Source organism: Chryseobacterium sp. (assembly GCF_008014695.1).
In the GTDB taxonomy this organism is placed as follows: Bacteria; Bacteroidota; Bacteroidia; order Flavobacteriales; family Weeksellaceae; genus Kaistella.
Genome location: NZ_VOXE01000001.1, coordinates 1 through 57,671 on the forward strand (window position 1 = coordinate 1; position 57,671 = coordinate 57,671).

Consider the following 57,671-nt stretch of genomic DNA (forward strand, 5'->3'; position numbering starts at 1 on the left):
ATCCTTCAGAATTCCTTTAACCAGTTTTTCACTGACCTCTAAACGGCTTCCCTGCGGCGCATCAATTCTCATCTGAAAATCGGAACTGTCCGATACCGGCATGATGTCCGTACCGAGTGATTTTATCAACAGGAAAATAAGCAGTCCGCACAGGACCATATATCCCGAAAATAATGCCAGGGTCCTGCCTGACCATTTTCTTAACCGGTGACTGTAACCCGTTCGGAATCTATAAAAAAAGCTTCGGTCTTTTACGGATCTTTTTTCAGTGTGTTTGTTTTTCATCATCCAGTTGGCGAGAATAGGAACAAAGGTCTGTGAGGCCACAAAGGAGGCTGCCATTGCGAATGCTACCGCCATAGAAAGGGGCAGGAACATATCTTTCGGAATGCCGGTCATGATAAACGCCGGCGTCAATACAGCAAGGATGCATAGTAAAATAAGCAGCTTCGGGACGGAAATTTCGAGGACCGCATCCAGTATAGCTTTCGGTTTGCTTTTGCCCATCTCCATATGCTGATGGATGTTCTCGATGGTTACGGTTGCCTCATCTACGAGTATTCCTATGGAAAGTGCCAAACCGCTTAAAGTCATGATGTTGATGGTATAGCCGGCAAAATAGAGCGCCGATACTGCCGTTAAAATGGCAATCGGAATGGTCAGGACTACGATAAGAGCACCCTTAAAATCACCCAGAAAAAGAATGATTACCACTCCGGTGAAAAGTGCCCCCAAAATGCCTTCGTGGACCAGGTTCGAAAGTGATCTTTCAATGTATTTGGACTGATCAAATTCGTAGCGGACGTTGACCCCTTCGGGAAGCTGGTCTTTCAGTTTCGGGAGCGCTTTTTTGAGATGATCTACTGCGGTAAGGGTAGATGCATCTGCTTTTTTAATCACCGGAAGGTAAACGGAACGTTTCCCGTTGATGAGCGCGTATCCCACGGTTTGGTCGGCGGCATCCTGTACGGTGGCTACATCGCCTACATATAAAGTCCTTCCGTCCGCAGTCTGAATAGGAATGGAGAGAAATTCAGATGGGTCTTTCGCAATCGAATTGATCGGCGCCATATAATTGGTTTCACCGATCCTGATGTTTCCGGCAGGTGATGGGTGGCTGCTTTTGGTGATGGCCAGCGTAATTTCTTCGGGACTCAACCCATTGCTCTGCATTGCAGCAGGATCGATATTGATGACCATGGAGCGGATGTTTCCGCCGAAAGGAGCCGGTGCTGTTATCCCGGGGATTTCTACAAACATGGGTCGGATCTTTGTCAGTACCATCGTCTGAAGTTCAGTCACCGAATGCGTCGAGCTTTCAAAAACCAGTTGGCCGACCGGCAGGGAATTTCCGTCAAACCGCACCACCATCGGCGGTACTGCACCCGTTGGCAAAAACCCCATCGCCCGGGATACCTGGGTGGACACTTCGCCTGCGGCCTGCGCCATATCGGTGCCGGGATAAAAGGTGAGTTTCATAAGGGTTAATCCCTGTACACTTTTAAAGTCTATATTTTTGACGCCATTTACAAAAAGCAATACTTTCTGAAATTCGTTGGACATGAATCCGTCCATATATTGTGGGGACAGACCTCCGTAAGGCATTGCAATGTACATGGAGGGCAGTTCGACCTCAGGAAAAATATCGACTTTTATTTTTTTAATAGCTGTGAAGGAAAGGATGCCGATCGCCAAAACCATCACCATAATGACAATGGGCTTCCGCAGGGCAAAACGTATGATATTCATGATAAGTATTTAAAGGTTATTAAACAGGTATTCGAAATCTGCAGTAAGCTCGGCTTCGCTGATGACCTGCTGCCAGTACTCTCTGGAAGCATCGAGCTGAGTGGTTTCCGTATTTTCGAGAATGGTCCGGATCTGTAACAGTTCAATAAGGGTAATGAGACCGCTTTTGTACCGTGCCGAGTACATTTCGTAGGCCTGCGAGGCGGCTTTCACTGCGCCGGCTTCTTTCAGGAGCTGTTTCTGTTTTTCAGCAAGGTTTTCCTGCAGGGCTTTGCGCTCCACACTCAGGGCGAGTTGATACTGATCCCGCAGGTAGCCGAGGCGTTCGGCTTCCTTGGTCAGGGCGCCGGATTTCTGGCTGTTCGTATATACACTGCTGATGTTCCAGGTCATTCCCAATCCCACCAGCACATTGTTGGTGGAGTTTGAAAAACCGTCGTACCAGCTTCCTGAGGCATAACCGCTGCGGTTTATTCCTGTTCCGCGGTATGCGTAACCGCCTAACATTTTTAGGGAAGGCAGCGCAGCTTTTGTCTGCGCCTCTGCTTTGGCCTGATAATATTCGGATTCATACTGCAGGGCACGTACAAAAGGATGTTCGCTTACAGCTGAATCGCGTTTCGTTAAATTCATTTCCGGATTCAGAAAGTCATTTCTGTCCATATCTTCAGTATGGAGATCTCTCCGAAGAAATTCTTTCAGTTTTTCGGTGGCAGCCCTGTATCTTCCCATCAGATTGTCCTGCATGGCCAATGCCTGAACATAGGAAGAATAGGTTAATGCTGAATCTGCTTCAGGTTTAAGACCGGAGCGGGAGAGCGCTTTACTTACGGTATGAATTTCTGCCAAACGCTGGGAATTTTTTTCTGCCCAGCTGAGTTTTGAGCCGTAGAAAATCCAGTCCAGATATCGTTGCGAGACTTCTTTTTTCAGCTTTAACAGATAGACCTCGCGGTCCGTTTTTACTTTTTCGGTGAAAAAAGCAGCGGCCTTTTCCTCACTTTTCTGCCGTCCGAAATTGTACAGTTCATATTCTGCGGTAGCGGAGCCGAAATTATTGGCAACTGCGGATGCACCTGAAATGGTGTTTCCTGATACATTGAAAGTCCCGGGCTGGGGGAAAAATCCCCCACTGCTGCCTTCAAAGGTTCCGTAAGTGTTTTGGTACTGAATCCGTACCTGCGGCAAAGCGTTTGCCTTTACCGCTTTAGCGTTAAGTACCGAAGCAATGACCGCAGATTCTGCCGCCTTGGCTCCTGCGTAATTTGTTTCTGTTTCTGACCACATCTGGCGTAGCGTATGCCGTTCTTGGGCAAAAAAGACAGCATTATGGATGATCACTCCGAAGAGGGTGATCAATAGAATTTTTCTTATCATTTTTTGAAATCATCAGTTTTACCGGACGTGACGCCGGTAAAGGATTAATATTTATTAAAACAATGGACTTCTGCTCCTGAGTGCAGAATCTTCAGATTTTAATAATCAAATGATAAGTTTGCGGTATTGTAAAAATATAGGAATGGCATGGCCTATTTTCGTCGAGTCGTAAACAGGATGCTTTTGAATTTTGAGAAGCATGAAAGCCCCTCCGAGAATGATAAAGGTGAACGCAGCCAGGTCGCGTAATGCCGTAGCCGAGAGTGTTGTTTCGCTTTTGGTGATGATCTCGTGCTCCTTACAGAAACTGCATTGCGAACCTGAGCCGTTGCCAGTGAATTTAGCTGCCGGTGAATGGGTTCTGGAAGTGGTCTCCAGATTCAGAATATTTTTAATCCCGAATTTTACGGCACAGGATGAAATCAGAATGCAGAGCATGAAAACCACTCCGAAAAGGGTTCTCATTTTATGACGCATGGATGACTTCTGATTATTCACTGAGGCAAAAATAGCGGTTTAAATTCATGTGAGAAAAATATTAACAGTTTTTATGCTACATCAGTCAGTGAAATCCTTCATTTTGCGCCTTATGTGTTAAAAACTTTTTTCAGGCCACAGCAAGTTACGTAATGAATTTATAGTCACTTTCCAACGCAGAAGGGGTATTGTCAAGATCAACAGTAGAAATAGTGTCACGATTGATGTTTCCATAATGTTGCCTTTCCATATCACATTTTCATGGACCTACAATTGTTACTTCATTTTTTGTCTGTTGTGGTGTCGTATCGTAACTTGTAAATACAAGCTGTTAGTCCAGTAGGTATAAAATCTGAATTGTGATCATTTCGTCTATTTATTTAAAAACGACGAATACATCCAAACTAATTTTTCTTGTGCCCTTATATAATCGCTCATTAGTGCATTTGTTCCTTCGTCTTCTGTTTCTGCTGAGAGCGTAAGTAATTCTCTTTGTAGAGTGATAATAATTTTGAAAGAATTTACGATGTCTTCAACAGCTTCAATTCCGTCCGAAACTTGATCGCTCTCTTGAATTTTTGACGATATTTTATATCCCGAATAATTATGATTGGGAGTGTGTCCCAATGTCAGTATTCTCTCTGCTACTTCGTCTATTTTTAAAAGCAGGTCGTTATAAAGTTCTTCAAACTTCAAATGAAGTTCAAAAAATTTTTGACCCTTAATATTCCAATGATACCCTCTGGTATTTTGGTAAAAAATTGAATAGTTAGCTAGCAGCTCATTTAGTCTTATTGCTAATTCTTCAGATTTGGATTTGTCTAATCCAATTGCATTTAGATTTTTCATTTTGGTTATGTTTTACAGTGGTTTAAAATGGTATTATGTTGTCACTATGCCCGCTAACTCCAAATATACGCATATTCTTCAGTACTGAGCTTGAGATATGGCAAATACCAAAAGGAACATTCAATCCTGAATTTTATGATAATTCATTGGTAGGATGCTCGGAAAAGAAATAGTCCGGTTTTGTAAATTCTTTTTTGGTCGGAACCTTTGGGTCAGCACAAGATCAAAGGTATAGCTGGGAACTGGTACTGGAAGCACTACCGTACTATAATTGTGCTTTTGAATTGATCTGTACTTGGTTGATGGTAATTTTGGAAGTCGTGGAAGGGGAGAACCGGCACCATGCCTGGAAAGAAAAATCCTTTAAAGGTATGCCGGGAAACCACAACAGCGAAAGAATGGACGAAGAGGTAATTACACTTCATTTTTTCGTAAAGTCGGCGACATAGACTTCTTCAGATTCTATCGATTTGGTGATTCCTGAAGTTCCTGAAAGACTTTTAAGTAAGTCTATATTTGAAAATTCTGAAGAAATTCTGCTAAATCACTAATCGTTAATGAAAAAAAATTAAAAACAGCTACTAAAAAATAAAGACTTGGTTTTAACCTGCCGTTCTCTATTTTTGATAATTTACCTTGCGATATATTTAATTCATGAGCTAATTCCTCTTGCGAGATATTTTTATCCTCCCGCATTTTTTTGATGATATAGCCTGCATTTTTCATTTTTCAAAAATTATATTCAAATATATCGAATATTCCAATATGGAATTGTATGAAAAATTTTAATAATATAATTTTGGTTTAATTCAAGAAAAAAAAATCAACGGTTGGTTTTGCTTTTGCTGCAATAGCTTTGACAACCATTGAAGTTGGTTCATGGGGCACTGGAACAGTACTGGTATGTGCCGGATACGCTTGGACATGTGGAGAATGGGTTGCAGCATGTAGAAAAACTAATTTACTACCATACAATGTTAAGGATTAATTTAAAAATACAGTTTGTATTACTTCTAATTTCACTTTTTTTTGTTGGTTGGGGTATAGAAAACATTCTAGAAGAAGGATTCATATCTTGGACCTATCTTTTTAAACAAATTTCACATATAGTTCCTTTCCTTATTTCAAGTTTTGTATTCATATGGAATATTTATTATAAAAAAAATGAAAATCAAAAATAATTTTTTTGTAATAAAAACGAGTCTTCTGGCAACACGGGTATAGCGCAATGCGGAGAGAAGTTCTTTTGTAAAAGATTTCGGCAAGTTTTCTTGCCGTTTTTCTTTTGAAAATTTAGTTATAACAGGCTCCGCCGACGCCAAGCCCCAAACCGTTATAGCCAATGCTTTAAAACATTAACTCGATGACCTATGCCATTAGATTAACAGACATTTTCTTAGTTGGATTTTCAAGTCGTGCGTTGTTCGATTTGAAGAAGAAAACGAAGTTTTCAACAAAGAAGCAAAGTCGGAAAACAGCAAAGAATGGAAAGATACCCCTTATTCACAACTGGAAGAGAAAATAATTCGGGTGGTCGCTTATGCTGAAGTGTATTCAGAACACTTCTGTGAATCGTTATAGGATGTGTTTTTTTTGTAAGCCATTTGATGATGAAAGGTTCGACATTCGGGAATTTCATAATAAGATTGTATCTGGTTATTTAAATCTTATATTCAATGAAATAATATCAGACTTCATACCCACTGATTTGGTATAATGTCCGTATCTGACTTCCACCATATTAAGGCGTTCGATTCCAAACAGTCCATTATTCGGACTGAAACGGATGCCCGCCCCGTAAAAATGACTGTCGAATTTTGAAAGGTCATAATTGCTGGTATAAAAGTCATCAAAAGCGGTATGCTGTTCAAATGGCGCGAAATATTGAGCTGAAGTCTGGGAATAATATCTGTAAAACGGACTCACTGACAAAAATGGAGAGATTTTAACAGGTGTTTCCAGGCTGAATGTATTGGATTTCAAGCCCCAGTCATCCGTGTAGTATCGGTAATATGCCCTTACAATTAACCGGTCTCCCAAAAAATAATTGGCGCGTACTCCCACAGGTATTTTAAATTTTCTGTCCGGTAATGCTTCCTGATGAACAGAATGATCCGTAAAATAAACCCTGTGAAAGGGCAAACTGAGATAACCCGTTTGCTGAATGCCGTCTGCCAAAAACTCCACCTGAAAATTCTGATTGATGATTTGAGAGTAAGAAAGTGAAAGCGCAAAGGTATTTCTGCCGCTCACTCCATAACTATCATGTTCCCCTCCGGTATTCCCTGCAGTTCTGAGCTCAATTGGGGCAATAAGACTTACCTGATCCATGTAAGCCTGAAATTTTGCGGTAAATTCCCCCATTTTGTTAGGCGTTTTTTTTGCAAAACCAATATTGGCACCGTAGGATTGGTAATCAAATTCCGAAGAAAATGAAACGCCGGCGAAAATCGTGGTTCCTTTGGCTTCATTCTCCCGGCTCCATCCGAGTGTTGGATAAATTCTGTTGTCAGAATACGACGCTGATGAATTCGCCTGCAAGTCTATCTTATCAGATGACGCTGAGCTATAATGATCGATCCCCACGCTTAAATCAAATTTGTTTTTTCTTTCCTTTTTATCGTATTTAACCATGGTAACATCAATGGTATTTGAAATATCTGACAGTTTTTCAGAGCCGATTCCGCCGGTGACCGCTGAATTGTTTCCGTCCTGTCGATAATAGCTCGATACCAGATTCACTTCGTCCAGAGTGAGTTTTTTAGGATGCTCGGTAGTGGTGTTTTCCTGCGCTTTTGCATGTAGAAATCCAAAGAGCGCAACAATGCTTATAATAATTTTTTTCATTTGTTAAAACTTGTTTTTAGATGTGAGATGTAACGGTTTTGATTCCTGTTTGTTGGAAATTTCTGTTTTAAGCGCTTCATCTTTAACACATTTGTGATATTTAGTTGCATCCACAGCCGCCTCCTGCTTTTCCCGCATTGGCGCCGGACGATCCTTCCCGGTAAGACTGAAAGCTTAGTTCTGTTTTCTCGATGGTTCTGTTCCCAAGGACCATTTCGGAATCATTAAGTTTATTTTTTTCGTATTCCTTTACTGCGGTGCAGGAGTGAAAGGTATTTATTGCAGTTACAAAAAATACAAATGTTGCGGTTTTTATAATCTTGTTTTTCATGAGATTTGTTTAAAAAGTTAACAGCATCGCCAGAATTTGGTTCTAACCATAAATTTGAATGACGATTCTACTTGAAATTGATGTTTTGTGATGAATAAATCCGGTCCTGATCATCGATGATGATGCATTCCAGATGATTGATCTGGTTCACCATATCCAGTGCAGATTCAATTCCCATAATACTTACAGGAGTTGCCATTGCATCGGCAATTTCTGCATTAGGGCAGAACATAGTGACACTTTTTACGCCTGAAACAGGCATTCCTGTTTTTGGATTAATGGTATGAGAATATTTTTTTCCGTTGATGATGACAAACTTTTCATATGTTCCGGAAGTAGCCACGGCCATATCGGTAATATTCATATAAGAAAAGGGTTGCGCTGCATTTTCGGGATCGGCAATGCCAACGGTCCAGGGCTTTCCGTTCGCCTGATTTCCCCACGTGGTAAGATCGCCGGAAGCATTTACAATTCCTGAACTTACACCTCTTTTCTGAAGCAGCCTTTTGGCCATTTCTGCCGCATATCCTTTCCCGATGCCGCCGAAACCGATCCTCATTCCTTTTTCTTTAAGAAATACTGTTTCATCATTGCGATCAAGAAGAATGTTTTTGTAATTGACCAGTTTTAAATGTTCTTTTATGATCTCGGGATCAGGGAGCCGCTTCATCCCGCGGTCGAAGTTCCACAAACTTTTATCAATGCCGCCATACGAAATATCAAAATATCCATCGGTAATAGAACTGATCCTGAGGCTTCTTTCAATCAGGTCAAAAACTTCCGGAACAGTTTTTACAGGGTACAGTCCAGCTTTTCTGTTGATACGGTTGGTTTCGCTCTTATCATTAAAAGTCGTCAACAGTTTTTCAATTCTCCGGATTTCCTGGACGGCGGCGTCAATATGGAGCAGAGCATCTTCTCCGTCATCCCTTACAACGGTAATTTCAAAAGCATTCCCCATTAATTTCTCGGGTCTTCTGAATTCTCTCAGCATTTATTTTTGCTTGCGTTTGATATCCCTGATCTCTGTACTGAAAGCCAATGCATTTTCCGTTGGAAGCCCTTCCCAGCTTTTCAGAACTTTTCCTTCCGGACTCAGTAACAGAGTGTAAGGGAATATTCCATTGGGGTTATAGCGGTCGGCTAATGAGGCATTTTCTTTTTTCAGTTCGGCTGATAACTGATTTTTTTTATTTCTCGGAAAATCTGCGTTAAGATATACAATGACATTTTCTGTTTGCAGTTTTTTAAAATCCTCAGCCTCTATGATATTTTTGTGAAGTTTGATACACGGTATGCACCAGTCTGATCCGGAGAAATTAAGTAAAATAAGTTCTTTATGAGCTGCTGCCGTTTTTTTTGCATTTTCGAAACGGTTTTGAGCGTGAACTGCAATCGAAAGTACAGCCACTGTTAGGATTGAAAGTAATTTTTTCATTATTTATATTGGATAATGATTGTTAAAGTTATGGATAGGAGGAGTGATAAAGCGGTAAAATCAACTTTATATACTGAAAAATCCTGATCATGGAGCGATCAAAATTATATGATTTATGAAAGGGAAACTCTGGGCGGCTGCCAGACAGAATTCAGAAAAACGCTGTAATTACAACCGGTATCAGACGAAGGTATCTTTTCGTTTTTTATCGGAGCAAAATCATTAGGCTGGATTTCAAACTTAAAGCCCTGCACTACTGTAAAAATAAATACATGTGGTGCAGAATGATGATAAAAGGTAATTTCCGGTCTTTTTTATAGTCACGGTCTTTAGCTGGATGATCATAATGCATCTTAAGGAATGCAATAGGAGACATTTCTCTGTTCAAAGCGTGGTGCTCGCAATAATACGCTATAAGATCTGGAATTTTAAAAAGTTGAGACACTTCAGTCGCAGAAACCGAATACAAGGAAATTAACAAGATGGAAATCAACTTTTTCACCCATCAAAATTATAAAATATTTCGGTATGAATCATATTAAATTTCATTTATAAATTTTCTTGACACCATTGTGAGCTCTGCACGGAATCTTCATGTATTGGTCACCTGTATTATTTTATTAGTTTAAGACAATCTTAAGAAATCACTAACCCATTCTAAATCCAAAGCTTGCCATCTTTGTTGAAACTTAACAGCATGATTTCACCAACCCACCTGCATGCCATGGTAATCCATTTTCCAATAGCATTGCTTTTAACCGCATTTTTAGGAGAGATAATTGGTCTGATATTAAAGAAAACCTTTTTAAACCAGGCTGCTTTTTACTTGCTAATATTGGGTACCTTTGGTACGCTGATCGCTTACCTTTCCGGTGATGCTGCGGGCGACGGAATGGAGGGGGGTTCTTTAGGTAAAGCGATAATGTTGCATGAAGAGGCTGCAGCCTTAACTTTATGGCTTGCCATTATTACAACGCTGTTATATGGAGCTTTATATTTTTTTAAGAGCCATAATAGATGGTACAGAATAGTGGGAATAATACTGTTTGCAACGGTAATCGGATCAGTTACCCGTACGGCCTATTTGGGTGGACAGCTCGTATACCGGCATGGCGCCGGTGTAGAATTAGAGATTAGTGAATGAAGCGTTAATTTATAAACATTGCGTTAAATACTCTAAAATATGAGAATTTTAATTGTGGAAGATGAGCCGGCTATTTCAGGTTTTTTGAAAGAAGGTCTGGAAGAAGAAGGCTTCGCTGTTGATTTAGCGGATAATGGTAGGCGAGGTCTCGAACTGGCTTTAGACTGCGTTAATGAGTACGACATTATATTGCTAGACTGGATGCTCCCCGGGGTGAGTGGTATAGAAATTTGTCGCAACGTCAGAAATGTAAATCCGCAGGTGCCTATTATTTTCTTAACCGCTAAAAATACGGTCGATGATACCGTATTCGGTTTGGAGACCGGAGCGAATGATTACTTAAAAAAACCTTTCGCTTTCGAAGAATTATTGGCGCGAATTAGAGTGTTGATGCGTAAAAATGACGGAGAACAGTCAGTTTTTAAAATTGCGGATATTCAGATGAATATTGATGCGCATGAAGTTACTAAGGCTGGAAAACAGATTGCCTTAACCCAAAAAGAATATGCACTGCTGGAATTGCTTTTGCGAAACAAAGGAAAAGTCTGCCGTCGTTCACGGATTATGGAAAAAATATGGGACATCCATTTTGATAAAGATACCGCGGTAATCGATGTATTCATTAACGGGTTGCGAAAAAAGTTGGATGATAAAAATGGATCTTTTATCCATACCGTCAGAGGTGTAGGCTACATAATCAACGAGGACGCATGAAATTAAGCTTTAAAAAAAGGATCGCTGCCTATAATTTGGTGGCAATTGCTGCTTTGCTGGCCTTCGCTTTCGCGGTGATTTATGCGGTAGTTTATTATACTTCCTACAAACATTTAGATGACGATATCATCAGTGAAAAAACTGAAGTATTTTCCAACTTAGACTGGAATGACGATGCTGTTATCATGAACAAAATGCCCGAATGGGAGGAAGCGGAACACCGGCAGATAGAAGTCAATCCTACCTTTATTCAGATCGTGGATTCCAGTGGCAAAACTCTTTTTAAATCTGCCAATCTTCAGGACGATCATTTCCTTTTTAATCCCAGAAATAAAAACACCGTCTTTTATAATACCACCTTATATCAGCAAAAAATAAGACAGGGTCAGTTCCCCATTCGTAATGATCAAGGCAGGATTATAGGACAGCTGACCATCGGAGTGTCCCAGCAGGAATCATATAACGTTTTACACAACTTATTATTGGTGCTGGTGACCACCTATATTTTCATTGTTTCCATTTTATATTTCATCATGATTTTTGTGGCCTCTAAGGCGATAGCCCCGGTACATCAGTTAATTCAGTCGGCTTCTCAAATTAGTTATGCCAACATCAGCTCGAGGTTAACGCTGCCGGATAATGAGGATGAGATCCGCCAGCTTGCGACCACCATTAACGACCTGCTGAGCCGGCTCGAAAGCAGCTTTTACCAACAGAAACAATTTACTGCCGATGCCTCCCACGAAATGCAGACCCCTTTAGCGGCCATCAAAGGTACGATTGAAGTGCTCCTGAGAAAACCCCGCACGTCGCAACGCTATGAAGAAAAAATGCGGGAAATATTGCTTCAGACCGACCGCCTGTCCCAACTGCACGACCAGCTCCTGCAGCTGGCCCGTCTGGAATCACCGCTTTTTGAAGTGAATAAGCAGGAAATACCTTTGAAAACCGCAGTGGACAGGAGCGTAAAAACAAATGCTGCGCTCATCTCCTCTAATATGCTCAATATTCAAAACCATATTGCCTCAGATACAGTAGTTTGGGCCGATCCTGTGCTGTTTGAAATGGTGATAGACAATCTTATTTCCAATGCCGCCAAGTATAATAAAAGGGGCGGCAGCATTTTCATCCATTGGCAGACGGGATCGTATACGCTAACAATTACAGATGAAGGGATAGGAATTGACAGTGATCAGTTACCGTTACTTTTTAACAGGTTCTTCAGAGCCGATGATTCCCGAAGCTCCCTGATTCCCGGGAATGGTCTGGGTTTGTCTATTGCCAAACGCTTGTGCGACGCACAGCACATTTCATTGACCGTCAGCAGTGTTAAGTACCAGGGCACCACTTTTCACCTGCAGTTTTCCGCCTGAAAATTTAAGCTGATTTTAAGATTGTATTAAGAGAAAGAAAAGACCAATGGTCAGATCTTTACATCATTATTAATCCTTAAAACAGTTATCTTATGAAAACGCAAATCATTACTTTCAGTTTATTTCTGGTAGCACTCAGTTTTACTTCCTGCAAAAAAAATCAGGCTTCAGCTCCGGAAAAGTCCTCCGCTGCCCCAGCAACAACGCCAACAACTTCAACGGTGACACCGGCAGTTGTCACCGCGAAAGATTCAGTAAAAACCGATGAAAAGCGAGAAAAATCAGAAAATGAAGCCAACGAAAAAAACGAAAGAGAGTAACACCACCAAAATTTAAAGTCATGAAAAAACAGACAATCTTATGGAGCCTCCTGCTCACAGCAGGCTTCTTTTTAAATGCTTGCAAAGACACAGGCGAAAATAAATCAGAAATGAAAACCCCGGTAGATGCAGCTAGAACCCCGTCTGGCAGTTCGCTGACGGTCGCGGAAGCCAAGACAAAAACCATAGCCGACCTTCAGGAAGCCTTTAGCGGCGAGTCAAATGCCACGGCACGCTACGCTGCTTTTTCTAAAAAAGCCGCAGAAGAGGGTTATAAAGAGATTGCTCTGCTCTTTAAAGCGGCATCTCTTGCCGAAAAAGTGCATGCCGGCAATCACAAAGCAGTACTCGAGGAAATGGGTATCGCCGTGACACCTGCTAAAATTGAGGTAAAGGTATTATCCACTAAAGAAAATCTGGAATTTGCCATTAAAGGGGAGACCTATGAAGCCACTACAATGTACCCTAACTTTCTGAAAGATGCTGATGCCGCAGGAAATCAACTGGCGCTGATCAGTTTAAACTATGCGTACAAGACCGAGAAAAAACACAAAGCATTCTACGAACAGGCCTTGGCAGCCCTAACAGCAAACAAATTAAGTTCATTGCCTTCTGTTTATTTTGTTTGCCCGACCTGTGGTAATACCTATGAAACGGCCGCACCGAAACGTTGTGGTATTTCAATGACCAGCGGCGAAAAATTTATTAAAATAAACACCCTTTAAATAACGGAAATAATGGATCAAACACATATACATCTGCTGATCACTCACCTGCCTGTATTCGGGTCACTCTTAGGGACTTTAATATTGGGGTATGGGATGTGGAAAAAAAGCAATACCACCGTAATAGCCTCCTACTATGTATTGGTGATTTCTGCATTGGGTGCTGTGGTAGCCTATGTAACGGGAGAGGGCGCCGAAGAAACAGTGGAGAACATTCAGGGTGTTTCCGAAAAGGTCATCGAGCAGCATGCCGATTTTGCGGTTTTTGCTTTAGTGGCCCTTATTGCAGTCGGCGTTTTTTCACTGCTCGGAATATTTGCCCGGCTTACAGCGAGCACTCTTGCCAAACCGGCTGCAACAGTCGCGCTGTTATTGGGAATAATCAGTTTTGGCCTGGTTGCACGTACCGGGTATTTGGGTGGACAGATCCGGCATACGGAAATTGCTTCAGGCGCAACGCAAAACGCGGTTGACCAGGGGGGCGCAGACAGCGGCGATGATGATTAGCACCATGGCTGCAGGAAAAACATAATCCTGAAAAGCGATTCGTATTCGGATCGCTTTTTTAGCATATAATAGTCTTAAATTTAAACAGTTAAAAAAACAGAAAAATGGTCACAATTGAAAATTATTTAGACAGTCATTATATCCACCGGAGCAATTGGTTAAGGGCTGCGGTGTTGGGAGCAAATGATGGGATAATTTCTATTTCCAGCCTCGCAATAGGAGTAGCAGCGGCAAGTGCTGCCAGGGAACCTATAGTGTTGGCAACAGTCGCCGGGCTTGTAGCAGGAGCCTTATCCATGGCGGCAGGCGAATATGTTTCGGTCAGTTCTCAAACCGATACCGAAAAAGCTGATATTGAAAGGGAAATACAGGAACTCAGAGAGATGCCCGATGAAGAGTTGCAGATATTGGCGCAGATCTACGAAAGAAGAGGTTTAAAGAAAGATACCGCCATGCAGGTAGCTGTTGAATTAACAGAAAAAGACGCTTTGGGCGCACACATTCGGGACGAACTGGGCATCAACGAGATAACCAAGGCCAATCCTATCCAGGCAGCTGGAGCCTCAGGTGCAGCATTTACGGTGGGTGGCGTATTACCCTTGTTGGTAATACTCTTCGCGCCGGTAAAAAACATGGAGTATTGGATGTATGGTCTTACGATCGTTTTCTTAATGATCTTGGGTACCATTGCGGCAAAAACAGGAGGTTCAGATGTGAAAAAAGCGATCTTGAGAATAACGGTATGGGGGACAATTGCAATGGGGCTGTCTGCTTTGGTAGGATATCTTTTTGGGGTAAAAATATAGAAGGATAAAATACAGACGGCCTTTACACAACGAAGTAGATATTTGAAATCTCTAGATGATTACAGTTGCAAAGCTTTTTATTTTAAAATCAGGTGTTGCGTAGCTCAACTGCTGATCCGCTCAATAATCCTATTAACCTCCTCCTCAGTCTCTTTCAGCCGCGCATTGCAGATCTCCGGATGTTCCGCCGCGCGCTTCACCTTTTTCCCAAAGTCGTCCACCAACACTTCTTCAGACTCGGTCGCTTTCGTGTTTCCTGAAGTTCCTCAAAGACTTTTCGGTAAGTCTATAATTGAAAATTTTGAAGGAATTCTGCTAAGTCGTTCAGTGTTAATGAAAAAAAATTAAAGGCAGTAACTAAAAAAAGCAGACTTGGTTTTAACCTGCCGTTCTCTATTTTTGATAATTTACTTTGCGAGATATTTAATTCATGAGCTAATTCCTCTTGTGAAAGATTTTTATCTTCACGCATTTTTTTGATGATATACCCTAAATCTTTCATTTTCCAGTAAAATACAAATGCAAATATACCGAATATTCCAAAACGGAATTGTGTGGAAAATTTCAATAATTCAATTTTGACAAATTATAGAATATAAAAAGCCATTTAATTAATTTAAACGAAAAACGATGAAAAACAAATTATTGACCATTTCTGCATTTGCATTAATGCTGAGTTTATCTAATTGCACACAGGACGGTAGGAATAGTATGGATTTACAACCTGAACCGTCTTCTACAAATGCAGTTACTTTGAAATCAAACCTGCTTTCATTTAATAAGAATTTCAAATATGCACCAAACAGTAATGTTGTTAATGGCAAGAAATGGTGGCAATAGGTTGGGCAAGCTTGTGCAATTGCAGGTGGTGATGCAGGAGGTGCTGTTGCAGCAATGGCGGGTACGCATCATCTTGCTCTTGCTGTCGGCCTAGCGTCTGAAGGAACAGGTTATGCAGTTGTGCAGACTGTTTCGGGAGTTATTGGTGCTGCTGGAGGATCCTATGCAGCTTATTGCACAACAGGCGGATCTTGTAAGGGGACGTTTAATGCCAACCCTACAAATGGACATGCAGTAAAGTACGATTTTCCTTCAGAATACGATTATATAGAAAATTTTGGAGAACTTCATAATCAAGATTTAAATAGCTCATATATGTCTGAAACTGCTATTCCGGAAATTGATTGGATTGGACAAAATATACCAAATGTTAATACTATTGATTATAATTTGTTATATAGTAGCGAAGAGTTTCAGCAATTGCGTGATAAAATAAATGAGATTTCCAATAATTACAAAAACTCTAACTATGATTATGTAAAAATGTTGGATGAGTACAAAGAGGCGAACCTCATGACAAGTGATACTTATGATATCTTAAATTTATATTTTTCAGCTACAATGAAATCTGAAAGTTTTGATGAATATCAAGCGATCACAGATTATTACGTACAACAGGTTATACAGTCCAATCTCAGCCCGGATGATAAAAAAGCTCTTTTTGCATGTTTTTCGGTATCAATACAGAGTTATTATTATTGGTTAAATTTAGAGATATGAAACGGGAAATTAATTTAATATATTATAAAATAGCGCTACTGTTTCTGTTAATTTCACAATATGAAAACTTATTTAATAAGGGTATTGTTTTATCAAAAGTTACTTATCTTATTTTAATTCTTTTGCTGGCTTTTGACTCGGGAGTATTTATAATTAATTTAATGGGCAATAGAAAAAAATAGTAACCAATCGCATATTTTATTTCAAAAGGGTGTTTTTCACCCTTTTTCTTTTTTCAAGGCAGACAATTCATAATTCTCTGCTATGATATTGCTGAAGTGAAATTTACTGTTTATCGGTCAAGATAGAATTCTCCATGAATAATTTCATTGTTGCGTCCGGTTTCGCTGGTACCTAATTCCTACAGACTAATGCATATATTTTCTTAAACAACTTCCGCCCGGTCGCGGTTTCAAAGGCCCTGATTCTCTGCGATGCATTTCCCCACGCGCTGGCTTTTATTTTGGCCACGATCCGGTTCGTGTTCGGGTCCTTCTCCACGAATTCAAAATAGTGGTAACCGGTGGCTTCTTTATAGCGGTGCTCCGTCACGTCCGCCACGATCCAGAACGACCGGCTGCCCAGCGCACTGTTGAGCGCCGACTGTATAAGGCCGTTGAGTTCCGAAAGGGTGAGGTGGTCTGTCATTTATAAGTTTAGAAATTGGAAACGAATTTACAAATTTTGCTGTGATTCAAAATATATTGCTGCAATCCGTATATTTGATTTGTACACTGTATCAAATGAAAAACTTTAATTTCACGATACTAGATATTAATAAAAAAATTCCCGAAAATTGCTCAGTTAAATAAAGTACATTTGAGTCTTCTGGAAGGTGAAGCATTAATTTTCTTACTAAATATAGGGATAGTGTATAAATAAAGTTATTATTTTAAATATGGAAGTAAAAGACCTTATACAGCAACTTAATCTTACTGATGAGTGTAATTGGATTGAAGCTAAACGAGCTTCTGCTATCGACCGATCAATTATGGAGACGGTTAATTCTTTTTCCAACGAACCTGGTTTAGGAGGAGGCTATCTTGTACTGGGGGTCGAACAAGAAGAAGCTTCTCTTTTCCCATCCTATGTATTGACAGATCTGTTAGATACAGATAAATTGCAGCTTGATCTCAGTAGTCAGTGTGCAAGTATGTTTAATATTCCTATACGTCCGGAAATTAAGGTCGAGATAATAGATGGAAAAAAAGTAATATCTGTTTTTGTTCCTGAACTTCCGGATACACAAAAGCCTGTATATTTTAAAAATGAAGGACTTCCTCGGGGTGCATATAGAAGAATCGGTTCCAGTGATCAACGTTGTACGGACGATGATCTTTTTGTTTTTTTTAATAATGATGATTCTTTAGATGGTTCCATAGTTCAGAAATCTTCTTGGGATGATATTAGTGAGGAGGCTGTAGAACTGTATCGTAGCTTACGAGCTAAAGTAAATACTTTTGCTGAAGAATTACAATACGATGACGTTGATTTGTTACATTCATTAGGTTGTATTATTAAGGAGAAAGATGCAATTTATCTTACCTACGCGGGCTTACTGTTATTTGGTAAAAGAAGTTCTCATAGGAGACTTATGCCAATGGTGCGTGTGGACTATATAAGAGTACCAGGAAATGTTTGGATAGAAGATCCTGAAAATAGATTTACAACGATAGATATGCGCGGATCACTTTTAGAAATGGTACAGCGAATTTTTAGTCAAATAACAGATGATTTACCCAAAGGTTTTTTATTGCCAGAAGGTGAACTTCAGGCAGAAAATATTGGATTACCGAGTAGGGTATTGCGCGAAGCCATTGTGAATTCACTTATACATAGAACCTATAGAGAAAATCAACCGATCCAGATTATTAGGTATAGTAACCGTATTGAAATCAAAAACCCGGGTTTTTCGCTGAAACCAGAAGAATTTTTAGGGGAACCTGGTTCTAAAAACAGAAACCCATTTATTGCAGCCGTTTTTCATGAAACTAACCTCGCAGAAACAAAAGGGTCCGGGATCCGGTCTATGAGAACGTTGATGTCCCAAGCGAAGTTGATGCCTCCTACTTTTGAAAGTGACCATGGTAGAAATCAGTTTACGGCTAGATTATTATTACATCATTTTCTTGGAGTAGAAGATATCCGCTGGTTAACTTTATTTGATAGTTACGCACTGAATGAGGATCAAAAAAAAGCGCTAATTTTTGTGAAAGAGCTAGGAGCTATTGACAATAATGCATATCGCCAGCTTAACACTGTTGATACCCTAAAAGCTTCTCAGGATTTAAGAGATTTAAAGCGTAAAGAAATTCTAGATCAGAAGGGAAAAGGTAAAGCAACCTATTATATACCAGGAGAAAAATATGTAAATATTGATGTACATCAGTTAAGCACTCGTAGTGCACAAGTTGATGGCGTTAGTGCACCAGCTAATGATCTTAGTGCACCAGTTATTGTTCTTAGTACACCAGCTGTTGCTGTTAGTACACTAGCTGATACAAGAATAAGTACAGAACTAAAGCTAAAGATTGCTGGTCTGGGTCAAAGAATTAATGATAATGAAAAACTCAAATCAATCATTATGGAGATCTGTACGGGTCAATATTTTAAGTCCACTGAAATAGCACGAATACTTTTAAAACGTGAGGATTATTTAAAACGAAAGTTCTTGAAACCAATGATTGAAAATGGAGAACTCGAATACCAATATCCTGAAATGCCAAATCATCCAAATCAGGCATATACGAAAAAATAAAATGTAAAATGAGTCCTAAGATAGCTACCAGTAAACAACTAGAACCATAATAGTTTACGCAATTCATTTACTGTAGCGTAGGTGGAAAATATAAGCATCGGTTCCTCGCGCTTCTTCGCTCCGTGTTCCGGCACATTTATTCTGACCTTTGTAAATAAGCGATCCACGGAATATCATATAAAAGAGGCTGTTACCAATAAATTTAATTATTTTTGATTTCCATTAGAAATAAAACTAAATAATGAACATTCAGCAGTATCTCACGATCCTCAACCAAAGATATCAGTTAGGCAATGCAACAGAACATACTTTTCGTGGAGATCTGGCTTCTTTGATCGAAACAATCATTCCGCACATTGTGGCCACCAACGAGCCCAAAAGGCAATCGTGCGGTGCGCCTGATTATATCCTGACCAAAAAAGATATTCCTGTAGGTTTTATTGAAGCCAAAGATATTGGTGATAAAGACTTAGGCGGACTTAAAAAAACGGGTAATAAAGAACAGTTTGATCGCTATAAGGCCTCCCTTAATAATATTATTTTCACCGATTATTTAGATTTTCATCTGTACAGAAATGGGGAGTTTGTGACCAAAATAGCATTGGGCGAAATTGTAGAGCATCAGATCGTGCCACATCCTGAAAACTTTGCAGGTTTTGAAAACCTGATCAAAGATTTTGGCTCCCACATTGGGCAAACCATCAAAAGCCCAAAAAAGCTGGCAGAAATGATGGCCGGAAAAGCCAGACTCCTTTCAGATGTGATAGAGAAAGCCCTGACGAGCGACGAAGAAACCTCCAGCAACAGTACACTCAAAGAACAGCAGGATGCTTTCAAACAGTTACTGATCCACGATATTACGTCCAAAGGTTTTGCCGACGTCTATGCGCAAACCATTGCTTACGGAATGTTTGCAGCAAGACTTCATGATCCTACCTTGCCTACGTTTAGCAGGCAGGAAGCGGCGGAACTCATTCCAAAATCAAATCCGTTCTTAAGGAAACTGTTCGGCTATATTGCAGGTCCCGATATCGATGACCGCATCAAGTGGATTGTAGACAGTCTGGTAGAAATCTTCCTGGCGTGCAATGTAGAAGAGATTCTGAAAAACTACGGTCGCAGTACCAAGATGGAAGATCCCATCATCCATTTTTATGAAACCTTCCTGAGTGAGTATGACCCTAAACTGAGAAAGGCCAGAGGTGTCTGGTACACGCCGGCTCCGGTGGTTAATTTTATTGTTCGGGCGGTAGATGATATTTTAAAATCGGACTTTGATCTGCCGCAAGGCTTGGCAGACACCAGCAAGACCAAGATAAAAGTCAACTTGCAGGCGACCGACAAACGGTACACCGACAATATAAAAACGGTAGAAAAGGAGGTGCATAAAGTACAGATCCTCGATCCTGCAACAGGGACTGGAACATTTCTGGCAGAAGTGGTAAAGCACATTCACAAAAAGTTTGGCGGGCAGCAGGGCATCTGGAGCAACTATGTAGAGACCCATCTTTTGCCAAGGCTGAACGGGTTTGAATTGATGATGGCGAGTTATGCGATGGCACATTTACAGATGGATCTTCTGCTGACAGAAACGGGCTATAAACCGACCAAAGACCAGAGACTGCGGGTGTATCTCACCAACAGCCTGGAAGAAAGCCATCCTGATACCGGAACTTTGTTTGCCAACTGGCTGAGTGCTGAAGCCAATGAAGCCAACCACATCAAACGGGATTCGCCCGTGATGTGTATTATTGGTAATCCACCGTACAGTGGCGAGAGTGCCAATAAAGGGGAGTGGATAATGAAGCTGATGCAGGATTATAAAAAAGAACCTGGCGGAAAAGAAAAACTGAAAGAACAAAATTCAAAGTTCATTAATGATGATTATGTCAAGTTTCTGCGCTATGGCCAGCATTTTATTGAGAAGAATGGGAGTGGGGTATTGGCATTTATCAATCCTCACGGCTTTTTAGACAATCCTACTTTTCGGGGAATGCGTTGGAATCTATTGAAAACGTACGATAAGATTTATACGATAGACCTGCACGGGAATAACAAAAAAAAAGAAACCTCACCAGATGGCTCACCCGATGTTAATGTATTTGATATAGAACAGGGAGTTTCGATAAATCTATTAGTAAAAACAGGAAATAAAAAACCAAATGAATTATGCCAAGTTTTTCATTACGATTTGTATGGAAAGCGAGATGATAAATATAATTTTTTATTAGATAATAAGTTAAGTTCCATTTCATTTAAAACTGTAATACCCATTGCAAACAGTTATATTTTTAAAGAAATAGATGAATCTGCTTACAAGCTTTACAATGAAGGAATAAATCCAGTCGAACTTTTTAAAGTAAATGTGATGGGTTTCCAAACTCATAGGGATGACTTTTCTATAGACTTTGATAAACAAAATATATATAATAGAGCATTAGATTTGCGAGATAGTTCTATTATAAATGAAGAATTAAATAAAAAATACTCATTAAAGGATAATCGTGATTGGAAATTAGAAAAGGCAAGAAGCATTATTCAAAATGATAATGACTGGGAGAACAAAATAATTAATTGTAATTACAGACCGTTTGATAATAGACCTTGTTATTTTAGTTATGTAATGATGGATTATCCAAGGAAGGAACTAATCCAAAATTTTCTAAATAAAAAAAATTTATTAATTGGTATTGGCAGGCAAGGCTTAGCTGTCGGGAATATTGAATGGTGCCTTACAACAGTATCTAAAAATCCTGTGGATGCAAATATTTTTCGTCGTGGCGGTGTAAATCTGTTTCCTCTTTATCTCTATCCAGAAAAAAAGGGCCAACTTTCTATTGAAGATCAAAAAGAAAGAATCCCTAACTTCAATATGCAAATCGTTGCAGAGTTGGAGAAGAAACTCAACCACGTTTTTTTGCCGGAAGAAAATTTGGTATGTGATTTAGCAGAAGGAGTTGAGGGTGCGTTCACACCTATCGACATTTTAGATTACATCTACGCCGTACTGCATTCGCCCGCTTACAGAGAGAAATACAAAGAATTTTTAAAGATCGATTTCCCCCGAGTGCCTTACCCTGAAAACGCCGATACGTTTTGGAAGCTGGTAGAACTGGGCGGACAGATCCGCCAGATTCACCTGCTGGAAAGTCCTGACGTCGAAAACTACATCACACAGTATCCCGAAGACGGCAGCAATATCGTAGGCAAAATCATATACAAAGACGGTAATGTCTATATCAACGAAGCGCAATACTTTGACAATGTGCCGGAAGTCGCCTGGAACTTCTACATTGGTGGCTATCAGCCTGCTCAAAAATGGCTGAAAGACCGCAAAGATCGCATGCTTGAGTTTGATGATATTCTGCATTATCAGAAGATTATTGTCGCACTTACCGAGACTGATAGGCTGATGAAAGAGGTAGATAAAGTCATCGATATTAAAGCCGAGGTATTTTAAAAAGCTGGTAATAAAATAAGAAACATGTCAAAATCAAGATCACAAAAGATTGCCGAGAAAACAATCTTTGCCGCATTTCAAATTATCATTGCGAATGGTGGGGAAATGAGAGGGAAGGAGGTCGTCGATAAAATCCGTCAGACGGTAAAGTTTGATGAATACGAAAGCCACCGTTACGAAAAAACAGGCTACATCCGCTGGGAATCGATTCTTCATTTTTATACCATTGACTGTATGAAAGCGGGATTCCTGCGCAAGCAAAAAGGAATCTGGACAATTACAGAAGAAGGAGAAAAAGCAATGGCACTGGGACCGGAAAAGTTTCTTTATACCGCAACAAAACTGTACCGCGAGTGGGATGGAAAACGAAAAGCTGCAGATACAATCGAAAATGATCTTGGGAACGGCAGTGAAGAAGATACCATCCAGCTGCAGAAATCACTACTGAGTCAGTATGAAGAAGAAGCCTACAACGGAATCCGGGATTATATCTGCGCCAAAAACCCTTATGAATTTCAGGATTTAGTAGCGGAACTGCTGAAGGCGATGGGGTATTATATTTCAGAAGTCGCTAAGAGAGGGCCTGACGGTGGTATTGATATCATTGCCTACACCGATCCTTTAGGAACGAGGCATCCGAGGATTATTGTGCAGGTGAAACACAGGCCTAACGATGCCATCTCAAGCGACGAGGTGCAGAAACTAGCCGGAACTTTAAAACGGAACACGGATGTCGGAATATTTGTGACCTCAGGTACCTTTTCTAAACCGGCAATAAAAGAAGCGCGTGACAGCAGGGAGCATATTGAACTGATCGATTTTGAACGGTTGGTGTCGCTCTGGCAGTCGTACTACGATAAGTTAGAAGATGCGCAAAAGACCTATTTACCGTTGCATCCTATATATTTTGTTGGAGAGTGATGATTTGTCTTCATTAGTAAAAGAACACTCTATTGCTGAATCTTACGACGCCGTTTATCGGCAATACCACAATATTATAGAATAGCGCTATAGAAAGTTAATTCAAACCTGTTTTTGCTGCTAAAAGATCTAATTCCTGGGCTTAAAGCTGGCTGATATCAATGCCTGATACACGGATATTAAGTATGTAAGGCCTTCACTAGAATTTACAGCTATACTGGGATTTCGACAGGAACTTCAATCATATTTTTAACCGTCGTATATAGTTCGATGTCTTGTGCCGGTGTTTCAAGGGAAATAATGAGCGAATAGCGGGTTTTATTTTCTACTTTTCCTAAATGTTTTCGTTCACGCCACCAACCGATAATAGGATAAACAGCAATATGATTACAAGTTGCTAAAGCGGCAGCTGTACCTTCCCAAAAATCAGAATGGATGGAACCTGTACTACGATTGTTTATACCTATTGCCCAACGACTGCTACCTGCATCTCCACTTACCTCATCATTCTCTTCTCGTGCAGCAATATTGACACGACTTCTAAAAACATTTTCTGTTTCGTGTACGTTGTTCACATCAAAACGCAAACCGTGGGACGGATAACGATACTTGTCTTTCCAGCCAATTTCGCCTGCTCCAGGTTCGATAAAATAAGATAGTGTAATTTTTAGTTTTACGGGTATTTCTCCCATTTCCAATAGCAAATCACTAGCCCAAGGTAAATTAAAAAAGTGAATTTCATTGGTTTCAGGTGTGCTGCTACCTTCTTTAAAATTGAAAGGTTGAATGTAGTCTTGTACAATGTAGGTCAATGCACTTTCCTCACTATAAAGTGCTCGTTCTAGATCAGGAATACCATAACCAAAAGTTCGCAATAAATTTCGATAACTCCCTCGGTTGCCTGGTTGAGTATGTAGTTGTAACAGCATTGCTGCATTCCAATTAGCGGAATGAACAATTAAACCTCTGATTGTTTCTGGCCAAGCATTCGGATATTCATAAGCTACTTTAGCAGCGAACCAAGATCCCTGCGCTGTTGCTGCACTTGTTGCCCAGATGGTATCAAATTGTCCTCTTGTATTAAATTGTTTTGATGTGGACAGAAGTTCTAAATCTATATGTCCAGTAATACTATTGTCGGAGGCTCTTAATAAATTTCCACCTTCAAAAACTACATCCGGTCTGATAGCCCATTTTCTTTCCCAAATTAATGAAGTAGAACTATATGGTGAAAGTTCACCCTCCTTTGCAACCGGTGTGTAGTTTTGAAAACTAGTGTCATATACTTGAACTTTTTCAGTATGTGCTCCTACTACTAAAACATTCCACGCCTGCGCTGGATTTTGGACAGAAGATGTAAAGTTTGATTCGGGATAGTTTTGCCACGATTCTTCGTCTCGTATATTTCCTGAAGAAATAATTATCAACCGCTGGTTCTCACCTTCGCCAAATGCCAAATTATCCATCGCACCCGACCACGAAGATGGTCTGCCCATGTTTACATCTTCAGGAGAAGTTACTGACATACAGTAAATCAAAACCATATTTGGGTTTTCAATTTCTGCTCTTAAAATCCCTTGTGCTGTCACATCTCCCCATAATTCTTTTGGAGTTCCCCCGCGATTTGGTAAGATTTTTACTGAACACAATTTGTGAGTTAGCTGAATGGAATCAGACGAAAGTAGTATTTGTTCCATCTGTCCATAGCCCGCAATTCCTGCCATAAGCGTACCGTGACCTGCCCCAGTTTCGTGATCATTTGTTCCCCATGCATTATCAACTGTTAAAGTATTTGCATCGTCGATAAGAGGTAGCAAAAGTTGATGTCCATTGTTTACACCGGAATCCAACAGACAGACTTTTACATTACTCTCAACAATATTTATTCTTTGCAATAAATCATCGACCCAAACTTGTTGCTCAATGTTGCTTTCGTTGACCCAAAACCCTGCTGGTTCTTGCCCTGCTCGGAATTCTGCCAACAGATCGCTTTGCAACATTAATTCCAGCAATTGCTCCCGGTTTGCATATATTAAAAGAACCACTCTTTCAGGAAAAATAATACTGTTTTGTTTTACTTCTATACCTATATTTTCAAGTGTAATAAGAAACTGTGCTATTTGTTGTTGTTCTTGATTTTCCTTAGTATTTACATTTAACCAAGCTTCACACCATTTTTTATTTTCATTAGGAATAGCCTGTAGATTATCAGTCCAAAGACCTTCTAATAACGCAATACTTACATCTTCAATACTATTTACTAAGTCAGCATTCGACGGTGTTATTTTTATTGTGGTATTTGGAAAGAGTCTTGTAATTTCACTTATAAAGAATTCTTCTTGTCCAACTGGTAAATTAATTAAGGATTTGGTTTTAATCACTCCGCCAACAACATTATCTTTTATACTTTTGAGGCTAATATTGTTACCGATTTGGTTAATTGCAGTAGTAGCGGCTTCGTGATCTATCGAATTTGAGAAAGTAATAGCCGTATTATTCTTTGTGCTATAAGAGTTGATTTTACTAATAAATACACCTTCTTTGCCATTGGGAACATACACAGTGGCTCGTATTTGCGTTTGATTTTCTATAAGTGGAACTTCTTTGATGTTCAATAAGCGAATGCCTTGTCTTAGGTCTTCTAAACTTTTTGTAATTAAATCGTGACCTGCGGCACTGTTAAATGAAATATATGTTCCCTCGCGGGTTGCAACTTGTTCAGCTCCTCGCTGTTGTTCAATTTGCTCTTTCTGTTGCCAGATCTCATCAAATTGCTGCAATAATTTTTGGCTTTGAGATACTCTATTTCTAACGGGTATTCGTGGTTGCGCACCCATTGAAGGAGGTGCTCTGTATTTTTCGCTACTTCTTACATTTTCTATAAAAATGTGTTTGTATGATGCCATTCGCTAAATTATTTGTGATATGCTGCATTACGATCTTTAATTGCTTTTAAGATTAACTCATTATTCATCGGTTGTTTTTCATTCAAAACCGTTTCTTTAATGGCATCAATACAGGCAAGCGATATTTCAGCGTGGCTTAAGCCGTTTATGTCAGGCAGTAGATCTTTAAATTTGATTTTTTTTGCAAACTGGGCAAGTCGGTTTTTGAGCAATTCTTCTTTCTCTTCCGAACTTGGCAAATTGTATAAAATTACGTCATCAAACCTACGGAACAGAGCCTGGTCTAATAGTTCTTTATTGTTTGTAATGGCAATTATAAGGCTGTCCGAACTATCCCTTTCAATAAACTGAAGGAAAGAATTTAGTACCCTTCTCATTTCGCCTACATCATTGTCTCTGCTTCTTTCCCCACCAATAGCATCAAATTCATCAAATAGGTAAACACCCTGTCGTTGCTCAATCAAATCAAAAACTTGTCGAAGCTTTGCACTGGTTTCCCCCATAAATTTTGTCACCATTTTATCCATCAAAATGGTATAAAGTGGTAGTTTTAATTCGTTCGCAACAATAGAAGCTGTTAATGTTTTACCCGTCCCCGGAGGGCCTGAAAGCATAATTTTTCTACGGTTTTCCAAGTCGTGTTTAAGAAGTTTGTCTCTTTGTACAAATTCTGAAATTATACGATTTATTTTTGATTTAATATCTTGGGGGGCAATAATGTTTGAAAGATTTACGGCAGGTACGTTTTCTTGAATTAAACCTTGTAAATCAGGGGCAAGTATTTTATTTTTATGCTTAGTTTCCTTTGCTTTGTCTATTATGTTTTTTATTTCGTTAGCAACAAAGGTATGCCCCAACTTAGCCTCGTGAGCAGCTATTTGCAAAGCTACTGTTGAGAAACGTTCAGGTTCGTTATTGTAATGCGACTTAATTAAAGATATTATGTATTCAGCTTTTGCCATTTACGCAAAATTACACTTTTTTCCTATAAGATCTATTTACATCTAAAGAAGCAATGTTGTTGTTGAAAGCACCCCCGAAAACAGTACGGTTTAAGTATAGAATTAATTAACCATTAACTCGTATTTAAGACAATGCAAAAGAGTGCATTCGGTCCTCGATAGATCGCTATCTCAAGAAGTTTACCGGAGGGCCAACTGCCGAAAAGTTTGCCTCCGTGGGCGCTACGGTTTTTGCCCACTTTCCAACATCCAACAGCAACAGCAAAACATCAATAAAAAATTCTACTTTTGAAGCGTACTGAAAATGGGGAGCTTACACACAACACATATTAGTTATTAGGCGACGTTTTTATTTATAGTATTGTCGACAATATATTTTTTCAAACAGTCGTGGGTTATCGCACAACTTGATAATTGAGAAATCATCGTGGCATATTCATAACGTAATGAAGATGAAAACCTTTTTGTGAAAATTGTACTATTTTTTTGAGCTATATCTTCTTGAAACCTTTTTAAAAAACAAACCAGAAATTTTAATTCAAATTTTCCTCTAAAATTTTCCTCATATTTTAGTGAACTGAATAGCGATATTTTAGCATTTACAATTTCATTTGATATTGGAGGTGCTGACGGAAAAATGCTTGAAAATTTTGAAATATCATTAATGTCTGAATCCAAATTAATCGAAAAATTACTTTTTACACAATTTTCAAAAATGTCCCTGCTATAATATGTTCTTAAAGAATCATCAATATTTAACCTTGTACTAGTCTTATTAATATTTCTATAGTCAGCTTGACATGCTAGCCAACTATTAATATTTAACAATTTCGAATGAAATTCATTTTGACTGGCTTTAAATAACTCCAAAGATTTAGAAAAGTTTTCATCATTTGGTGAAATATGATATTCATTTATTAAAATATTTTTGAATGATTCTTCAACCGAATAGAAGTTTTCTATACCATAAAACTTTGTGACATAAATCTCATTCGATATATGTAGGTTGTCATCAAAATCTTTATCAATAAAGTATAAAAGATTACATTGAGAGTACACCGAATTTTTTTTCAAAAGTTTCTCAATACCAATAACATTACTTTTACCATTACATGTATAATGAAATTTTTGCATATTAGATCCAGTAATTAAATCAATTCGAACAGAATAGTAGCTTCTATCTTCTTTTCCTTCATAAAAACAATATACAGAATTATTATCTTTTTTAAAATCCAACATGAATTCAGTATAAGCAACTAGTTTAGTTTCTAGCTCTTGCTTAGATTCTTCAACAATATTCATTTTTCTTAATCTATAAATACGTTTAAACCTACTGTATACTCTTCTAAGTAATTAGAAAAAATAAATGGAGAATGTGTTACTGCAAGTAGAAAACTACATTTTTTTGATTCCAAAATATGCGGAAGTAATTGCTTCTGCCATTTTATTGAAAGTGAAAGCTCTGGTTCATCGAAAAATACTAAAAAATCATTTTTTTCTTCTAAATAAATTTTTGAGAATAAAGAAACAATCTGTTTTTCACCTGAAGATAATTGATTTAATTCAACTCTGTCATCAGTGATGTTATTATAAATATAAAGAGTTACGTTACTTTCGTCGAATATGAATCTCTTTCCGACAAGATATTCATTGCAAATTCGTTCAAATACCTTAATAGAATTGTCTAATTCTCTTTGTTGCAAGTAAATATTTTCTAGTTTTATAAGAAAATATGCAAGTTCTTGTTTTTCAACAATTTCACCAGATTCCAACAATTTCAATATATTCTCTCTGTCTGTAGAAGATAAATTATTTTTTACTCTGTTTAGAATTATTTCAATATTATTTCGGTTTATGTCTAGAAGTTCACTTTTTGTCATTATTGGAAAACCTTCTTGAAGTTGATGCAAAATTTCGGCAGATACTCGTGAAAATCCTTTTACAGAACTTTCATTTATCTCTGCAATTATACTTTGAATTCTTTTTACAACATCTTCCATACCAAATTGAATTAGAGTTTCTTCCTCTAATTCTTCTGTCTCTTCTTTTTCATCTTCATCCCAAAAAATTTTCAGTTCATCAGATGCTACTTTCCGTATTTTTCCTAAGTTATGAAGTTCCTCTTCAACTCGTCTATATGTTGGGAAATACAAAATATTTTTACTAAAGCTGTTGTCAATATAATTTATTAGATCAATTAAAGATTGATAATTATTATTCTTATAAATTTGGTCGATTAATTCAACGGCTAAACCTAAAGGGATAGGACTTTCAAATTCTTTGTGAAATTTGGATTTTCTTACATATTCTAAGATGATTCTATGTCTATCTACTTTTGATGAGTAAAAATTTTCGTAATAATTTTTTTCCTTTAAAAATTCTGTCAAATCATCGGGATTAAACTTATTAATTATTTCACTTTTTAGGCCACCAAAACGATATTCTGTCTTTTTATTGAAATATTGTATATAGCTTGATAATTGTTCTTTTGAAAATTCAAATTCAATATTATCATCAAATTTTATATAAATGCTTTCGAAATTAATTTTTAAAAGTTTATTCCATTTTTTTGTTAGAGTAAAATAAATTGAATTTAGGATAGACGTTTTCCCAAGACCATTTTCACCCATTAGAATAAGCTTGTCATCATTAAATACCAAATTTATATTTTGATATCCAAATAAATTTCTAATTGAAAATTTTTTCAAGTTGTTCATAAGTAGTTCTTTAAAATGTCGCCAAACGGTTGGGTATTTCTGTTGGCGGGGATTATGTTAACTGGATTATGTGAATATAACAAAAGAAGAACTGGCGTAAAATCTTTATTCGCTGGTAGGCGACGTTTCGGAAATAAAATCGGAATCTACCGGCTACCGTAAGCAAAAATATGAAAAAAACTCTTGAGTTTTACACGAAACAGCAATGGCGTTTACCAAGCTGTTACCAGCTGTTTTTATTCTTCACGATTTATTTCTACAAACTGATAAGTTTCTCGACCATTGTATCCGTTTATTAAACTTTTAGATTTAATTTTTATACTTCCATTTCGCATTATTCGACCCTTGTACTTCACTCTTCCAACTTTACTTGTAGTATGAAATAGTAGTTTTCTTCTTTTAATAACATAATTCCCGGCAGATACATATTCTTTTTAAGGATTAAACCAATCTTTTAAATCATATGCTGTAGCACCACATTCAGTTCCAACGCCAATTACTTTTTGATTTGGATAAAATCTCAAAAATGACATTTCACCCTCATCATCACCTTCATAATCACATCTAGTTTGATAAAGCCCGTCAAATCTAATTAATTTATTTTCTATAGATTGTCCCAATATTGAGGAGCAAATAAATAGAAACGTTACTGCAAATAAACTTGTTGGTTTTCTCATCTTCTCGTAAAATAGCGGCTAACTTTTATATAGATCTTACATCATCAGACAAATACAACATAATTGGTAGGGATTTATCTGATAGCTGTAAAGCATATTTCTAACCACTAAGATATATTTTATTTCTCATAAATCGTCGAACGGACTCTCTGGATCAGTTCATACAGATATAATCATAAAAACAAATAATGCTGTTTCTATACGACTAAGTAATTCCTGTCTTGTACTGCTCTGATGTTTGAAGGAGAGTTCTAGAGTCGTAATAAACGGGGAATCCAAGGTATAAAAATAATAAACTAACTTTTTTGTGATACAATATTATGTATGGGGCCTGAACCTAGAGAAGTTCAAGTCATTATATTTAAATTAATTGTCAAGAATATTACGTAGCGGAAATAAAGTGCATCATCACAATCTGCAAAAATCCTAAATTTATCCTAAATTAATTTAAATGAAGACCCTAAAAATCTACAACATCGTTGCCATAGTTTTATTGTTTATTTTAGCAGTATGGGTACGAGAACTCCGTAAAGAATTACAAGAGACAAATGTCCTATTGGAGCAATGTTCTGAAAGATATTATAAGCAAATAAACAAATAAGTGTATTCTGTAATGCAGAAGAAATTACCTTTCTATGAGTTCACATTGCTTCCTGATAGCGAGCAGTTTTCTTTGGTGTTTTTAGATGGCGAGTTTAAGAATTCTAGGGAAGTGGGTAATCGCATATATTGCTTATATCAACTATATGATTTTTTGGTAGAAATCGAATATGATATATGTGAAAATAAAATCGCTGGGAAAGTGGCTTTTCAACCAAAAGTTTGAGAGTTATTTAAGGTCATTGCGTTGAAATAATGGATCATCAAAGAATATATCAAGAGTAATGTTAATGGTTTTGCAAAACTTATTTATTGAATAAATGCTCACCCCTCTCATATTATTCTCATTGAACCATCTATTAACAGATTGCCTGTCTTTATAGGCTTCTGAGGCATATGTTGCCTGATTGAGTCCTTTTAATTCTAAAAGGTTATTCATGCGAATTTTTATTTTACTCTTAAGAAGGTGATCTTCTTCGGTCAGCTTTGCCATAAGCAATTTTACAGTAAAAACTAAATTTTACTGTAATCCATTTGGTTTACATTGCTATATTTTATATATTTGGAAAATCGATTACAGAAATGTAATTTTGCGACACTTCAAATAAAAACAAGAAGCATTCGCTTAGAATCTCGTATCAGAAAACTGGTAATTTTTAGCACACGAGAGGATAAGTAGAAGGCTCACGTCCCGGGCGTGGGCTCTCTTATCTGTGTGCGGGTATACCAGTACCTCTGATACGGTAAGTTGAGTCCCACGCTTATTTTATGCCCAGTTCTCAACAATCCTAAGCCAGCTTTCCATAAAGTTTCGCACAGTTAGAAACTTACAGTGGGGTGCACAGCCACTGCGGCCTTCCGGCTTTCACGGGACCTATTTTTACATTCATATCAATTTTTGTAGCAGGTAAGGGGATTCCATATTTACCGTGCCTTCCCCCCCTGTGGAAAAAATCCAATGCATGAATGCAGAAAAGGAGCACCCAATCCACCGCCATCGGTGCACTGCAACCGCTCCTGCCTCTAACCCAACACGAAACCAAATTCCATATCCTGAATCTCGAACCTCGTCTCGTGTCTAACCAAAAAACTATGGAACTAAACCAACAATTAACCATTCCAATCATTCTGCTCCTGAGCGTCCTCTGCTCGCAGGCCCACGCCCAAACCCATACCGTTTCCGGCACGGTCACCGCGGACGGCAAACCCCTTTCAGGCGTCACCGTCTCCGAAGAGGGCAGGGACGTGGCCGCCGTTACCGGTGCCTCGGGAACGTATCAACTTACAGTCCAAGGCGAACAGCCCGTCCTTCTCTTCCGCCACCCGTCCTTCGGCGAAAGGCGCGAGGAGATCGGCAGCCAGACCGTCTTTGATCTTTCCCCGGATGAAAAGGTCAGCGAGATCAAAGAGGTCGTCCTCAATGCCGGCTACTACGAAGTAAAGGCCAAGGAAAGCACGGGCAGCATCTCAAAGGTCACCGCCAAGGACATCGAGAACCAGCCCGTTACCAATGTCCTCTCCGCCGTTCAGGGCAGGATGGCCGGGGTGAACATCACGCAGAACTCCGGGGTTCCGGGCGGAGGCTACGATGTTCAGATCCGCGGCCGCAACAGTTTGCGGAACATGGTGAACAGCCTGAACGACGGCAACAGTCCCCTCTATATCGTTGACGGGGTTCCGTGGGCGGTACAGCTCTCCACGACCTATTCGGCAGGAATTATTCCGGTGCGCAGCATCAGCCCACTCAACAGCATTAACCCCAATGACATTGAGAGCATCGAGGTACTCAAAGATGCCGATGCCACGGCGATCTACGGAAGCCGGGGCGGGAACGGAGTGATCCTGATCACGACCAAAAAAGGAAAGTCAGGCCCGGTCCGGGTAACCCTGAACTCAAGCCAAAGCTACAGCAGAGCCACGAACCGGCTTCAAATGATGAATACCGCTGATTATATCACCATGCGGAGGCAGGCATACGCCAATGTGGGTGTTACCGCCCTGCCGGCAAATGCCTATGACATCAATGGCTCCTGGGATACCAGCCGCTACACCGACTGGCAGAAGGCACTGACCGGGGAGACTGCAGAACAACTGAGCGTGCAGCTGTCGGTGGCAGGCGGGTCGGAAAAGAACAGCTTTTCAGTAAGTGCCGGACATCAGGACCAGACATCGGTCTTCCCCGGCGACCAGCATTATAAGGTGAATACGATAGCCGCAAGCTACAGCCACCGTTCCGCAGACCGCAAGTTTACCTTGGGGCTCAGCAACACCTTTTCTGCCGCGGTGAACAACAATCTGGCAACGGATTTTACGAACAGGGCACTGAGCCTGTCACCGAACGCACCGGCGCTGTACGATGCCGAAGGAAATCTGAACTGGCAGAACAACACCTTTAACAATCCGCTGGCACAGCTGAACGCCAGCTACCTGAATGAGGTCAAAACCCTGAGTCAGAACCTGAATGTAGGGTATAAGCCTCTTACAGATATTACCGTGAAGCTGAACACCGGCTTTACCCTGCAGGACCTGGAAGAATATTCGCTGATTCCTAATACCGCTTACAGTCCTGCGTCCGCATCGGGAGCGGGCCCGGCCAGCTCCTCCGCAAGTCGCGGCACAAGTGCCGTATTTTCCTACCTCCTCGAACCGCAGGTCTCCTGGAAGAAGCAGTACGGCAACCACAGCCTTGAGGTGCTGGCAGGAATGACCTTTCAGGAAAGCCGTTCTAAACTTTCCGCCATGCGGGGAACCGGTTTTGCCAGCAATGCCCTGATGCAGAACATTGCAGCAGCCACCAACATTACGCTTTCCGATTTCAGCGACACCCGGTACCGGTATGCCGCCTTCTTCGGGAGGGCCAACTGGCAGTATAAGGAGCGGTACATCCTGAACCTTACCGCGAGGCGGGACGGCTCTAGCCGCTTCGGCCCTTCTGACCGTTTTGCTGACTTCGGGGCGCTCGGTGCTGCATGGATCCTGTCCGAAGAGCCTTTCCTGAAGGAGATCCCGTGGCTCTCCCTGGCCAAACTCAGAGGAAGCATTGGAAGGACGGGAAGTGATGCCATCGGGGATTTCCAGTATGAGGATACCTATACGCTGGGTTCTTCATCCTATAACGGCATTCCGGGCCTTTATCCTTCCCGGCTTTACAACCCCGGTTTCTCCTGGGAAAAGACCGACAAGCTGGAAGCAGCTGCAGAACTGGCCTTCTGGAAGGACCGGCTTCAGGTTACGGCAGCATGGTACCGCAACCGGTCTTCGAACCAGCTGATTGGGATTCCTTTACCTACGACCACAGGCTTCACAAGCATCCTGGCCAATCTGGGGGCAACTGTGGAGAATAGCGGAATGGAGGTGGAAGTGGCGGGGACTCCCCTCAAAGGTCAAGACTGGAAGTGGTCTGTTGGTTTCAACATCAGTATGCCGCGCAACAGGCTGCTCGCGTTCCCGGGGCTTGAAGGCTCTACCTATGCCAATACCTATGTGGTCGGGGAATCGATCTACGCCGTAAAGCTCCTGGATTATCAGGGCATCAGCCCCGCCACTGGGCAGTACCAGTTCACTGATTATAATAAGGACGGCAAGATATCAACCCCGGACGATGCGCAGGCGCTGCGCACCCTCGGTCCGGAATATTTCGGCGGGTTTCAGAACAGCTTCACCTACCGGAATCTGAGTTTCTCCTTCCTCCTGCAGTTCGTGAAACAGGAGAACTGGAATTACATCCGAACGATGAGTACTCCGGGAGTAATGGTCAATCAACCCACTGAATTCCTGAATGTATGGTCGGCAACCAATCCCGGGGGGATCATTATGCCTTATACACCGGGAACCAATGCTGTGACCAATACCCTGACGGCAAACTTCAAAAACAGTACGGCCGCGGTGGGCGATGCCTCCTTCATCCGGCTGAAGAATTTCCAGCTGAACTACCGCATCCCTGTGAGAACTCCCGTCTTACGGGAAGTCAGCCTGTATGTGCAGGGCCAAAACCTGTGGACCTGGACGAAGTATTTCGGCGCAGACCCTGAATTTATTACTTCCGGATTCCTGCCTCCGCTGAAGACCGTCTCTATGGGAATGCAGTTAACCTTTTAAAAAACCAAAAAATGAAAAAACAACATACCCGATATGCCGCCGGAGCGGCCCTTGTCCTCTTTACCCTGCTCTCTTCCTGTGAAGACCTCGTAGAGGTAAACGAACCCATTAACCAGATCAGTACCGGACAGGTATTTGAATCGGTAAGCACTGCCGATGCGGCACTCAGCAACCTGTATGCGGAGATGCAGGCCTATTCCCTTATCAGCGGAGGCTCGCCGGGTGCAGGTGCCGAGTTGGGAGCCTATGCCGATGACCTTTACGGGTACGGAGTAGCCACGCAGAATTCCGACTTCGATATTTTCAGCAATACACAACTGCCCTCCAATACCAGGATTAAATTGGTCTGGAGCAATGCCTACAAGGAGATTTATATGGCCAATTCAATTATAGAAGGCATCGAGAGCAGTACGGCCATTTCAGAGCCGGACCGGAGAAGGATCAGGGGGGAATCGCTTTTCCTGCGTTCACTCGTGTATTTTTACCTGACCGAGGTCTTCGGGGACATCCCGTACACCACCACGACCGATTACATGGTGAACAAAAGCCTGTCCCGTACAGCTGAAGCGGAAGTGTTGCTGAAGATCCGCCAGGATCTGTATGATGCTGCTGCAATGATGGAGGATTCCTATCGCAGTACGGAACGCATTTATGCGAACCGCAAGACTGCTGAAATCTTACTGGCTACGGTGTTGATGACCCGGCAGCAGTACGCTGAAGCCGAGACCCTGCTGAAAGGAATCGTGCAGAATCCGCTCTATATATGGCAGCCCGACCTCACTAAGACCTTCAAGATGACTGGAAAACATATCCTGTGGCAACTGAAACCGCTGAAACCCGGCAATCCCACCAATGAGGCCACGCTGTATTATTTTGTAAGCGCATTGCCCAATACCTACACACTGTCCGATCCGCTGGCTCTTAGTTTTGCATCCAATGACCTGCGTAAACAGAATTGGGTCAAATCAATAGTGATCGCAGGCAAAACCTATTACCGACCCGACAAATACCGCAACACGGTGAACAATACGGATGAATACTCGGTCGTGTTCAGGCTGGAGGAGGCCTACCTGCTTCTGGCTGAGGCCTTGGTGCAGCAAAATAAACTGGGCGAAGCCCTTCCTTATCTGAATGCCGTCAAACAGAAGGCAGGAATCAGTGCAGCACCGTTAACCCTCACAAAAGTCCAGTTGCTCAATGAGATCCTTAACGAGAACAGGAAAGAGTTTTTCACCGAAAGGGGCATCCGCTTCCTTACCCTTAAAAGAGCTGGCCGCCTGAACGATCTTAGTGCGGTAAAACCCAACTGGAAATCCTGGCATATCCATTGGCCGGTGCCGGTGTCCGAACTGCTACTCAATCCCAATCTTAATCCGCAGAATGATGGGTATTAAGTGGAAAATGCAGCTGAAACTGCCGCTTGGTGTTCTCCTGCTCTTTTTTATAGGCATCCGATTATCCGCGCAGAATAAAGGTCTTTCTGCAGGAAGTCCCTTCACTGGGAAAACCTACGATCTGGCATGGATAAGGCCATCCCCCGACAGTAAATACATTTCATTCCAGAAAAACTATGAAAGCGGTGCCGATACACTGGTGTTGGTTTCTGCCACCATCCCGGGCCGCATCATTTTTCAGACAGCGGGAGTATATCCTAACCTGCTGCACTATTCAAAGAATGGCTACCTGTTTATGACGGGAAGCGGTACGGTAAAATACCTGAAACTCCCTCTCCTGAGACCGCAGGTCTGGGAGGGCGTTACCAAGGCTTTTTTTCTGGAGAAGGATAATGGCTTTGTGTTACTGCAGAAGGGGATTCTGAGGATATATGATGAGGAGGCGCATGTTGTTGAAGAGATAAAAGAAGTCACCACAATAGAGCAGAGGGAGGATCAGCTGTTTTATATTCAGAAGAGGGGGAATTCGTATGTTCTCGTGCAGTGGTCAAGTCTATTAAAGCAATTGGTGTACACCGCTTCCAGTCCCAAAATTACACTTGATTTTTATGAAGGACAGCGCTTCATTGTTCATGAAACCGATCCGGTCACCGGAGAAGTAGCGGTAAACCATATTGATATCGGAGCAGGTACCACCTCACCGCTGCTAAATGATAAGTCGCTGTCCTTTAAGAACGTTGCTGCAGTTTCCGAAAGTCAACCCGGAAACTATTTCATGACGATGACGGCATCTGCCCCTGTCGTTCAGAAATCCGCCGTTGACATTTGGTACGGCAATGACAATGATCTGGGAAAGAAATTTCAGAACGGCCTTTCCCTGAAATATTACCTATGGGAGCCCGCACAGGATAGGGTAACGCCGCTTGAGGATGTGCGGTTTACAAAACACGTCGATCCGGGCAACGAGCGCTTCCTGCTGGCGCTCAATCCGTCCCTGCATCAGGATTACACCAAAGAACGAATTCCGTATGAGCTCTGGCGCTATGACCTCGTGCAGGGTAAATATGACCTGCTTGGAACAACGGGGGTGTATTGTATGATGGATCCGAAAGGAAAGTACCTGCTCTCCTACGACTATACCGACTGGGTGCTTTTTTCGCTGGATACCAAAGAAAAACGAATCATAAAAGCAGACCCGGATGCCAGACCGTATTTTGATGAAAAAGGGGAGAGAATTGTATTTGCCGGCGCGGGCACGATCAACGAATATGATATTTATGACAATACCATGGAGGTCATTCCGTTACCGGAAGGGTTTGAAGCTTCGGTACTGAACGGCACAAGGACCAGGCTGGGCGCGGAAAGCCGTTTCAGCACCGATTGGTTTGACGGCTCCTGCCCGCTGCTGATAAAGATTACCCACCCTGAAACCATGGAGCAGGCAGTGGGTGTTTACCATAAGAATAAGTTCCGGCTGCTCTATAAGCCCTCGGCAGAATACGTGAATCTGGCAGCTGCGATGCCGGATGGGAGGAGTTTTTTGTATGTGAAGAGCAATTACAACCGCCCGCCGGTTTTGATGTTGAACAGGAAGGGTAACGAGAAGGAACTCTTTCGGAGCAACCCAGCTGATACCCGTTCAGCATTGGTGAGGATGGAGAAGAAAATTTATAAGAACTCCCGTGGTGTCCCGCTGCAGAGCCTCCTTTTTTATCCGTCACACTACGATCCGCAAAAGAAGTACCCAATGATCACCGGCATCTATGAGCTTTTGCGGAACCAGAGCAACAGATATTTACGGGACGGTTTTGCCAGCAGGATCGAAGGGATGAACATCCGTTATTACCTCGAAAGAGGCTACTTCATTTACCTTCCGGATATCGTGTATGACGGAAGGGGGCCTGGCCGCTCGGCTCTGGACTGTGTGGAAAGTGCACTGGATGCCCTGAAGGATATGCCTTCCGTAGATATGCAGAAGGTGGGGCTGATGGGCCATTCACATGGCGGCTATGAAACCAACTTCATTGCGACCCAGAGCAGGCGTTTTGCTGCTTATGTGGGCGGAGCCGGAAACAGCGATCTGGTTCGGTCCTACCATTCATTCAACTACAACTTTGTCAGTCCGTTTTACTGGCAGTTTGAGGAACAGCAGTACCGCATGTTCAAACCTTTTGCGGAAGACAAGAACCTCTATACAGACAACAGTCCCGTTTATCATGCCGAGAAGGTGAGCAGCCCCATTCTCCTGTGGGCCGGGACGAAGGATGAAAACATTGCCTGGGACCAGACCATGGAATTTTACCTCGGGCTCCGCAGGAACGGGAAGAAGGTGGTGGCCCTTTTTTATAGAGGAGATGGACATAACCTCCTGAATACTGCCAACCGCGAAGACCTTTTTATCAGGATTTCGGATTGGTTCGGTTACCATCTTAAAGGACTTGAAAAGGATTGGATCCGGGAAGGGGAAAATTAAAAAAGGATGCCTTGCGGCATCCCTTTTTGGCTGTTAACCTTACTGGATTTCCCAGAGGCTGTTTGGGCAGCCCGTACCGCTGAGTTCATACAGCGTCTCAGTGCCCATGCCCACATCACCGGTACATACTACAGTACCTTGGGTATCGCACTCTTTCTGCGCGTCAATACATTCCGGGTTTTCTCCGAAATGATAAGCAAACCCCGGCCTTACAGCCTTGGTATTCTCTTTGTTCACATGAGTTGCGAATGCACTTCCTGCTCCTGCAAGCACCATAAAGGCGGGCAGCAGAAATTTTTTAAAATTTTTCATTTCATAAAAATTTAATTGTTTTGCCTACTCTGAACCGGGTTTTCGGCTTCTCCCGTTGATGAAATGGTCTGTAAGTGCTTGCGCGCAGCGGTAACGGACTATCACATCACCCGACAGTACATAGAAATACTGGTCGGTTATGAACATCCTGGACATTTTATTTTTATCGCGGTTCTGGACATACATACTGCCCCAGTAGCCCGCAGGTGCTGTTGTATATACATCTACAACAGTATTCTTTTTCCAAAGCTCTTTTGATTCATGCCTGCCGATCAGATTGGATGCACTGAAAAGCAGGCCTTTGTGCACGGCCATATACCTGTTCACCCTGAGGGGCGGTTCGGTCATCTTTTTTCGCCCGTCCTGCAAATTTTTCACCTTTATTCGTGCTGTAGAAACCGTGTCAATGGTTTTCATACGTGAAACGACTTTGAGTGAACTGTTTAGCTTAAGGATCTGGTTTCTGTAATAAAACAGATAGTAGGCATATCCCTCTGCAGTATCATACAGCAGCTGCCCGTCGGCATCGAAACCCCCGTCTGCCTTAGCCGTCAGTACGCTGCTGTTAATCTGTACCCGGTATTTTTCTCCTAACGTAAGAGTGGCAAGTCCTGTCCGCTGCGATGTTTTTTCTTCCACCCGTAACATGAATTGGGTGGGAGAAAGCACTACAAACTGATCGAAGTACGCTTGATCACTGCTGATCTCGCGCAGCGGATGCTGCAGCGAATCGATGGGTGCTGCATAAATTACTGGCACCATACCGTCGTAGGCAAAGAGCATACTGTTCTGCACCAGATACCTGAGATGGCGGAAGTCTCTGTCCGTGCTCGGCACCACGTCGATGGTGTCGGGTTTTTTGAAAAGGCTGTCCATCTTCAGGATTCTGAAAGGGCTGGTGGGATTCCCAAGATAGATGCTGCCCGCTTCGCTTCCGGCAAAATAATAGGAGTTGACTTTCAGGTCATAAGACTTGTCCTCAACAATCGGATGGTGGGGATACCTCCTCGTAAAATTATTTTCTCTTTCTATGAGATGTTCCGAAGAAAAGAAGAGGGCAATCATACCGCCTGATCCCAGAAGAAATACCGCCGCCATCTTCAGTATCGGTCTGCGCAGGCCGGCAGCATGGTCTTTTTCCAGAACCTGTACCCCTGTTGCAGCCAGAACCACACAGCCGATATTGAAGATCAGATGCTCCGTCCATCCCATTTTCTCCAGGATGCCGCCGCATGAGCACGGGACAAAATCACTGTAATTCAGGATCAGGTAAATATAGACGGTAAACGCCACCATTAGGGTGAATGATGCGTACAGCCCGGCAAGCCGTGTCCTTTGGTTCAGCAGCAGACCTGAAATAAGGAGTTCTGCTGCAATCACTGCGTACGAAACGAATCCGGCGTAAGCACTGAGCAGCGGCGACTGCCCGATCTGCACCTGGAAATTCTCAAAATCCATCATCTTGCTCATACCAGCGTAAATAAACAGCAGTACAAAAAAGTATGATATCAGATCAACGATTATGGAAGGTATCTTTCTCATGGCGTATTTTTATAATTTTAACAGGCAATGATTAATTTCCAGCTGGTTTTTTTTCCACAGTAATCAGGCATTTTCTCTCCTTTTAATACGGTGACTGTCGTTCGGAAATTCCCCATACTTTCCCAGATGCCGCTTTCCGGACATGGTAAGCCTGTGACAACTGATATGGAGGTACGGGGAATCATAGGTCATAAAAATTGAACAGTTATTTAGGGACATGCCGCCAATTGTCACCATCTCTGACCGGCGGATCCGGATCTACAGTTTCTTCTGATGTTTGGGTTGAATCTCCCTTCATCATTGTCGTTTTTACGATTTCATCGAGCTGATTATTTTCTGAAATGACATCTTCATCTCGGTTTGTACAGTTTTGAAGGAAAACTGACCCTATTGCTAGACTAAAAATTGGGATAAACTTTTTCATTTTAATTTTTTTTAATTGGTTATCCCGGCCGGATTGAATTAGAATTCTGAAGCCAAAGTTATAGGGCACCAGCCCCTGAAAAAACTGCTCTATGAGGCAATTTTAAAATAGATACGTGTCAATTTTAAAATTGATACGTAAATAATTTACCTTTATTCCGTTATGGATCAGGAGTTTGGAAAAGTATTCCTTTACGAGCTCTCAACTCTCTGAAAACTGGCAGATTTAGATACAAAATGTTTAATTTTGAGAGGATGAGGTTCTAATATGGGTATATGAAAAAGTTAAATTACCTTCTTGTTCTGTTTTCTGCATTTTCCAATGTGCTGTTTTCCCAGCAAAAGAAAGAATGGACGTTCAGTGAGATCAGAAAAAACTATGAAAAGATGACCATTGATGACAGGGATGCGATGCCCTATGTGCAATTGTACATTCAAAAGGCTAAAAAGGAAAACAGCCCTCTTAAATTAATTCAGGGGTACAGAGACGGCAGACAGTTTGATCTGCATAACAAGATCAGATATGCGGACAGTGTCATAGCCGTAAGTTTGAATCACGGAACAACTGACGATATCAGCAAAGATTATCTGAGCAAGGGAATCATCTATTACTTCTATCACAAAAAGTATAAACTTGCCCTGGATCAATACCTGAAAGCCTATGAATATTCGAAAGGATCAAAAGATGAATATCATCATTATAAAGTCATTTACCACCTGGGGATCGTCAAAGAACATTTGGGGTATTATGATGAAGCTCTGGAACACTTTCGGGAATGCGCAGATTTTTACGGATCAAGGTTAAAACAGAATCTTCACGACAATGAACGGTTCAATTATAAGAAGGCCTATCTCAACAGTCTTCATCAGCTGACGGTCACCAACAGGTACCTTAAGAACTTCATAAAAAGTGACAGCCTGAGCAAGTTGGGATATCAACTCACTGCAGGTGATGCTGATTTCGCGCTCGAACACAGCTATTTTCTTAAAAGCATGGGGATTATAAAATTTCACAAGAAAGACTATGCCGGGGCAGAGAAAGACCTGAACAGCGCATTGCCTTTGATCTCCAAACGAAGAGATTTTGCGTGGGTTTCAGTGATCTACTATTATCTGGGCCGGATTTCCGAAGCCCAAAATGATCCAGGCCAAGCGGTCCATTATTACAGTGAAATAGATGCCATCTTCAATAAGCACGGATATATAGCGCCTGAGGTTTACGGGAGTTATTATTATCTTATTGAATATTATAAGGACAACAATTTGAACAGACAGCTGTACTATACCAGTCAGCTGCTTAAGGCCGACAGTATGATTTCACGGGATTATCCTTACCTGTCTTCAAAGCTTCATAAAGATTATGACCGGAAAACACTGATCGACCAAAAGAATGATATTGAGAAGGCCGGTAAGAGAAAAATAAGGCTTGCCAAGATTCTCATATTATCCGGAATAATTCTCCTTGCTTTATTTGTAGTAAGATATATTAAAGACCGGAAAATAAAGAAACAGTATGACCTGCTGCAGAAGAGACTGTCAGAAGGAAGTTATAACGTCCAAGATATTATACAGGCAGAACCGGCAGAACCTGCCTTGAGGAAGACTTTTTTGACACCGGAAATGACCATAGAGATAAGAGGAAAGCTGGAAAAATTTGAACTGGAAAAGCAGTTTTTGAAAAAGGGGCTAACCGAAAAGGATGTCGCCGTCAAGTTGTCGACCAATTCCCATTATCTGTCCGTCTATATTAATGAACAAAAGGGGATGAACTTCAATAAATATATGGCGGAACTCAGGATAAACTATATTACCCATCTGCTCAATAACAATAATATGTACCTCCGCTTCACCATCGAAGCACTGGCGAATGAGTGCGGCATCGCATCCCGCCAGAATTTCTCGAACCTGTTCTTTGAAATCAACGGAATCCGCCCTGCCGACTACATCAAGAAGCGCAAACAGGAATTAGGAATCAGCTGATCATATACTGAATAGCCGAATTTTTGTAAATTTCTGAAAAAAGGACATGGTAACAAGAACTGTTTTCAGAAAAATTACGAGATTACGTGACGACCTGGAGTTAAAGATCAAAGAAGTGTACGACGATGATCAGGATATGGTAAAGGTCGCAGAGAATTCATTGATACTGATTGATGAATCCATCAGAAAATTAAAGGAAATGATTTCAGATCATCATTTTGAAAGCATCCCTGAGGAGGTGTATTTCTTTAAAATACTGAAGCCCCCGTTCATTTCAAAATTCATCTATTATTCCACCATTTTAGAGCTTGAATCCCACAAGCCGAATGCCGGGAATAAGGCCGTGAAAAAATACTACGAGGCGGAACAGGAAAAATTAAGACAATTTTATCAGGAGCATGCTGAGTTTTACAGTTATTACCGACGGGAAGCCACCTATCTCGACCACAAAATATTCGTCAGAAATTCTTACGATCTGAAAATGAAATTATCGTTTGGCTTTTACAATTTTGACCAGAGTTTTACCACTTCTCACGATCATATGATCGCAAGATTTATGGCAAACCAGCAAATGGACAAATACCTGAAAAAGCAACTTGAAGGATTAAGTGAAAATGCAAATGGCAAAACCCTGTCACCGTTGGTTTGGTCAGCATCCAAGGTGGGTCTGATCGAACTGGTGTATGGCCTGTATCAGATGCGGTGTTTCAACGGGGGCAATATTGAACTTAGTGAAGTTGTCAAATTTGTGGAAAAATCTCTGGACACAGACCTCGGCAACTTTCACAAAACAATATTTGAAATCCGGAACCGGAAACAGGGTCCCACAAAGTTTTTGCACTTAGTCAGTGATCATCTCAGTCAGCACTTTAAGGACACTGAAGGTGAATAACTTAAATTGGAAAACCTTGAATGGTGTTCAATTCCAATTGAGGTTTTCTTTAGCTTTTATTGATCAGATGCAACAGTTCCGGATCATTTGATATTCTATCCGTTTCATCCCTGATGATCATAAGGACATCGGCTTTGATACTTTTATAGTTATTGGTGATTTCTTCCTGCATGCGGTCATTTCCATGATCATCAACAAATGAACGGATCTGGGGTATTTTTTGATAGTACCTTTCCTGCGCAGAAAGTTTGATGTTGTCAACGACAATCTCTGAATGGAATATTTTCTGTTCTATTCTTTCATCAAAATTGTCAGCAACTGCCCCTACGAAAAACCCCTGGGTCAGTGTTGAGATCTTTGAGGCTGGAATCAAGCTGTCCAGTTGGGTGGAAATGGATGTGGAAGTATCATTTCTGTTGATGGAGATGCTTTGTCTTTTCTGCAGGACTTTGCCAAATCTTTCAGATAATGCTTTAGCAGTTTCTCCCACGACCTGTCCGCTGAAAATATTACCCACCGTATTTTGAATCACCTTGCTTTCCTTGTCCCCATAGTCCCTTGTCAACTGAGAAAAGTCCTGAAACCCCAGGCATACAGATACCTTGTTGCTTCTTGCGGTTGCGATCAGATTGTCTAATCCTCTAAAATAAATGGTAGGTAGTTCATCAATGATCACCGAACTTTTCAGTTGACCCTTTTTATTGATCAGCTTGACAATTCTGGAATTATAGAGACCCAAGGCAGCGGAGTATATATTCTGCCGATCAGGGTTATTACCGACGCATAATATTTTAGGTTCCTTTGGATTATTGATGTCCAGAGAGAAGTCATCTCCGGTCATCACCCAATAGAGTTGCGGTGAGATCATCCTCGACAAAGGGATCTTTGCTGAAGCAATCTGTCCCTGCAGCTGGTCCTGCGCTCCGCCCTGCCAGGCATCCATAAAAGGGGAGAGGTAGTTCTCCAGTTCGGAGTAGGAAGTTAGGATTGTAAAAACATCCTCATATTTCTTATTCAGCAGTTCAATGGCATGCGGAAAGGTGCAGTATTTACCATTCTTAAATATTTTTAAAAACCAGATGATGGCAGCTAAAAGGATAATTGGTGATTCAACAAAAAAGTCTCCTTGTTTCTGAATCCAACTTCTGTTAAGGTTCAGCATTATGGTATATGCGGCTTCATAAGCATCGGATATATCGGTCATAAAAACAGGATTCAAAGGATTGCAGCGGTGGCTCTTCCCTGGATCGTCAAAGTTGATGATATAGAATTTAGGTTTTATGGGGTAAGCCTCCGAATGATTTAATAAATGGTTATAGGCAATGGTGGAAAGATCATCGAATTTAAAATCGTAGATGTACATTGAAAATCCTTTTTCAATCTGCTGTTTGATGTAGCTGTTTACGATAGCGTAGGATTTTCCGGAACCTGGAGTCCCCAGGACAATTGTGGCACGAAAGGGATTCACGATATTGATCCAACCATCATTCCATTTGCCTTTGTAGAAGAATTTTGTTGGCAGGTTAACGGAATATTCGTTTTCCATTAATTTAGTTTCCTGCAGAAAACTCTCGTTCTCATTATTGAAAACATCATCCATCAAATGGGTGCGGAGCAAACGGCTCATCCAGACACCCGCAACCATTAATGCAATATAACCAAAGCTTGTGGTAAGGATATAAAGAAATGCGGCGGTTTTAAGTGATAACTTCAGTAAAGGGGAATTAAAAAAGAACAGGACAAGACCAACTGCTAAAGCCGCATAAATCCTGGACCAGGTTATTTTTTCATTCTTTATGCCTTTTGTACCTAAGCAACTTAAAGCCAGCAATACCAAAGCAAACACTTTTGTATAAAGGAGGTGCGAAAACAAGCCGGCCGTGCGTTGGAAATTAGCTAATATTTTATTGATGAGTTCCAGCGTCCAGCCCCGTTGTGTAAAAAAGCCGTAGCAAAACCAATAAAGATGCATCAGTACCAGTAGAATGCTGACCGCCCGCATAAAAGCCATAATTTTGGCAAGCCCTCTTAAATCATCTTCTCCCTGCATTTTATAAATTTTTATTGTTCAGGCGTGAATTTAAAGGCCCGGCGGAATGACTGTTAAAGGTGGTAACCGTTGGCGTTAGGTGACCGTGTTTGGCCTACTTCAACCTTGCCGTTTGCGTTTTTTCTTCATTCTGTTTGCAAAATCAATTTCCTCGTAATCTTCCCCCTGCGCTTCGGGAAGCAAACCGGCCAATGCCCCAATAAAATCGGATTCCTGTTTTTCAAAAGTGTTCATGAATTCAACTGAATGATGGGGTGGTTCCGCAGGAAGAGTGGTGTCATTTGATTCGGATCCTTTAGGCTGAAGTTTAACAGTTTCATTACCGGGGGCTTTGATACTGTTATTCCAATGCTCATTAAATCTGTTGGCTGAAAGTTCCGTTCCCAATCGGGAACCGTTCCAAACTGTTTTAGAATGGTGGTCTATAAAAGTGATCCCATAAATACGCTCTGCCTGATTTCTGCGGACCATAATGTCAATGCCCTGCTCCATTAACTGTTTTTTAAACTCCTGTTCATTGGTTGTAGTCTGAAGGGTTATGGTAAGAATAGATTTTAAAGTGTGTTTGATCGGGGAATCTTTCAAAGCTGTTTTGCATTTCGAACAATGGAATTCCAAAGCCGTAAGCCCCGCTTTTTTACCGAATAGGGAAGCTTTAAACGGATGCCCGGCTCTTTCGCCATTCTCATTTAAAGCAAAGTACAGTAAACCCCGCCAGTGCTTACCGTGAAGTTCACCCTCCACTTTTTCGGTAGTCATGTGTAACAGGGACAGTAATGCATTGTACTCGCCAAAAGTCTGAAATTTATAATGGTTCGGCAAATGCCGGATAATGGAAGCCATCTGACTTTTTATATCCCCGGTCCTGTAATCCACCGGTCGAAAAATTTTATCATTCTGACGATGTTTTTTATCCTGTACGGCGATCAGTCCGTATTTTCTTTCCAATTCCCGGCAAGACTTCATAGAGCGGATTTTTTCAAATTTATCAGAAATTTTTTTTCCCGCCTCATCAACGCAGACAGATACAATATGGATGTGGTTGCGGTCTATATCGGTATGTTTGAATACGATAAAAGGCTGCTCTCCATAACCCATTTCCCGCATATAGTCTTCCGCCATTTCCCTGTACCTGTCATCATTGACCTTATCTCTTGGGTCCGGATTGAGCGAAATATGCAGGGTATGCTTTTCTGTATTGCGGTTTGCAGTCAGATAAGGTTCAAATGATTTCACCAATTGAGCAACAGAGTAACTGCCGTCAGGCGTTTCAATCATTTTGTTCAGCAACAGTATTTCTCCCTTACCCTTTTCAATTTTTAAATTGTTGTAGGATAATGTTCCGTAGAGATTACTGCTTCTTCCAATTTTTGCAATCATTTCATTCTGAATTTTTCAAATGTTTCTGATTAAATTCTTCTGTAAGCTGGATTACTTTTTTGAAAATATCGGTCAATTCCAAGCTTTGTCTTTCCAATCTGTATAAAATAGCGGCCGCTTTTTTCTCGGAAAAATTAAGGTATAACAGTTTCACCATCTGGTTATAATTCACTCCAACAGCACGAAACTGACTGTGAAATGAGGTTAACCGCATATAGAAATCCACCGTTCCCTTATCCACTTTTATGGTTTTGACCGTCTTTCCAAAAATGCAGGATGTAATAAAATGAGCTTTTACTTCCATTCCCGACTGTTCAAAAAGTTCAAGAAAGCGAGAATGATCCACTTCATTGAACGAAATTGTATACCGGATCTTGGCGGGATCAGTTTTTGGACGGCGTCCTGTCTTTTTCATTTGTTTACCATTATGATCATTCATCATCGTCTGATTAATTTTTTATAAAACCTCGACTTCGGAGAGCGTTTTCTGCCCCCGGCAGGGCAAGTTGTTTTGAGCATCCGAAAACGTTTCGGGAAGCTCAAAACACAACTTGCCCCTTTCGGGTGAAAGGATACTCCTAATCAATACAATAGATCTAATCCCTCTGACCTACTCTGGAGATTTAAAACAGGGAGATATTGAAAACCTCCCAAGGCCGCTCCGTTCTTCAGTGACAAAGTAATTGAGAATCGATAAAAGTGTATCTGCCCTTGGCCATGCCAAAGGCAACCATTTCGAGCCAAAGGCAACCGGCACGGCACTGCACATATCAGTATTTGATTTATTTGCACAGGAATGTCAGCAGGCGTGCCATATGGCAGAATTGTTTGAGACCTTTAAGGCAAGCCTTCAAGCTTGCCGGCTTTCCGGAATGACTGCTCACCGGATAACGATCAAGAAATACATCTTGACTGAAGTACAGAAACTGTTCACCGCAGCATGCCTGAACGGTTTACTGAAAGCTTCCCATACAGCGGGAAGTCAGGAATCCTTGCACAGATTCTTGTGCTGTCAGGACGGCCAGGTTCGGTCTCATTCAAACATGAACGGAAACCATGAAATATTAATACGAACCAAGTTTAACTATAAAATCAAAAAAATGAAAACAAAAAAGCAACCGTCAATTATTGCCTTTTCGACTCAGAAAGGAGGAGTAGGGAAAAGCACTTTTACCGCACTGATCGCCAGTATCCTCCATTACAGAATGGGTTATAATGTCGCAGTTTTTGACTGTGACTTTCCCCAGTACAGTTTGGTCCAGATGAGAGAAAGGGATTTAAAAACAGTGATGCAAAATGAGGTTCTGAAAAAAATGGCACATAAGCAGTTTACCACCATTAATAAAAAAGCGTATCCTGTCTTCCAAAGCAAGACCGATACGGTTCTGGAAGAGCTCGAAGCATATGTTGGCAACTCCGAAGTTACCCCGGACGTTGTTTTCCTGGATTTACCCGGAACGGTCAATTCAGCAGGCATTTTGAACACCCTTGCTAACGTGCATTATATCTTTTCTCCCATAATGGCAGACCGGGTCGTTCTGGAAAGTACCCTGAGCTTTACGGATGTGCTGACCAATGTCCTGATGAAAGAAAAGCATACCGAGATTAAAAGCATCCAGCTTTTCTGGAATCAGGTTGATGGCAGGGAAAAAACATCACTGTATAAAAATTATGAGAAAGTCATCAAAGATCTGGGTCTTCGATTAATGGAAACCTCCATCAAGGACAGCAAAAGATTCCGCAAAGAAGGCGAAATAGTTGCAAAAACAGTTTTCCGTTCGACCTTGTTGCCGGCCAACCCGAAACTGATGACTTTATGCAGGCTGGACCAGCTTATGGATGAATTTTTAAAAATTGTCAAATTGTAATCGAATGGAAAATAAGAACGGAGAGGACAACATTATCGATGAACAATATCTGATGTCCATAATGGCTGGTGGAAAGAAGGAACCACCGGCCAACGAGATAGATTTCGCAAAGGAAAAACCGGTTCAAAAAAACAAAGACAAAAGTAAAAGAAATAACGATGTAAGGTACGTTGAGAATTTTTTGACCCATCATTCCATGACCAAGCGTGGAGATAAAAGCATATACATACGTGCGGAATATCATGAGCGGTTATCACGTATCATTCAGATCATTGCTGATGATCAAATTCCTTTGTACGCTTATCTCGACAATATACTGGCCCATCACTTTGAAATGTTTGAAAAAGAGATCACAGATGATTTCCACAATAAATACCGTCCCATCTTTTAAATATGAGTTTATGGAAAAAATAATCATAATCGGTCTGCTGACCATTATAGTGCTGCTGCTTTTGGATAAGAAGTTTTCCAGTACCTGCCCACAGGAAAAAAGGGACAATACTCCGTTGGATATGCCTTCTGTTATGGGAGAAATAAAGAAAACTGACAGACAATTGATGCAAAGTGCTTCTGATCAACGCCAGGAAGTTTCCATAATAACGGATGAAGGTAATTTTGATTCAGAAACCAAGGAGGAAATTTTTGACAGGAATGATCAGAAGAAAGATCCTGGTGATATATCGGTCAAAAATAATGATTGGGAGGAAGAGGAGGAAGACTGGCAATATCAGGAAGTTTCTCAGATTGAAAGCGGGTTTGCTACAGGGGTTACCTTTCAGGAATTAAGTACTGCGGGACATTTGCTTCAACAAGATATGTTGAATCCTGTCTTAGAACAACAAGCGGTCCATATAATTCAAAAAATTCACGGAACCGAGCTTTTCAGTCTTTTAGAAAATTCACTGGATGACGCTGCAAAGCGAATTGCTTCTTTGCTGAGCCAGAGTATTCCGAATGACGGAGCGGCCATTTCTTCCAAACGCAAAGATGATGCAGAAGGTTTCGATATTGGGGAGTTTGTTTAATCAAGCTCCTCTTTTATTTGAGAATGTGTCATAGCAATTTTAGCTGCTATAACATTATTTAAATGATTTAATTATGCTGCTATCTATCAGTTCTTTTAAATCTTTATTTACTTTACAACTATCTGCATAATAAGACCATTCATTAACAGCACTAAGCACATTCTGGATTATCTTTTCCGGATTCCGAATTGAATTTTGCTTTGCAATAGACAAAAGATCCTCCATTACAAAATTACTCCTTTTACCATTTATGCTGAGATTATGCTGACTCACCCATGCACTATCTGGGCGATATGCATAGCAAACATCATAAGCGGGAGATAGAGACCATTCACCTTCCTGGTTCATTAAAAAAGCAAAATTCTTGGTGTGATCATCACAATTTCTTGCCAAGACATTGAACACCATTCTTAAAAACATCTGTTCAGCTTCCGCATAGGACAGTTTCAATAGTCTCATCGTCTGAAACAGTTGTTCGTAACTATAACTTGTTATTTGACTAAAATCATAATGTTGGATAGCACAAAGCGTTTGCACATGTAATTTCTGATTACCCTGTAGTCGGTCAAATCGTTTAGTCATGAAATGTGCTCTCCCATCTTCTTCTATCAACCGGCTTTCCATCATATTTATACCAATGGAAGTAGCCATTTTATAGTATGCCATCTCTACTGTGCCATATCCATAGCTTATTCCGAACTGTGCATCATTTACACCGTCAAATTTAAGTAACCAATGTTCAAATCCCTCATCGTGTAATGTCTGACCAGATCTTATTGTGCCATTTTTTTCGTTGTATGCAACAATAGCCTTAGGGCGAGCCCCACCTGCTGATGTACCCATTTTCAGAACATCAAGCATCACATCTTGCATTTCCTGATCGGTGTGAGCTTCAAAATTCTCTCTGCTTTTTAATAGAGTCATTGTCGTCTCGATTAGACTTGTCAACTCTATATCTTTAGAAATTGCCGTAGGAGACAGTGTATTAGGTTCAAATTCTAAAGCCCCCATTCCGCGGCTGCCTATAAAGCATAATAATTCTACAGGATTAGCCGAGTTTTCAACTCTTCCGTTTCTTGCCAACCATATATTAATCAATTCATTACCATATTTATCTGGAAGACTATCAGCCAAAAGACCAGGTAACCCCTTAAAAGTAAATGTATTTCTCAATTCCGGAAAAGAGTAGACTTTAGAGGATAATGGCATTTTTAGAGGCGCAACATTGAGATTATCAGATAAAAATGATTTCTCATATTCAAAAAAACCTATATTTTGTGTTTCATCCCAAACAACGGCTCCAATTCTTTTACCCCATAATTTCACATGTGCTGTTACCATCCCAAATCATTTTTATCAGATTGATTATCTTTTCTTGAGGCTCTTCTACGTATAGACTCGGCGCTCTTTGCCAATAGTATTGGACTAATGTTCTGTACAGGCTTGAAATGTTCTAAAACATATAATGCATCTAAAGTCCTTAAGATTTTTAAAAGATTAGTAATTGCAATGCTTTCTCCTCTTTCTGCTAAACTCAATGTTGATCTACTTACAGCAGCTCTTTTAGCCACTTCATCCTGTGTCATATTCTTATCAATCCTTTTTGATTTAATAAAATTTCCAATTTCCCGTAGGATTAAATTATCACTTGTGCCGCTATTGTATGATAAATCATTCATAAAGTATAGATATGTCAGTTAATGAATCAAATACCATACAAATGTACAAAAAGAATTATAGAATATATTACGTATGAAATTTCATTCATTAATATTATATATTGTCACTTACGCGTTAAATTTCATACATAAGAAAATAAATTTTGGATTATTAAAAAAAGAATTACATGTTACGTGTAAAAATAAAAAAAAAGGAAAGCACAGCCCTCCTTAGAGGTACTTATAGTATTCGTATTCGTTCTCTCAACAGTGTTGAGATTTTATAATTTCCTTGTAGGGGTCTTACACTTGCTTCAATCTCCATTTGATTCATATTCGAAAAATCCTTGATATCAGGTTCATTGCTTTGAATGTACTGTGACAGTTCTTTGGCCACAGCTTGTCCCCATTCCGTCAGTTCCGCCTTTTTACCGATATATCACCAACATTCCCATATAAACTGATCAGTTGTGAATTGCCTGATTTTATCGCCATTTAACAGCCAAACAGTTCCCTTAAATACCAATTTTTCATAACGCCTCCATTTCTGAAACACCTTTGTCGCGAAAGCCCACAAGGTGTGGGTTAAAGAGAACATCTAAAGTGTTTCAATATGAAAAAACAAAGAAAAAAACTACTGTTATTAGGTTTAAGCTTTATAGCAGTAACAGGTGTCTATGCACAGGGAAATGGCTCGGCAGGTATTAACGAGGCCACCCAAATGGTCACCTCTTATTTTGATCCCGCCACGCAATTGATTTATGCGATCGGTGCCGTAGTGGGTCTAATCGGAGGGGTTAAGGTGTATAACAAATTCAGTAACGGAGATCCCGACACCAGCAAAACGGCGGCAAGCTGGTTTGGTGCGTGTATCTTCCTGATTGTAGCCGCTACCATCCTGCGTTCATTCTTCCTTTAAACCTTTGTCTTATGAAAAACTACAATATCAACAAAGGTATCGGGAAAACGGTGGAATTTAAGGGATTGAAGGCGCAATATCTGTTCATTTTTGCAGGAGGTTTGCTTGGGCTGCTAGTGTTCGTGATGATCCTTTATATGGCAGGAGTTAATACTTACATCTGTCTGTCCCTTGGAGTAATAAGCAGCAGTGTGCTCATCTGGCAGACCTTTTCACTGAACGGCAAGTATGGAGAACACGGTCTGATGAAATTGGGCGCTCAAAAAAAGCATCCCCGTTATATCATCAGCCGAAAATGCATCTATCGCTACCTGAAAAGTAACCGTCAAAAAGCTTCAGTATGAGAAATACCTCCAAGTCAGCAACACTGGAGCGTAAATTTCCACTGCTTGCGATAGAAAATGGCTGCATCATTTCAAAAGATGCGGATGTGACGGTTTGCTTCAAGGTAAGGCTTCCCGAACTTTTTACAGTGGCTTCAGCAGAGTATGAAGCGATTCATTCTTCCTGGTTCAAAGCAATCAAAACGCTGCCTGATTATTCGGTCATTCATAAGCAGGATTGGTATATCAAAGAAAACTACAGTCCTGATCTTTCCAGGGAAGACCAGAGCTTTCTTTCTAAATCCTTTGAACGCCATTTCAATGAGCGCCCTTTCTTAAATCACTACTGTTACCTTTTCATTACGAAGACGAGCAAAGAAAGGATGCGGATGCAGAGCAACTTTTCATCACTTTGCAAAGGCAGACTGATCCCAAAGGAGCTTAAGGACAAAGAAGCTGTCGCCCGATTTATGGAGTCTGTTGATCAGTTCGAAAGAATTATGAATGACAGTGGTTACGTCCAATTGGAAAGGATGACTGAGAATGAGATTTCGGGAACTGCAGCGCATTCCGGCCTGCTCGAACAGTATCTTACTTTGTCAAGAGAGGTGAATCCGTCTTTACAGGACATCAGGCTGGGGCCTGAGGAAATGAGAATCGGCAACAACCGCTTAATTATGCACACCTTATCCGATACCGAAGACTTGCCCGGCACTGTTGCATCACACAGCAGATATGAAAAATTAAGCACTGACAGGAGTGATTGCCTGCTGTCTTTTGCTTCTCCGGTAGGACTCCTCTTGAGCTGTAACCACATTTACAACCAATATTTGTTTCTGGATAACAGCGAAGCCAATCTGGAAAAGTTTGAGAAATCCGCAAGGAATATGAACTCGCTGGCAAGATACAGCCGGGCCAATCAGATCAACAGGGAGTGGATCGAAAAGTACCTTAACGAAGCGCATTCGTACGGCCTCCAGTCCATCCGTGCCCATTTCAATGTGATGACATGGTCGGATCATCCATCAGAGTTAAAGCAGCTGAAGAATGATACCGGAAGTGCTTTGTCGTTAATGGAATGCAAGCCCCGTCACAACACGACGGACACTGCTACTCTCTACTGGGCGGGCATACCCGGTAATGCCGGTGATTTTCCCAGCGAGGAAAGTTTTTACACCTTCATCGAGCCCGCATTGTGCTTTTTCACTGAAGAAACCAACTATAAGGATTCTCCTTCACCTTTCGGAATCAAAATGGCTGACCGGCTGACCGGGAAACCGATTCACTTGGATATCTCTGACCTGCCGATGAAACAGGGCATTATCACCAACCGGAACAAGTTTATTTTGGGACCATCGGGCAGCGGAAAATCATTTTTCACCAACCACATGGTAAGACAGTATTATGAGCAGGGAGCTCACGTGCTGCTGATCGATACCGGAAACTCCTATCAGGGTTTGTGCGAACTGATCAAAGGCAGGACAAAAGGGGAGGATGGTGTCTATTTCACTTATACTGAGGACAACCCCATTGCCTTTAATCCCTTCTATACCGATGACGGAATCTTTGATATTGAAAAAAGAGAAAGCATCAAAACGCTGATCCTCACTTTATGGAAAAGGGATGATGAGCCGCCTGCCCGTTCAGAGGAAGTTGCCCTGTCCAATGCCGTGAGTGGATACATTGAAAAGATCAAGTCTTCTCATCAGCATCCTTCATTCAATGGGTTCTATGATTATGTAAAGGACGACTACCGTAAGATATTGCAAGAAAAACAGGTAAGGGAAAAGGATTTTGATGTTGCCAATTTCCTCAACGTACTGGAACCTTACTACAAAGGTGGGGAATATGACTACCTGCTCAATTCTGAGAAGCAGCTCGATCTTCTGTCCAAGCGTTTCATCGTTTTTGAGATCGATGCAATCAAAGATCATAAGATACTGTTTCCCATTGTCACGATCATCATTATGGAAGTTTTCATCAACAAGATGCGCCGATTGAAGGGCATCCGAAAACTGATCCTCATTGAAGAAGCGTGGAAAGCCATTGCCAAGGAAGGTATGGCTGAGTATATTAAATATCTGTTCAAAACGGTCAGGAAATTCTTTGGGGAGGCGATCGTGGTCACGCAGGAAGTAGATGACATCATTCAGTCACCGGTTGTCAAGGAAAGCATCATCAACAATTCAGACTGCAAGATCCTTCTTGACCAGCGCAAGTACATGAACAAATTCGATGATATTCAGACAATGCTCGGTTTGACCGATAAAGAAAAAGCGCAGGTACTTTCCATCAATATGAATAATGATCCGAAGAGACTCTATAAGGAGGTTTGGATCGGACTGGGCGGAACGCACTCTGCGGTGTATGCGACTGAAGTTTCAACAGAAGAATATTTAGCTTATACCACTGAAGAGACAGAGAAAATTGAAGTAATGAATCTGGCCTCTGAACTGGATGGTAATGTAGAACATGCCATCAGGAAGATCGCTCTCAGGAAAATCAAAACCAACAAAGAAAATTAAATCATTTAAAATTTACAACAATGAAAAATTTAATCATTAAAGCAGCAATGGTGGTGTTTATCGCTACCACAACCTGTGCAAAAGCACAGTTCGTCGTAACCGATCCCGGTAACCTGGCATCGGGAATCCTTAATTCCGCCAATGAGATTGTACAGACCTCCTCTACGGTTTCTAATGTCGTCAAAAACTTCAATGAGGTCAAGAAAGTTTATGAGCAGGGCAAGGAATATTATGACAAACTCAAAGCGATCAACAGTCTGGTGAAAGATGCCCGAAAAGTACAGCAGACGGTTTTACTTGTTGGAGACGTTTCCGAAATCTATGTCACTAATTTCAGCAAAATGCTCAACGATCCCAACTTCAACGCTCAGGAGCTTACGGCGATTGCGAACGGGTATTCGGCATTGCTTACTGAAAGCACGGAACTGCTGAAAGAACTGAAGGAAATTATTACAGCCAATGGGCTGTCTTTAAACGATAAGGAACGGATGGACGTGATTGACAGGGTTTACAAAGAGGTCAAAGATTACCATAATCTGGTACGGTATTACACGAACAAAAATATTTCTGTCAGCTACCTGAGGGCAAAAAAACAGAACAATACGAAAAGGGTGTTGGATCTGTACGGAACCTCAAACCAAAAATACTGGTAAGATGGAACCGAACAATTTACACGAGGTACTTCGTTCTGTTTACGATGAGATGATGCCTTTATGCGCCGATATGGCCGCTGTTGCAAAGGGCGTAGCTGGCTTGGGAGCATTGTTTTATGTGGCTATTAAGGTGTGGCAGTCTCTGAGCCGCGCTGAACCGATTGATCTGTATCCGATGCTCAGACCTTTTGCAATCGGCATCTGCATTATGTTTTTTTCAACACTGGTATTAGGGAGTATCAATGGCGTATTAAGTCCAATTGTCCAGGGAAGCCATTCGATGCTGGAGGATCAGGTATTGGATCTGAATGATCTGCAGGAGAAAAAGGATTTGTTGGAAAGGGAAGCGATGCTGCGGAATCCAGAAATGGCATATCTGGTATCGGATGAAGAATTTGACAAAAAACTTGAAGAGCTGGGGTGGTCACCATCAGATTTGGTCACCATGTCGGGAATGTATATCGAAAGAGAGATGTTTGATGTCAAGAAGCAGATCAGGGACGGCTTCCGTGAGTTTCTGGAGATTCTGTTCCAATCTGCTGCCCTGGTCATTGATACGATCCGAACCTTCTTTCTTATTGTACTTTCGATATTGGGACCCATTGCATTTGCCATTTCAGTCTGGGATGGATTTCAGACCACGCTCACCCAATGGCTGACCCGATACATCAGTGTCTACTTGTGGTTACCCGTCGCGGATATTTTCAGTTCCATTTTAGCAAAAATACAATCGCTCATCCTGGAACGGGACATTGAAATGCTGGCGGATCCCAACTTCATTCCCGATACCTCCAATACGGTGTATATCATTTATATGGTAATCGGGATCATAGGGTACTTTACAGTTCCCACCGTTACAGGATGGGTCATTCAGGCGGGAGGGGCCGGGAACTTCATCCGCAACGTCAACCAGACCGCCACCAAGTCAGGAAATATCG

General features: G+C 41.1%; 53 protein-coding genes (1 of these 53 running past the window's edge). 28 read left to right on the forward strand and 25 right to left on the reverse strand.

Annotated elements, in window-relative coordinates; all coding sequences use genetic code 11:
- The 4 genes from FUA25_RS00005 to FUA25_RS00020 all read right to left on the reverse strand — a co-directional run.
- Positions 1–1,749 (reverse strand): efflux RND transporter permease subunit (locus FUA25_RS00005; protein ID WP_147754853.1); only part of this gene is annotated, 1,749 nt, incomplete at its 3' end.
- Positions 1,750–1,758: 9 nt separating this feature from the next.
- Positions 1,759–3,126 carry a TolC family protein gene (locus FUA25_RS00010; RefSeq protein WP_147754854.1) on the reverse strand — a complete coding sequence of 456 codons (1,368 nt, stop codon included), beginning with the start codon at positions 3,124–3,126 and terminating at the stop codon, positions 1,759–1,761.
- 105 nt (positions 3,127–3,231) lie between these two features.
- Positions 3,232–3,591, reverse strand: a complete 360-nt coding sequence (locus FUA25_RS00015) for a hypothetical protein (RefSeq protein WP_147754855.1) — start codon at positions 3,589–3,591, stop codon at positions 3,232–3,234.
- Positions 3,592–3,975: 384 nt separating this feature from the next.
- Complete coding sequence (locus FUA25_RS00020; RefSeq protein WP_147754856.1) at positions 3,976–4,452, reverse strand: Dps family protein; 477 nt, start codon at positions 4,450–4,452, stop codon at positions 3,976–3,978.
- A 299-nt stretch (positions 4,453–4,751) separates the two neighbouring features.
- On the opposite strand from FUA25_RS00020, the gene FUA25_RS13185 reads away from it, so the two are divergent.
- Complete coding sequence (locus FUA25_RS13185) at positions 4,752–4,901, forward strand: hypothetical protein (RefSeq protein WP_185146622.1); 150 nt, start codon at positions 4,752–4,754, stop codon at positions 4,899–4,901.
- Between the two features lie 61 nt (positions 4,902–4,962).
- On the opposite strand, the gene FUA25_RS00025 is transcribed toward FUA25_RS13185, so the two are convergent.
- The 5 genes from FUA25_RS00025 to FUA25_RS00045 form a co-directional block, all read right to left on the reverse strand.
- On the reverse strand, positions 4,963–5,178 hold the full coding sequence (locus FUA25_RS00025; RefSeq protein WP_147754857.1) for a helix-turn-helix domain-containing protein: 216 nt from the start codon (positions 5,176–5,178) through the stop codon (positions 4,963–4,965).
- 930 nt (positions 5,179–6,108) lie between these two features.
- The gene (locus tag FUA25_RS00030) at positions 6,109–7,299 is read right to left on the reverse strand and encodes a DUF3570 domain-containing protein (protein ID WP_147754858.1); all 1,191 of its coding nucleotides are present in this window, start codon (positions 7,297–7,299) and stop codon (positions 6,109–6,111) included.
- A gap of 100 nt (positions 7,300–7,399) precedes the next feature.
- Positions 7,400–7,630 carry a DUF4266 domain-containing protein gene (locus tag FUA25_RS00035; RefSeq protein WP_228411607.1) on the reverse strand — a complete coding sequence of 77 codons (231 nt, stop codon included), beginning with the start codon at positions 7,628–7,630 and terminating at the stop codon, positions 7,400–7,402.
- A gap of 67 nt (positions 7,631–7,697) precedes the next feature.
- On the reverse strand, positions 7,698–8,624 hold the full coding sequence (locus FUA25_RS00040; RefSeq protein WP_147754859.1) for an FAD:protein FMN transferase: 927 nt from the start codon (positions 8,622–8,624) through the stop codon (positions 7,698–7,700).
- Positions 8,625–9,068: a thioredoxin family protein gene (locus tag FUA25_RS00045; RefSeq protein WP_147754860.1), complete on the reverse strand. Its 444-nt coding sequence runs from the start codon at positions 9,066–9,068 to the stop codon at positions 8,625–8,627.
- Between the two features lie 697 nt (positions 9,069–9,765).
- Here FUA25_RS00045 and FUA25_RS00055 point away from each other — a divergent pair.
- The 7 genes from FUA25_RS00055 to FUA25_RS00085 all read left to right on the forward strand — a co-directional run bounded on the left by FUA25_RS00055 (position 9,766) and on the right by FUA25_RS00085 (position 14,657).
- Positions 9,766–10,212 carry a DUF2231 domain-containing protein gene (locus FUA25_RS00055; protein ID WP_147754861.1) on the forward strand — a complete coding sequence of 149 codons (447 nt, stop codon included), beginning with the start codon at positions 9,766–9,768 and terminating at the stop codon, positions 10,210–10,212.
- Positions 10,213–10,251: 39 nt separating this feature from the next.
- Positions 10,252–10,926: a response regulator transcription factor gene (locus tag FUA25_RS00060; RefSeq protein ID WP_147754862.1), complete on the forward strand. Its 675-nt coding sequence runs from the start codon at positions 10,252–10,254 to the stop codon at positions 10,924–10,926.
- Positions 10,923–12,299, forward strand: coding sequence for a sensor histidine kinase (locus FUA25_RS00065; RefSeq protein WP_147754863.1), 1,377 nt, complete (start codon positions 10,923–10,925; stop codon positions 12,297–12,299). The genes FUA25_RS00060 and FUA25_RS00065 overlap by 4 nt, the downstream gene beginning before the upstream one ends.
- Positions 12,300–12,391: 92 nt before the next feature.
- Complete coding sequence (locus FUA25_RS00070; protein ID WP_147754864.1) at positions 12,392–12,619, forward strand: hypothetical protein; 228 nt, start codon at positions 12,392–12,394, stop codon at positions 12,617–12,619.
- Positions 12,620–12,639: 20 nt separating this feature from the next.
- Positions 12,640–13,344, forward strand: coding sequence for a rubrerythrin family protein (locus FUA25_RS00075; RefSeq protein ID WP_228411608.1), 705 nt, complete (start codon positions 12,640–12,642; stop codon positions 13,342–13,344).
- Between the two features lie 12 nt (positions 13,345–13,356).
- A complete protein-coding gene (locus FUA25_RS00080; protein ID WP_147754865.1) occupies positions 13,357–13,851 on the forward strand; it encodes a hypothetical protein in 495 nt (164 codons plus the stop codon).
- Positions 13,852–13,955: 104 nt separating this feature from the next.
- Entirely contained in the window at positions 13,956–14,657 is a 702-nt protein-coding gene (locus tag FUA25_RS00085; protein WP_147754866.1) for a VIT family protein, read from the forward strand.
- 286 nt (positions 14,658–14,943) lie between these two features.
- Here FUA25_RS00085 and FUA25_RS00090 read toward each other — a convergent pair whose 3' ends face one another.
- Positions 14,944–15,159 carry a multiprotein-bridging factor 1 family protein gene (locus FUA25_RS00090; RefSeq protein ID WP_185146623.1) on the reverse strand — a complete coding sequence of 72 codons (216 nt, stop codon included), beginning with the start codon at positions 15,157–15,159 and terminating at the stop codon, positions 14,944–14,946.
- 128 nt (positions 15,160–15,287) lie between these two features.
- Between FUA25_RS00090 and FUA25_RS00095 the strand changes: the two genes are divergently transcribed.
- Both FUA25_RS00095 and FUA25_RS00100 read left to right on the forward strand, forming a co-directional pair.
- Positions 15,288–15,497: a hypothetical protein gene (locus tag FUA25_RS00095; RefSeq protein ID WP_147754868.1), complete on the forward strand. Its 210-nt coding sequence runs from the start codon at positions 15,288–15,290 to the stop codon at positions 15,495–15,497.
- A gap of 54 nt (positions 15,498–15,551) precedes the next feature.
- On the forward strand, positions 15,552–16,217 hold the full coding sequence (locus tag FUA25_RS00100; RefSeq protein ID WP_147754869.1) for a hypothetical protein: 666 nt from the start codon (positions 15,552–15,554) through the stop codon (positions 16,215–16,217).
- A 354-nt stretch (positions 16,218–16,571) separates the two neighbouring features.
- Here FUA25_RS00100 and FUA25_RS00105 read toward each other — a convergent pair whose 3' ends face one another.
- Positions 16,572–16,865 (reverse strand): exodeoxyribonuclease VII large subunit, encoded by a 294-nt coding sequence (locus FUA25_RS00105; RefSeq protein ID WP_147754870.1) that lies wholly within the window; start codon positions 16,863–16,865, stop codon positions 16,572–16,574.
- Positions 16,866–17,115: 250 nt separating this feature from the next.
- Here FUA25_RS00105 and FUA25_RS00110 point away from each other — a divergent pair, with 250 nt between their 5' ends.
- The 3 genes from FUA25_RS00110 (at position 17,116) to FUA25_RS00120 (ending at position 23,356) form a co-directional block, all read left to right on the forward strand.
- The gene (locus FUA25_RS00110) at positions 17,116–18,975 is read left to right on the forward strand and encodes an ATP-binding protein (protein ID WP_147754871.1); all 1,860 of its coding nucleotides are present in this window, start codon (positions 17,116–17,118) and stop codon (positions 18,973–18,975) included.
- A gap of 241 nt (positions 18,976–19,216) precedes the next feature.
- A complete protein-coding gene (locus tag FUA25_RS00115; RefSeq protein WP_147754872.1) occupies positions 19,217–22,435 on the forward strand; it encodes a type ISP restriction/modification enzyme in 3,219 nt (1,072 codons plus the stop codon).
- A 24-nt stretch (positions 22,436–22,459) separates the two neighbouring features.
- Positions 22,460–23,356, forward strand: a complete 897-nt coding sequence (locus FUA25_RS00120) for an Mrr restriction system protein (RefSeq protein WP_147754873.1) — start codon at positions 22,460–22,462, stop codon at positions 23,354–23,356.
- Between the two features lie 212 nt (positions 23,357–23,568).
- Here FUA25_RS00120 and FUA25_RS00125 read toward each other — a convergent pair whose 3' ends face one another.
- From FUA25_RS00125 to FUA25_RS00140, 4 genes are all read right to left on the reverse strand, one after another.
- Complete coding sequence (locus tag FUA25_RS00125) at positions 23,569–26,262, reverse strand: S8 family peptidase (protein ID WP_147754874.1); 2,694 nt, start codon at positions 26,260–26,262, stop codon at positions 23,569–23,571.
- A gap of 8 nt (positions 26,263–26,270) precedes the next feature.
- Positions 26,271–27,224: an AAA family ATPase gene (locus tag FUA25_RS00130; protein WP_147754875.1), complete on the reverse strand. Its 954-nt coding sequence runs from the start codon at positions 27,222–27,224 to the stop codon at positions 26,271–26,273.
- Between the two features lie 336 nt (positions 27,225–27,560).
- Positions 27,561–28,526: a DUF4435 domain-containing protein gene (locus tag FUA25_RS00135; protein WP_147754876.1), complete on the reverse strand. Its 966-nt coding sequence runs from the start codon at positions 28,524–28,526 to the stop codon at positions 27,561–27,563.
- A gap of 5 nt (positions 28,527–28,531) precedes the next feature.
- The gene (locus FUA25_RS00140; protein ID WP_147754877.1) at positions 28,532–29,941 is read right to left on the reverse strand and encodes an AAA family ATPase; all 1,410 of its coding nucleotides are present in this window, start codon (positions 29,939–29,941) and stop codon (positions 28,532–28,534) included.
- Positions 29,942–30,111: 170 nt separating this feature from the next.
- Here FUA25_RS00140 and FUA25_RS13375 point away from each other — a divergent pair, with 170 nt between their 5' ends.
- Positions 30,112–30,240 (forward strand): hypothetical protein, encoded by a 129-nt coding sequence (locus FUA25_RS13375; protein ID WP_262712202.1) that lies wholly within the window; start codon positions 30,112–30,114, stop codon positions 30,238–30,240.
- Positions 30,241–30,375: 135 nt separating this feature from the next.
- Here the strand turns inward: FUA25_RS13375 and FUA25_RS00145 are convergent, their stop codons facing one another.
- The gene (locus tag FUA25_RS00145) at positions 30,376–30,618 is read right to left on the reverse strand and encodes a hypothetical protein (RefSeq protein WP_147754878.1); all 243 of its coding nucleotides are present in this window, start codon (positions 30,616–30,618) and stop codon (positions 30,376–30,378) included.
- A gap of 613 nt (positions 30,619–31,231) precedes the next feature.
- Here FUA25_RS00145 and FUA25_RS00150 point away from each other — a divergent pair.
- Entirely contained in the window at positions 31,232–31,444 is a 213-nt protein-coding gene (locus tag FUA25_RS00150; protein ID WP_147754879.1) for a hypothetical protein, read from the forward strand.
- Positions 31,445–31,447: 3 nt separating this feature from the next.
- Here the strand turns inward: FUA25_RS00150 and FUA25_RS00155 are convergent, their stop codons facing one another.
- The gene (locus tag FUA25_RS00155) at positions 31,448–31,711 is read right to left on the reverse strand and encodes a helix-turn-helix domain-containing protein (protein ID WP_147754880.1); all 264 of its coding nucleotides are present in this window, start codon (positions 31,709–31,711) and stop codon (positions 31,448–31,450) included.
- 599 nt (positions 31,712–32,310) lie between these two features.
- Here FUA25_RS00155 and FUA25_RS00160 point away from each other — a divergent pair.
- Genes FUA25_RS00160 through FUA25_RS00170 form a run of 3 tightly spaced genes read left to right on the forward strand, consistent with a single transcriptional unit; the run spans position 32,311 to position 39,183 of the window.
- Entirely contained in the window at positions 32,311–35,316 is a 3,006-nt protein-coding gene (locus FUA25_RS00160; RefSeq protein WP_147755657.1) for a SusC/RagA family TonB-linked outer membrane protein, read from the forward strand.
- An 11-nt stretch (positions 35,317–35,327) separates the two neighbouring features.
- Positions 35,328–36,710: a RagB/SusD family nutrient uptake outer membrane protein gene (locus FUA25_RS00165; RefSeq protein ID WP_147754881.1), complete on the forward strand. Its 1,383-nt coding sequence runs from the start codon at positions 35,328–35,330 to the stop codon at positions 36,708–36,710.
- Entirely contained in the window at positions 36,697–39,183 is a 2,487-nt protein-coding gene (locus FUA25_RS00170; RefSeq protein ID WP_147754882.1) for an alpha/beta hydrolase family protein, read from the forward strand. The genes FUA25_RS00165 and FUA25_RS00170 overlap by 14 nt, the downstream gene beginning before the upstream one ends.
- 39 nt (positions 39,184–39,222) lie before the next feature.
- On the opposite strand, the gene FUA25_RS00175 is transcribed toward FUA25_RS00170, so the two are convergent.
- From FUA25_RS00175 to FUA25_RS00185, 3 genes are all read right to left on the reverse strand, one after another.
- Positions 39,223–39,495, reverse strand: a complete 273-nt coding sequence (locus FUA25_RS00175) for a DUF6520 family protein (protein WP_147754883.1) — start codon at positions 39,493–39,495, stop codon at positions 39,223–39,225.
- 24 nt (positions 39,496–39,519) lie between these two features.
- Positions 39,520–41,037, reverse strand: a complete 1,518-nt coding sequence (locus tag FUA25_RS00180; RefSeq protein WP_147754884.1) for a DoxX family protein — start codon at positions 41,035–41,037, stop codon at positions 39,520–39,522.
- Positions 41,038–41,242: 205 nt separating this feature from the next.
- Positions 41,243–41,461 carry a hypothetical protein gene (locus tag FUA25_RS00185; protein ID WP_147754885.1) on the reverse strand — a complete coding sequence of 73 codons (219 nt, stop codon included), beginning with the start codon at positions 41,459–41,461 and terminating at the stop codon, positions 41,243–41,245.
- A 275-nt stretch (positions 41,462–41,736) separates the two neighbouring features.
- Here FUA25_RS00185 and FUA25_RS00190 point away from each other — a divergent pair, with 275 nt between their 5' ends.
- Together FUA25_RS00190 and FUA25_RS00195 are read left to right on the forward strand one after the other, a co-directional pair.
- Positions 41,737–43,440: a helix-turn-helix domain-containing protein gene (locus FUA25_RS00190; protein WP_147754886.1), complete on the forward strand. Its 1,704-nt coding sequence runs from the start codon at positions 41,737–41,739 to the stop codon at positions 43,438–43,440.
- A 46-nt stretch (positions 43,441–43,486) separates the two neighbouring features.
- Entirely contained in the window at positions 43,487–44,332 is an 846-nt protein-coding gene (locus FUA25_RS00195) for an RteC domain-containing protein (protein ID WP_147754887.1), read from the forward strand.
- A gap of 49 nt (positions 44,333–44,381) precedes the next feature.
- Here FUA25_RS00195 and mobC read toward each other — a convergent pair whose 3' ends face one another.
- The 3 genes from mobC to mobA all read right to left on the reverse strand — a co-directional run bounded on the left by mobC (position 44,382) and on the right by mobA (position 48,201).
- The gene (gene mobC, locus FUA25_RS00200) at positions 44,382–46,382 is read right to left on the reverse strand and encodes a conjugal transfer protein MobC (RefSeq protein WP_147754888.1); all 2,001 of its coding nucleotides are present in this window, start codon (positions 46,380–46,382) and stop codon (positions 44,382–44,384) included.
- A gap of 99 nt (positions 46,383–46,481) precedes the next feature.
- Entirely contained in the window at positions 46,482–47,762 is a 1,281-nt protein-coding gene (mobB, locus tag FUA25_RS00205; protein WP_147754889.1) for a conjugal transfer protein MobB, read from the reverse strand.
- 1 nt (position 47,763) lies between these two features.
- On the reverse strand, positions 47,764–48,201 hold the full coding sequence (mobA, locus tag FUA25_RS00210) for a conjugal transfer protein MobA (protein ID WP_147755658.1): 438 nt from the start codon (positions 48,199–48,201) through the stop codon (positions 47,764–47,766).
- A gap of 661 nt (positions 48,202–48,862) precedes the next feature.
- Here mobA and FUA25_RS00215 point away from each other — a divergent pair.
- Genes FUA25_RS00215 through FUA25_RS00225 form a run of 3 tightly spaced genes read left to right on the forward strand, consistent with a single transcriptional unit; the run spans position 48,863 to position 50,655 of the window.
- Entirely contained in the window at positions 48,863–49,630 is a 768-nt protein-coding gene (locus tag FUA25_RS00215; protein ID WP_147754890.1) for a ParA family protein, read from the forward strand.
- Positions 49,631–49,634: 4 nt separating this feature from the next.
- Positions 49,635–50,021, forward strand: a complete 387-nt coding sequence (locus tag FUA25_RS00220; RefSeq protein WP_147754891.1) for a DUF3408 domain-containing protein — start codon at positions 49,635–49,637, stop codon at positions 50,019–50,021.
- 10 nt (positions 50,022–50,031) lie between these two features.
- Positions 50,032–50,655: a hypothetical protein gene (locus FUA25_RS00225; protein WP_147754892.1), complete on the forward strand. Its 624-nt coding sequence runs from the start codon at positions 50,032–50,034 to the stop codon at positions 50,653–50,655.
- Positions 50,656–50,709: 54 nt separating this feature from the next.
- Here the strand turns inward: FUA25_RS00225 and FUA25_RS00230 are convergent, their stop codons facing one another.
- A complete protein-coding gene (locus FUA25_RS00230; RefSeq protein ID WP_147754893.1) occupies positions 50,710–51,996 on the reverse strand; it encodes a type II toxin-antitoxin system HipA family toxin in 1,287 nt (428 codons plus the stop codon).
- Positions 51,990–52,334, reverse strand: a complete 345-nt coding sequence (locus tag FUA25_RS00235; protein ID WP_147754894.1) for a helix-turn-helix domain-containing protein — start codon at positions 52,332–52,334, stop codon at positions 51,990–51,992. The genes FUA25_RS00230 and FUA25_RS00235 overlap by 7 nt, the downstream gene beginning before the upstream one ends.
- A 592-nt stretch (positions 52,335–52,926) precedes the next feature.
- Between FUA25_RS00235 and FUA25_RS00240 the strand changes: the two genes are divergently transcribed.
- The 5 genes in view from FUA25_RS00240 to traJ are tightly spaced (at most 47 nt apart) and all read left to right on the forward strand, a layout consistent with a single transcriptional unit that may run on beyond the window.
- Positions 52,927–53,232 (forward strand): DUF4134 domain-containing protein, encoded by a 306-nt coding sequence (locus FUA25_RS00240; protein WP_147754895.1) that lies wholly within the window; start codon positions 52,927–52,929, stop codon positions 53,230–53,232.
- Between the two features lie 11 nt (positions 53,233–53,243).
- Positions 53,244–53,576, forward strand: a complete 333-nt coding sequence (locus FUA25_RS00245; protein WP_147754896.1) for a DUF4133 domain-containing protein — start codon at positions 53,244–53,246, stop codon at positions 53,574–53,576.
- The gene (locus FUA25_RS00250; protein ID WP_147754897.1) at positions 53,573–56,080 is read left to right on the forward strand and encodes a TraG family conjugative transposon ATPase; all 2,508 of its coding nucleotides are present in this window, start codon (positions 53,573–53,575) and stop codon (positions 56,078–56,080) included. The genes FUA25_RS00245 and FUA25_RS00250 overlap by 4 nt, the downstream gene beginning before the upstream one ends.
- Positions 56,081–56,127: 47 nt before the next feature.
- The gene (locus FUA25_RS00255) at positions 56,128–56,733 is read left to right on the forward strand and encodes a DUF4141 domain-containing protein (protein WP_228411641.1); all 606 of its coding nucleotides are present in this window, start codon (positions 56,128–56,130) and stop codon (positions 56,731–56,733) included.
- A 1-nt stretch (position 56,734) separates the two neighbouring features.
- Positions 56,735–57,671, forward strand: partial view of a conjugative transposon protein TraJ gene (traJ, locus tag FUA25_RS00260; protein ID WP_147754899.1) — the 5' portion only. Its footprint extends 56 nt past the window's final position; only the first 937 of its 993 coding nucleotides appear in the window; the start codon lies at positions 56,735–56,737; its stop codon lies beyond the right edge, outside the window.

Bases quoted from the DNA above. Each gene is read 5' to 3' on its own strand.
- FUA25_RS00010 (WP_147754854.1), bottom strand. From the start codon at position 3,126: ATGATAAGAAAAATTCTATTGATCACCCTCTTCGGAGTGATCATCCAT.
- FUA25_RS00015 (WP_147754855.1), bottom strand. From the start codon at position 3,591: ATGAGAACCCTTTTCGGAGTGGTTTTCATGCTCTGCATTCTGATTTCA.
- FUA25_RS00020 (WP_147754856.1), bottom strand. From the start codon at position 4,452: ATGAAAAATCTAAATGCAATTGGATTAGACAAATCCAAATCTGAAGAA.
- FUA25_RS00025 (WP_147754857.1), bottom strand. From the start codon at position 5,178: ATGAAAAATGCAGGCTATATCATCAAAAAAATGCGGGAGGATAAAAAT.
- FUA25_RS00030 (WP_147754858.1), bottom strand. From the start codon at position 7,299: ATGAAAAAAATTATTATAAGCATTGTTGCGCTCTTTGGATTTCTACAT.
- FUA25_RS00035 (WP_228411607.1), bottom strand. From the start codon at position 7,630: ATGAAAAACAAGATTATAAAAACCGCAACATTTGTATTTTTTGTAACT.
- FUA25_RS00040 (WP_147754859.1), bottom strand. From the start codon at position 8,624: ATGCTGAGAGAATTCAGAAGACCCGAGAAATTAATGGGGAATGCTTTT.
- FUA25_RS00045 (WP_147754860.1), bottom strand. From the start codon at position 9,068: ATGAAAAAATTACTTTCAATCCTAACAGTGGCTGTACTTTCGATTGCA.
- FUA25_RS00055 (WP_147754861.1), top strand. From the start codon at position 9,766: ATGATTTCACCAACCCACCTGCATGCCATGGTAATCCATTTTCCAATA.
- FUA25_RS00060 (WP_147754862.1), top strand. From the start codon at position 10,252: ATGAGAATTTTAATTGTGGAAGATGAGCCGGCTATTTCAGGTTTTTTG.
- FUA25_RS00065 (WP_147754863.1), top strand. From the start codon at position 10,923: ATGAAATTAAGCTTTAAAAAAAGGATCGCTGCCTATAATTTGGTGGCA.
- FUA25_RS00070 (WP_147754864.1), top strand. From the start codon at position 12,392: ATGAAAACGCAAATCATTACTTTCAGTTTATTTCTGGTAGCACTCAGT.
- FUA25_RS00075 (WP_228411608.1), top strand. From the start codon at position 12,640: ATGAAAAAACAGACAATCTTATGGAGCCTCCTGCTCACAGCAGGCTTC.
- FUA25_RS00080 (WP_147754865.1), top strand. From the start codon at position 13,357: ATGGATCAAACACATATACATCTGCTGATCACTCACCTGCCTGTATTC.
- FUA25_RS00085 (WP_147754866.1), top strand. From the start codon at position 13,956: ATGGTCACAATTGAAAATTATTTAGACAGTCATTATATCCACCGGAGC.
- FUA25_RS00090 (WP_185146623.1), bottom strand. From the start codon at position 15,159: ATGAAAGATTTAGGGTATATCATCAAAAAAATGCGTGAAGATAAAAAT.
- FUA25_RS00095 (WP_147754868.1), top strand. From the start codon at position 15,288: ATGAAAAACAAATTATTGACCATTTCTGCATTTGCATTAATGCTGAGT.
- FUA25_RS00100 (WP_147754869.1), top strand. From the start codon at position 15,552: ATGGCGGGTACGCATCATCTTGCTCTTGCTGTCGGCCTAGCGTCTGAA.
- FUA25_RS00105 (WP_147754870.1), bottom strand. From the start codon at position 16,865: ATGACAGACCACCTCACCCTTTCGGAACTCAACGGCCTTATACAGTCG.
- FUA25_RS00110 (WP_147754871.1), top strand. From the start codon at position 17,116: ATGGAAGTAAAAGACCTTATACAGCAACTTAATCTTACTGATGAGTGT.
- FUA25_RS00115 (WP_147754872.1), top strand. From the start codon at position 19,217: ATGAACATTCAGCAGTATCTCACGATCCTCAACCAAAGATATCAGTTA.
- FUA25_RS00120 (WP_147754873.1), top strand. From the start codon at position 22,460: ATGTCAAAATCAAGATCACAAAAGATTGCCGAGAAAACAATCTTTGCC.
- FUA25_RS00125 (WP_147754874.1), bottom strand. From the start codon at position 26,262: ATGGCATCATACAAACACATTTTTATAGAAAATGTAAGAAGTAGCGAA.
- FUA25_RS00130 (WP_147754875.1), bottom strand. From the start codon at position 27,224: ATGGCAAAAGCTGAATACATAATATCTTTAATTAAGTCGCATTACAAT.
- FUA25_RS00135 (WP_147754876.1), bottom strand. From the start codon at position 28,526: ATGAATATTGTTGAAGAATCTAAGCAAGAGCTAGAAACTAAACTAGTT.
- FUA25_RS00140 (WP_147754877.1), bottom strand. From the start codon at position 29,941: ATGAACAACTTGAAAAAATTTTCAATTAGAAATTTATTTGGATATCAA.
- FUA25_RS13375 (WP_262712202.1), top strand. From the start codon at position 30,112: ATGAAAAAAACTCTTGAGTTTTACACGAAACAGCAATGGCGTTTACCA.
- FUA25_RS00145 (WP_147754878.1), bottom strand. From the start codon at position 30,618: ATGAGAAAACCAACAAGTTTATTTGCAGTAACGTTTCTATTTATTTGC.
- FUA25_RS00150 (WP_147754879.1), top strand. From the start codon at position 31,232: ATGCAGAAGAAATTACCTTTCTATGAGTTCACATTGCTTCCTGATAGC.
- FUA25_RS00155 (WP_147754880.1), bottom strand. From the start codon at position 31,711: ATGGCAAAGCTGACCGAAGAAGATCACCTTCTTAAGAGTAAAATAAAA.
- FUA25_RS00160 (WP_147755657.1), top strand. From the start codon at position 32,311: ATGGAACTAAACCAACAATTAACCATTCCAATCATTCTGCTCCTGAGC.
- FUA25_RS00165 (WP_147754881.1), top strand. From the start codon at position 35,328: ATGAAAAAACAACATACCCGATATGCCGCCGGAGCGGCCCTTGTCCTC.
- FUA25_RS00170 (WP_147754882.1), top strand. From the start codon at position 36,697: ATGATGGGTATTAAGTGGAAAATGCAGCTGAAACTGCCGCTTGGTGTT.
- FUA25_RS00175 (WP_147754883.1), bottom strand. From the start codon at position 39,495: ATGAAAAATTTTAAAAAATTTCTGCTGCCCGCCTTTATGGTGCTTGCA.
- FUA25_RS00180 (WP_147754884.1), bottom strand. From the start codon at position 41,037: ATGAGAAAGATACCTTCCATAATCGTTGATCTGATATCATACTTTTTT.
- FUA25_RS00185 (WP_147754885.1), bottom strand. From the start codon at position 41,461: ATGAAAAAGTTTATCCCAATTTTTAGTCTAGCAATAGGGTCAGTTTTC.
- FUA25_RS00190 (WP_147754886.1), top strand. From the start codon at position 41,737: ATGAAAAAGTTAAATTACCTTCTTGTTCTGTTTTCTGCATTTTCCAAT.
- FUA25_RS00195 (WP_147754887.1), top strand. From the start codon at position 43,487: ATGGTAACAAGAACTGTTTTCAGAAAAATTACGAGATTACGTGACGAC.
- mobC (WP_147754888.1), bottom strand. From the start codon at position 46,382: ATGCAGGGAGAAGATGATTTAAGAGGGCTTGCCAAAATTATGGCTTTT.
- mobB (WP_147754889.1), bottom strand. From the start codon at position 47,762: ATGATTGCAAAAATTGGAAGAAGCAGTAATCTCTACGGAACATTATCC.
- mobA (WP_147755658.1), bottom strand. From the start codon at position 48,201: ATGAATGATCATAATGGTAAACAAATGAAAAAGACAGGACGCCGTCCA.
- FUA25_RS00215 (WP_147754890.1), top strand. From the start codon at position 48,863: ATGAAAACAAAAAAGCAACCGTCAATTATTGCCTTTTCGACTCAGAAA.
- FUA25_RS00220 (WP_147754891.1), top strand. From the start codon at position 49,635: ATGGAAAATAAGAACGGAGAGGACAACATTATCGATGAACAATATCTG.
- FUA25_RS00225 (WP_147754892.1), top strand. From the start codon at position 50,032: ATGGAAAAAATAATCATAATCGGTCTGCTGACCATTATAGTGCTGCTG.
- FUA25_RS00230 (WP_147754893.1), bottom strand. From the start codon at position 51,996: ATGGTAACAGCACATGTGAAATTATGGGGTAAAAGAATTGGAGCCGTT.
- FUA25_RS00235 (WP_147754894.1), bottom strand. From the start codon at position 52,334: ATGAATGATTTATCATACAATAGCGGCACAAGTGATAATTTAATCCTA.
- FUA25_RS00240 (WP_147754895.1), top strand. From the start codon at position 52,927: ATGAAAAAACAAAGAAAAAAACTACTGTTATTAGGTTTAAGCTTTATA.
- FUA25_RS00245 (WP_147754896.1), top strand. From the start codon at position 53,244: ATGAAAAACTACAATATCAACAAAGGTATCGGGAAAACGGTGGAATTT.
- FUA25_RS00250 (WP_147754897.1), top strand. From the start codon at position 53,573: ATGAGAAATACCTCCAAGTCAGCAACACTGGAGCGTAAATTTCCACTG.
- FUA25_RS00255 (WP_228411641.1), top strand. From the start codon at position 56,128: ATGGTGGTGTTTATCGCTACCACAACCTGTGCAAAAGCACAGTTCGTC.